Annotated in this window: 40 protein-coding genes; 19 read left to right on the top strand and 21 right to left on the bottom strand. The window is 65.2% G+C overall.

The window, feature by feature from the left end; all coding sequences use genetic code 11:
- The 3 genes from CEX87_RS27290 to CEX87_RS24350 form a co-directional block, all read left to right on the top strand.
- Positions 1-1,379, top strand: a 1,379-nt coding sequence (locus CEX87_RS27290) for a TPR repeat domain-containing protein (protein ID WP_463605571.1), incomplete at its 5' end; no start/stop codon positions are given.
- 41 nt (positions 1,380-1,420) lie between these two features.
- Positions 1,421-1,867, top strand: coding sequence for an SRPBCC family protein (locus tag CEX87_RS24355; protein WP_094289472.1), 447 nt, complete (start codon positions 1,421-1,423; stop codon positions 1,865-1,867).
- Entirely contained in the window at positions 1,864-3,618 is a 1,755-nt protein-coding gene (locus CEX87_RS24350; RefSeq protein ID WP_094289470.1) for a sulfatase-like hydrolase/transferase, read from the top strand. The genes CEX87_RS24355 and CEX87_RS24350 overlap by 4 nt, the downstream gene beginning before the upstream one ends.
- Positions 3,619-3,631: 13 nt before the next feature.
- Here the strand turns inward: CEX87_RS24350 and CEX87_RS24345 are convergent, their stop codons facing one another.
- Together CEX87_RS24345 and CEX87_RS24340 are read right to left on the bottom strand one after the other, a co-directional pair.
- Positions 3,632-4,759, bottom strand: a complete 1,128-nt coding sequence (locus CEX87_RS24345; protein ID WP_094289468.1) for a fatty acid desaturase family protein — start codon at positions 4,757-4,759, stop codon at positions 3,632-3,634.
- 265 nt (positions 4,760-5,024) lie between these two features.
- The gene (locus tag CEX87_RS24340) at positions 5,025-5,444 is read right to left on the bottom strand and encodes a pyridoxamine 5'-phosphate oxidase family protein (RefSeq protein WP_198957297.1); all 420 of its coding nucleotides are present in this window, start codon (positions 5,442-5,444) and stop codon (positions 5,025-5,027) included.
- Between the two features lie 168 nt (positions 5,445-5,612).
- Between CEX87_RS24340 and CEX87_RS24335 the strand changes: the two genes are divergently transcribed.
- The 3 genes from CEX87_RS24335 to CEX87_RS24325 all read left to right on the top strand — a co-directional run bounded on the left by CEX87_RS24335 (position 5,613) and on the right by CEX87_RS24325 (position 8,533).
- The gene (locus CEX87_RS24335; protein WP_094289482.1) at positions 5,613-6,488 is read left to right on the top strand and encodes a formylglycine-generating enzyme family protein; all 876 of its coding nucleotides are present in this window, start codon (positions 5,613-5,615) and stop codon (positions 6,486-6,488) included.
- Between the two features lie 82 nt (positions 6,489-6,570).
- Positions 6,571-6,903: a hypothetical protein gene (locus tag CEX87_RS24330; protein ID WP_094289466.1), complete on the top strand. Its 333-nt coding sequence runs from the start codon at positions 6,571-6,573 to the stop codon at positions 6,901-6,903.
- Between the two features lie 265 nt (positions 6,904-7,168).
- Positions 7,169-8,533, top strand: coding sequence for a flavin monoamine oxidase family protein (locus CEX87_RS24325; protein ID WP_094289480.1), 1,365 nt, complete (start codon positions 7,169-7,171; stop codon positions 8,531-8,533).
- A gap of 16 nt (positions 8,534-8,549) precedes the next feature.
- On the opposite strand, the gene CEX87_RS24320 is transcribed toward CEX87_RS24325, so the two are convergent.
- Positions 8,550-9,536, bottom strand: coding sequence for an ERCC4 domain-containing protein (locus CEX87_RS24320; protein WP_064418033.1), 987 nt, complete (start codon positions 9,534-9,536; stop codon positions 8,550-8,552).
- 79 nt (positions 9,537-9,615) lie between these two features.
- Between CEX87_RS24320 and CEX87_RS24315 the strand changes: the two genes are divergently transcribed.
- Positions 9,616-11,952 carry an AAA family ATPase gene (locus CEX87_RS24315; protein WP_082699008.1) on the top strand — a complete coding sequence of 779 codons (2,337 nt, stop codon included), beginning with the start codon at positions 9,616-9,618 and terminating at the stop codon, positions 11,950-11,952.
- Between the two features lie 3 nt (positions 11,953-11,955).
- On the opposite strand, the gene CEX87_RS24310 is transcribed toward CEX87_RS24315, so the two are convergent.
- Both CEX87_RS24310 and CEX87_RS24305 read right to left on the bottom strand, forming a co-directional pair.
- Positions 11,956-12,330, bottom strand: a complete 375-nt coding sequence (locus tag CEX87_RS24310; RefSeq protein WP_064418034.1) for a type II toxin-antitoxin system death-on-curing family toxin — start codon at positions 12,328-12,330, stop codon at positions 11,956-11,958.
- On the bottom strand, positions 12,327-12,533 hold the full coding sequence (locus CEX87_RS24305) for a hypothetical protein (protein ID WP_064418035.1): 207 nt from the start codon (positions 12,531-12,533) through the stop codon (positions 12,327-12,329). The genes CEX87_RS24310 and CEX87_RS24305 overlap by 4 nt, the downstream gene beginning before the upstream one ends.
- Before the next feature lie 68 nt (positions 12,534-12,601).
- Here CEX87_RS24305 and CEX87_RS24300 point away from each other — a divergent pair, with 68 nt between their 5' ends.
- Complete coding sequence (locus tag CEX87_RS24300; RefSeq protein ID WP_082699009.1) at positions 12,602-13,249, top strand: DUF2293 domain-containing protein; 648 nt, start codon at positions 12,602-12,604, stop codon at positions 13,247-13,249.
- Positions 13,250-13,328: 79 nt separating this feature from the next.
- Here the strand turns inward: CEX87_RS24300 and CEX87_RS24295 are convergent, their stop codons facing one another.
- From CEX87_RS24295 to CEX87_RS24280, 4 genes are read right to left on the bottom strand one after another with little or no spacing between them, the layout of a single operon-like run.
- Positions 13,329-13,652, bottom strand: a complete 324-nt coding sequence (locus CEX87_RS24295; RefSeq protein ID WP_064397720.1) for a hypothetical protein — start codon at positions 13,650-13,652, stop codon at positions 13,329-13,331.
- Positions 13,645-14,460, bottom strand: coding sequence for an SPFH domain-containing protein (locus CEX87_RS24290; RefSeq protein ID WP_064418037.1), 816 nt, complete (start codon positions 14,458-14,460; stop codon positions 13,645-13,647). The genes CEX87_RS24295 and CEX87_RS24290 overlap by 8 nt, the downstream gene beginning before the upstream one ends.
- Positions 14,460-15,104 carry a hypothetical protein gene (locus CEX87_RS24285; protein ID WP_064418038.1) on the bottom strand — a complete coding sequence of 215 codons (645 nt, stop codon included), beginning with the start codon at positions 15,102-15,104 and terminating at the stop codon, positions 14,460-14,462. The genes CEX87_RS24290 and CEX87_RS24285 overlap by 1 nt, the downstream gene beginning before the upstream one ends.
- Entirely contained in the window at positions 15,101-17,494 is a 2,394-nt protein-coding gene (locus CEX87_RS24280) for a nitric-oxide reductase large subunit (RefSeq protein ID WP_082699014.1), read from the bottom strand. The genes CEX87_RS24285 and CEX87_RS24280 overlap by 4 nt, the downstream gene beginning before the upstream one ends.
- A 161-nt stretch (positions 17,495-17,655) precedes the next feature.
- Here CEX87_RS24280 and CEX87_RS24275 point away from each other — a divergent pair, with 161 nt between their 5' ends.
- Positions 17,656-18,672: a TIGR03617 family F420-dependent LLM class oxidoreductase gene (locus CEX87_RS24275; RefSeq protein ID WP_094289464.1), complete on the top strand. Its 1,017-nt coding sequence runs from the start codon at positions 17,656-17,658 to the stop codon at positions 18,670-18,672.
- A 4-nt stretch (positions 18,673-18,676) separates the two neighbouring features.
- Here CEX87_RS24275 and CEX87_RS24270 read toward each other — a convergent pair whose 3' ends face one another.
- From CEX87_RS24270 to CEX87_RS24260, 3 genes are all read right to left on the bottom strand, one after another.
- Positions 18,677-19,555 carry a hypothetical protein gene (locus CEX87_RS24270; protein ID WP_094289463.1) on the bottom strand — a complete coding sequence of 293 codons (879 nt, stop codon included), beginning with the start codon at positions 19,553-19,555 and terminating at the stop codon, positions 18,677-18,679.
- Between the two features lie 63 nt (positions 19,556-19,618).
- Entirely contained in the window at positions 19,619-19,972 is a 354-nt protein-coding gene (locus tag CEX87_RS24265; protein WP_094289462.1) for a Fe-S protein, read from the bottom strand.
- Positions 19,973-20,089: 117 nt separating this feature from the next.
- Positions 20,090-20,845: an SseB family protein gene (locus tag CEX87_RS24260; RefSeq protein ID WP_064418042.1), complete on the bottom strand. Its 756-nt coding sequence runs from the start codon at positions 20,843-20,845 to the stop codon at positions 20,090-20,092.
- A 191-nt stretch (positions 20,846-21,036) separates the two neighbouring features.
- Between CEX87_RS24260 and CEX87_RS24255 the strand changes: the two genes are divergently transcribed.
- Genes CEX87_RS24255 through CEX87_RS24245 form a run of 3 tightly spaced genes read left to right on the top strand, consistent with a single transcriptional unit; the run spans position 21,037 to position 23,519 of the window.
- On the top strand, positions 21,037-21,351 hold the full coding sequence (locus CEX87_RS24255) for a type VII secretion target (protein WP_094289461.1): 315 nt from the start codon (positions 21,037-21,039) through the stop codon (positions 21,349-21,351).
- A 9-nt stretch (positions 21,352-21,360) separates the two neighbouring features.
- Positions 21,361-23,094 (top strand): hypothetical protein, encoded by a 1,734-nt coding sequence (locus CEX87_RS24250; RefSeq protein WP_094289459.1) that lies wholly within the window; start codon positions 21,361-21,363, stop codon positions 23,092-23,094.
- A complete protein-coding gene (locus tag CEX87_RS24245; protein ID WP_064418046.1) occupies positions 23,094-23,519 on the top strand; it encodes a hypothetical protein in 426 nt (141 codons plus the stop codon). The genes CEX87_RS24250 and CEX87_RS24245 overlap by 1 nt, the downstream gene beginning before the upstream one ends.
- A 254-nt stretch (positions 23,520-23,773) precedes the next feature.
- Here the strand turns inward: CEX87_RS24245 and CEX87_RS24240 are convergent, their stop codons facing one another.
- Positions 23,774-24,331, bottom strand: a complete 558-nt coding sequence (locus tag CEX87_RS24240; RefSeq protein WP_066810651.1) for a class I SAM-dependent methyltransferase — start codon at positions 24,329-24,331, stop codon at positions 23,774-23,776.
- 150 nt (positions 24,332-24,481) lie between these two features.
- Complete coding sequence (locus CEX87_RS24235; RefSeq protein ID WP_094289457.1) at positions 24,482-26,200, bottom strand: DUF4407 domain-containing protein; 1,719 nt, start codon at positions 26,198-26,200, stop codon at positions 24,482-24,484.
- Positions 26,201-26,397: 197 nt separating this feature from the next.
- On the opposite strand from CEX87_RS24235, the gene CEX87_RS24230 reads away from it, so the two are divergent.
- The 3 genes from CEX87_RS24230 to CEX87_RS24220 all read left to right on the top strand — a co-directional run bounded on the left by CEX87_RS24230 (position 26,398) and on the right by CEX87_RS24220 (position 29,805).
- Entirely contained in the window at positions 26,398-27,690 is a 1,293-nt protein-coding gene (locus tag CEX87_RS24230) for an alpha/beta hydrolase (RefSeq protein ID WP_094289455.1), read from the top strand.
- A 97-nt stretch (positions 27,691-27,787) separates the two neighbouring features.
- Positions 27,788-28,099, top strand: coding sequence for a hypothetical protein (locus CEX87_RS24225; protein ID WP_094289478.1), 312 nt, complete (start codon positions 27,788-27,790; stop codon positions 28,097-28,099).
- 86 nt (positions 28,100-28,185) lie between these two features.
- On the top strand, positions 28,186-29,805 hold the full coding sequence (locus CEX87_RS24220) for a peptide chain release factor 3 (RefSeq protein ID WP_094289453.1): 1,620 nt from the start codon (positions 28,186-28,188) through the stop codon (positions 29,803-29,805).
- A gap of 30 nt (positions 29,806-29,835) precedes the next feature.
- Here CEX87_RS24220 and CEX87_RS24215 read toward each other — a convergent pair whose 3' ends face one another.
- From CEX87_RS24215 to CEX87_RS24200, 4 genes are all read right to left on the bottom strand, one after another.
- Entirely contained in the window at positions 29,836-30,246 is a 411-nt protein-coding gene (locus tag CEX87_RS24215) for a type II toxin-antitoxin system VapC family toxin (RefSeq protein ID WP_094289451.1), read from the bottom strand.
- Complete coding sequence (locus CEX87_RS24210; protein ID WP_064395748.1) at positions 30,243-30,500, bottom strand: type II toxin-antitoxin system Phd/YefM family antitoxin; 258 nt, start codon at positions 30,498-30,500, stop codon at positions 30,243-30,245. The genes CEX87_RS24215 and CEX87_RS24210 overlap by 4 nt, the downstream gene beginning before the upstream one ends.
- Before the next feature lie 150 nt (positions 30,501-30,650).
- Entirely contained in the window at positions 30,651-31,802 is a 1,152-nt protein-coding gene (locus CEX87_RS24205) for a serine hydrolase domain-containing protein (protein ID WP_094289449.1), read from the bottom strand.
- 101 nt (positions 31,803-31,903) lie between these two features.
- Complete coding sequence (locus CEX87_RS24200; protein ID WP_094289447.1) at positions 31,904-32,605, bottom strand: mycothiol-dependent nitroreductase Rv2466c family protein; 702 nt, start codon at positions 32,603-32,605, stop codon at positions 31,904-31,906.
- A 179-nt stretch (positions 32,606-32,784) separates the two neighbouring features.
- On the opposite strand from CEX87_RS24200, the gene CEX87_RS24195 reads away from it, so the two are divergent.
- From CEX87_RS24195 to CEX87_RS24185, 3 genes are all read left to right on the top strand, one after another.
- Positions 32,785-33,069: a type VII secretion target gene (locus CEX87_RS24195; RefSeq protein WP_094289476.1), complete on the top strand. Its 285-nt coding sequence runs from the start codon at positions 32,785-32,787 to the stop codon at positions 33,067-33,069.
- 102 nt (positions 33,070-33,171) lie between these two features.
- Complete coding sequence (locus tag CEX87_RS24190; RefSeq protein WP_233151505.1) at positions 33,172-34,422, top strand: hypothetical protein; 1,251 nt, start codon at positions 33,172-33,174, stop codon at positions 34,420-34,422.
- Entirely contained in the window at positions 34,419-35,153 is a 735-nt protein-coding gene (locus tag CEX87_RS24185) for a hypothetical protein (RefSeq protein WP_094289443.1), read from the top strand. The genes CEX87_RS24190 and CEX87_RS24185 overlap by 4 nt, the downstream gene beginning before the upstream one ends.
- Positions 35,154-35,189: 36 nt before the next feature.
- Here CEX87_RS24185 and CEX87_RS24180 read toward each other — a convergent pair whose 3' ends face one another.
- Entirely contained in the window at positions 35,190-35,735 is a 546-nt protein-coding gene (locus CEX87_RS24180; protein ID WP_094289441.1) for a TetR/AcrR family transcriptional regulator, read from the bottom strand.
- 106 nt (positions 35,736-35,841) lie between these two features.
- Between CEX87_RS24180 and CEX87_RS24175 the strand changes: the two genes are divergently transcribed.
- Positions 35,842-36,222 carry a hypothetical protein gene (locus tag CEX87_RS24175; RefSeq protein WP_233151504.1) on the top strand — a complete coding sequence of 127 codons (381 nt, stop codon included), beginning with the start codon at positions 35,842-35,844 and terminating at the stop codon, positions 36,220-36,222.
- Positions 36,223-36,237: 15 nt separating this feature from the next.
- Here the strand turns inward: CEX87_RS24175 and CEX87_RS24170 are convergent, their stop codons facing one another.
- Both CEX87_RS24170 and CEX87_RS24165 read right to left on the bottom strand, forming a co-directional pair.
- On the bottom strand, positions 36,238-38,523 hold the full coding sequence (locus CEX87_RS24170) for a DUF2357 domain-containing protein (protein WP_094289439.1): 2,286 nt from the start codon (positions 38,521-38,523) through the stop codon (positions 36,238-36,240).
- A 2-nt stretch (positions 38,524-38,525) separates the two neighbouring features.
- Positions 38,526-40,679, bottom strand: coding sequence for an McrB family protein (locus CEX87_RS24165; RefSeq protein WP_142301126.1), 2,154 nt, complete (start codon positions 40,677-40,679; stop codon positions 38,526-38,528).
- Positions 40,680-40,919 lie beyond the last annotated feature (240 nt).

Below are 40,919 nucleotides of genomic sequence, written 5' to 3'. Positions count from 1 at the left end.
CCACCGCACCCACCCCCGGAACCAACGACAAGGGCAACCCCACCCTCGAATGGCCCGACCCGTACAAGCCGTTCCCACACCTCGACGAATACCGCGATGTCGCCGCGATCGTGTCCGCCGGTGACGCCAAGCTGCAGCAGGGCACCGCACTTGATGCCGCGCTGCTGGACAAGTCCGAGCAGATCCTGCAGAACATGCACGAGGCCCCCGACATCGCCTGGAAGGAGAACATCGGGCTGGGTCAGCGTCTCGTGGACCCCACCGTGCAGGACATGCTCAACGCGGCAGGACGCGACCCGATGGCCGTCCACGATGCGCTGGCGGGAGCGGACGGCAAGACGTCCAACGGCGGCTTCATCGAGGACCTGTTCACCCACCAGTGGGCCGACAACGGTGCGGCGGCAGGCAATCTGCTCAACGGCACCGGCGCCGGCGCCGTCCCGACGGACCTGACCGATCCCACCCAGGTGTTCCAGGCCGAGCAGGCGGGACAGACCATGCACGCGGTCGACAAGTGGGCCGGCGAGAACTCCCCGCGGTTGCTCGACATCCCCGGCACCGGCGGACAGTCGCTCGGACAGGTCAATCCCGATCTCGCGCGTGCGCTCGCGGACGCCAACAAACCCTACATCGACGACATGCTGGGTAATCCGCTCGACAACACCCGCGGGTTCGCGCCGCTCGACGATCTGAAGAATCCCGAGATGCCCGTCACCCGAGACCTTTTCGCGGTCATCGACACCGATCCCCAGGCCGCCGCCACCCTGAACAGCCAGGCCTACGTCAACGGCATGCAGTACCAGGCGAATTTCGAACAGTCCATCATCGACGGCGGCACCGTCGACACCGCGGATCTGCAGTCGGCGGGCACACTGCGCGGCATCATCGACTCCGGTGCCAACATCGCCGACAACGACGCCATCAAGTATGGCAACCTGCAAGAAGTCCGCGCATATGAGAGCCGCGAGCGGTGGTTCGAGTTCGCCAAGGCTGCCGGTGGTGAAATCCCCGGTGTCAAGACATTTCTCGAGTACTACGACAAGATGCCCGACGACCCTTTGCACGAAATCTTCATCGGAGATGCGCCGGTGCCGAACGACCCGACCTATATCGTCCAGGAGAGCTCCGAAGCGCTACAGTACGCGGTCGCCCAACGGTTGCTTGACAACAACATCGGCGATCCGCGTTTCTTCGCCGAGGCGGGCCTGATCGATCCGGCCACCGGCCAGCTCAAACCGCTCGAGAACGGTTTCGCCGACTTCCGAACCGCGCTCACCAACTACTTCAACGGAATCGATCCGACGGTGAAGGGGGGCATCGAGGACTACGAGGACGCCTACCGTGACGCCCTGCCCCGGCCGCCCGCTCATACCGGGTAGGTTCGCCTGACGGCATCGTAAGTTTCACGTACGGTGGGGCCGTGGCCGAAGTCGACCGCAGCCGTGTCATCGCCGCGAGCCCGACGCAGATCTGGGATGTACTCGCCGATTTCGGCGCCATCGCGTCGTGGCTCGACGTCGATCACTCCTCCATCCTGACGCGCGGTCCGGACGGCGCGTTGGTCGGAACGGCGCGGCGCGTGCAGATCGGCCGTAACACGCTGGTCGAAACCGTCACCGAATGTGATCCGCAGTATGCCCTCGCCTACGAGATCGAGGGCCTGCCCAAGTTCCTGGGCAAGGTGAGCAACCGCTGGAAACTCGAACCGACCAGCGGTGGCGAGACGGTCGTGACGATCACCAGCACCGTGCGGAAGGGCCGCGGCAGAACGCAGCAACTCGTCGAACGGTTAGCCAGCCGGGCGTTGGCCCGCGGATCCGACAAAATGCTCGCCGCGCTGGCGAAGCGATTGGAGAACACCCCATGACAGCTCGGCCCGACATCATCATCGTGATGACCGACGAGGAGCGCGCGGTGCCGCTCTACGAGGCGCCCGACGTCCTCGCTTGGCGCCGCGACACGCTCACCGGTCGCGCCTGGTTCGACGAGCACGGCGTGAGCTTCCAACGGCACTACACCGGATCGCTGGCCTGCGTGCCCAGTCGCCCGACGATCTTCACCGGCCAGTACCCCGACCTGCACGGCGTGACCCAGACCGACGGCATCGGCAAGGTCTACGACGACTCCCGCATGCGTTGGCTGCGCCCGAACGAGGTGCCCACACTGGGCAACTGGTTCCGCGCCGCCGGCTACGACACGCACTACGACGGCAAGTGGCACATCTCGCACGCCGACCTGACCGATCCGTCCACCGGTCAGCCGCTGGCCACCAACGACGAGCACGGCGTCGTCGACCCGAAGGCGGTGCAACGCTATATCGACGCCGATCCCCTTGCACCGTACGGTTTTTCGGGCTGGGTCGGCCCGGAACCGCACGGCGCCCCGTTGGCCAACGCGGGACTCCGGCGCGATCCGCTGATCGCCGACCGCGTGGTGGCGTGGCTGCGGGACCGCTACGACCGCCGCCGTGCGGGAGACGTCGACGCCATGCGGCCGTTCCTGCTGGTGGCCAGCTTCGTCAACCCGCACGACATCGTGCTGTTCCCGGCGTGGCAGCGGCGCAGCCCGGTACGCCGTTCGCCGCTGGATCCGCCGCCGATCCCGCCGGCGCCGACCGCCGACGAGGACCTGTCGACCAAACCCGCGGCACAGATCGCCTACCGGGAGGCCTACTACTCGGGCTACGGACCCGCGCCTGCCATCGACCGCACCTACACCCGCCAGGCGCAGCAGTACCGGGACCTCTACTACCGGCTGCACGCCGAGGTCGACGCCCCGATTGACCGCGTGCGACGCGCGGTCACCGACGGCGGCTCGCAGAACGCGGTGCTGGTCCGCACCTCGGATCACGGCGATCTGCTCGGCGCGCACGGCGGCCTGCACCAGAAGTGGTTCAACCTGTACGACGAGGCGACGCGGGTACCGTTCGTGGTCGCACGGATCGGTGACCAGGCCACGGACCCGCGGACGGTGACGGCGCCGACGTCGCACGTGGACATCGTCCCGACGGTGTTGGGCGCCGCCGGTGTTGATATCGAGGCCGCGGCGGCAAAACTGGCCGAGACCTTCTCCGAGGTGCACGACCTGCCCGGCCGCAACCTGATGCCGGTGGTGGACGGCGGCCCGGTGGACGAATCGCGGGCGGTGTACCTGATGACGCGCGACAACGTTCTCGAGGGCGACACCGGTGCCTCAGGCATGGCTCGCAAGCTGAAGATGTCGACGAAACCTCCTGCACCCCTGCGGATTCGGGTACCGGCGCACGTCGCGTCCAACTTCGAGGGACTGGTGGTGCGCGTCGACCAGGCCGGCGGCCAGGGGCACCTGTGGAAGCTGGTGCGGACTTTCGACGATCCGGCGACGTGGACGGAGCCGGGGGTGCGTCATCTCGCGGCCAACGGCATCGGTGGCGAGGCCTATCGGACGTCGCCGCTCGACGACCAGTGGGAGCTGTACGACCTGACCGACGACCCGTGCGAGGCCCGCAACCGGTGGACGGATCCGGACCTGCACGACCTGCGTCAGCACCTTCGCATGCGACTCAAGCAGGCCCGCGCGGAATCCGTCCCGGAGCGCAACAGTCCGTGGCCTTACACCTCGCGCCGCTCCCGAGCGTGACGCTCCTTTCTGGTCAAGCGAACTTCTGCTCCGAAGCGGTTTCCGGGGCGTCGTGGCTCGTCGCCGTGAGGAAGCGGTCCGGCAGGGCCAGTTTGTGGATCGTCCGAAGCGTCAGAAGGTATTGGCGCACGAGTGAGCCGCTGGTGTAGGGCAGGTCGTATTTTTCGCAGACGGCCCGCACCCGCACGGCGACCTCTGCCAGGCGGTTGCTCGGAAGGTCGGGGAACAGGTGGTGTTCGATCTGGTAGCACAGGTTGCCGGTCGAGAATGCCAGCAACGGGCCGGCGTCGATGTTGGCCGCGCCCAGCATCTGCCGCAGGTACCATTCGGCGCGGCTCTCCTCATCGAGCGCCTCGGCGGTGAATTTCTCGGCTCCATCGGGGAAATGGCCGCAGAAGATCACCACATAGGTCCACAGGTTGCGCACGAGGTTCGCCGCCGCGTTCGCGGCCAGGGTGCGACGCCAGCGCCGTCCGCTCAGCGCCGGAAACAACGCATAGTCCTTGACGCCCTGGCGGGCGATCTTGCGGATCAGCTTCTTTCTCTCGCGCGTCACCCGCGCGGTGTCACCCTCGGCGCGGTCGCGTTCGGAGTGAATGCCGTGCAGCGCGATGCCCCACTCGAAGATGGCCGCCAACAACAGGTTCCGTAGGGGCTGCAGCAGATGGACCGGCTCCCAGGGCTCATCGCGGGTGATCCGCATGATGCCGAACCCGAGGTCGTCGTCCACACCCACCACGTTGCTGAACATATGGTGGCGATAGTTGTGCGAGTACCTCCATTGCGCCGAGACGGCGACCATGTCCCATTCCCATGTAGTGGAATGGATTTCCGGATCATTCATCCAATCCCACTGCCCATGGGACACGTTGTGGCCGATCTCCATGTTCTCGACGCACTTGGCGAACGCCAACGACGCCGTACCGACAAGCCAGCCGGTGCGCGACCGGCTGACGCCGATGAGCAACCGCCCCGCCACTTCGAGTGCTCTTTGGAACATGATCGTGCGTCGGATGTAGGCCGCGTCGCGTTCCCCGAGCGACTCCTCGATATCTCTGCGAATGGCGTCCAACTCGACACCGAGGGCCTCGATGTCCGCTTCGGTTAAGTGGGTGTAGGCACCGACGTCGGTGATTGCCAATTGTCGTCCTGTGTTCGTGCGGGCGTAAGCGGGCTCGTGTCCGAACCATTGGTGACAGCGGAGCACCAACCGGAATCGACGAAGGACAACGGCAGCACGTCGGCTGCGACCAGTCTAGAGAAAATCCGCCCCACGCCGATGCCACCGAGGAAACCCGCAGATCAGGGGGTCAAGCGCTTCGGCGCGTCTCGCCGATAAGATTCGCGACGCTTAGCGGTCTACGAGTGCGAAGCCCGCACGCACGTGCAAGAACGAAAGGGAGTTGCTACTCCGACGAGTAGGCGACGCTCAACCAGCGCTTCGGGCGCATACGGATGATGACCGACGTCGACGTGAGGTTCTGGTCGGTGAAGGTGTTGCCTTCTTCTTCACCGAGGTAACGGATGGCGATCTCGCGGACGATCGCGTCCTCGGCGGGTTCGATACCAGTCACGTCGCCCTCCGCGGTGACATACCGATACGGCGGCGCCTCGTCCTGCGCGGTGATCGAAAACCGGCCGGCATTCTCGATCAGCCGGTGCTTGGTCGACGCCGACTCCGTCCACAGCAGCACCTCACCGCCCGGCTGGTAGCCGTACCAGATCGGCACGCTCAGCGGCGCCCGGTCGGGGCGCTCGACGGCGATGACGCCCACGTGGACGTCGGACAGGAACTTCTCGCGCTCATCGGTCGTCATCTTCGCCATACGCCATCCAACCGCTGCGTTGCCGATCACATTCCCGTCGCGGTAGGACCTCAGCCCCTGCCCGTCGCGCACGTCACGCGGAGTACGCGGGCGGTGACCTGCCGCGACGGGTCGGCACCTACACGGGTTCGCGTCGGGGAAGCCGCCACAACGCCTAGCCTGGACGTGATGCTGACCGAACTGATGGAGCTGCCCGCGGGCACCTTCCAGATGGGATCGGCCGACTTTTATCCGGAGGAGGCGCCCGTCCACGAAGTGGCGGTCGCGGCGTTCGCGGTCGAGCGCCACCCCGTCACCAACGCGCAGTTCGCCGAGTTCGTCGCCGACACGGGTTACATCACCCTCGCCGAACAGGAGCTCGACCCCGCCGCCTACCCGGGAGCCTCGCCCGACGACCTCGTCCCCGGCGCACTCGTCTTCCGCCAAACCCGCGGCCCCGTCAACCTGCGCGACTGGCGGCAATGGTGGACCTGGGTGCCGGGCGCCAGCTGGCGCCACCCGTTCGGGCCCGGATCGTCGATCGACGACCGCCCCGACCACCCCGTCGTACAGGTGGCGTATCCGGATGCGTCGGCCTACGCCGCCTGGGCGGGCCGCCGCCTGCCGACCGAAGCGCAGTGGGAGTACGCCGCGCGAGCCGGATCCCAATCCCGATACGCCTGGGGCGAGGAAGCGCAGCCGGACGGACGCCTGATGGCCAACGTATGGCAGGGCCACTTCCCGTACCGCAACGACGGCGCGCTCGGCTGGGTGGGCACCTCCCCGGTGGGCACGTTCCCGCCCAACGCATTCGGACTCGTCGACATGATCGGCAACGTCTGGGAATGGACGACGACGCCGTACGCGCCTGGCCACCGCCCCGAAGCCCAGAAGTCCGGTTGCTGTGCGCCGCCCACCGGCGACCCGTCGAAATTCCAGACGCTCAAGGGCGGCTCACACCTCTGCGCGCCCGAGTACTGCCATCGTTACCGGCCGGCCGCTCGGTCCTCTCAGTCGCAGGACAGCGCCACCACGCACATCGGGTTCCGGTGCGTCGCCGCGTGACGTTGTGCGACAACATCTTCGCGGCGCCTCGACACACACGCGGACCTGCCTTGATGTCGGACCCCGCGCATACAGTGCGGGCATGATCACATCGGTCGCCATCGCACTGGCCCGTCCGCGCGGGCGCTTGCTCCGCTATTCGGCCTGCTCGCAGGACCGATGTTGGACTGGAACCGTGCGTGCGGACTCTGTTGACACGGCGATTCTCGACGTCGTACGCCGGGTCCGTGAGGAGGCGGGGTGTGAGCGGATCCGGCTCGTGGTTCACCTGCCGCCGCGGAGCACGCTGTGGGCGCTGCGGGACGAGGTCGCCTTGTTGATTCCCGGTGCATACTTGGAGCGGCCGCGGCTTGCCGACGAGGAACTTGTGCGCGCGGCGTACGAAGAACTCCGGGTCGAGGCGTCGACCGCATGACCCGACTACGTTGAGCGACAAGGTCTCCGACACCAAGGTGGACCACCGTCGCTGAGAAGCACTCACGCAGACGCTCGAGGCCGCAATGAACGGCCGACGGTCGACCCGAAAACATCGGCGCCCACGAGACTTTGCCGACGCAACGGTTGATTGACAGGTACGACAATCACGCGTTGAGTCTAAATGCCTTCGCGCCTGCATGAGGGCGCGCCGAGGCTTGCACCTGGCCGCCGGCCCCGCGCAAAACGAATCGAAGGGGCTGCTCATGGCAGACGTGGATTATTGCGTCGTGGGTGCCGGGTTCGCCGGTCTGACCGCGGCGTTGCGCCTGAAGCAGGCGGGTCATTCGGTGGCGCTGCTGGAGGCCCGCGACCGTATCGGCGGCCGTACTTTCACCGAGGTTCGTGACGACGGTTCGTGGATCGACCGTGGAGGCGCGTGGATCGGTCCCGGACAGGACGCGATCTATGCGCTCATGAAGGAATTCGGGGTGCCTAGCTACAAGCAGTACACCGACGGTGACGCGATGATGTTCGTCGACGGCAAAAAGTACCGCTACACCGGGACGATCCCGCTGTCGATGAGCCCGTGGGCGGTCGCCAACTTGGGCGCGGTCTTCCTCGAACTCACGCAGATGTGCAAGGGAATCCCGGTCGAGGCGCCGTGGACTGCACGCAAGGCCCAGAAGTGGGACCAGATCAGCTGGGCGGCGTGGCTGGACAGAAACACGCTGTCGAAACCGGCTCACGAACTGCTCGAGAGTTCGGTCTCCGGGCTGTATACGTCGGCGGCGTCGGAGATCTCGTTGCTGTTCGTGCTCTACCAGATGGCATCGGCCGGCGGACCGAGCTTCGTGCTGGGCGTCAAGGACGCAGCCGAGGACGCGCGGCCCGTCGGCGGTATGGGCGCCATCCATCGAGCGGTCGCCACGGAACTGGGTGACGCGATCCACCTGTCGCAGCCGGTGCGCAGCATCGAGCAGAATGTCGACGGGGTGATAGTGCGCTCCGACGACATGGTGGTCAACGCACGCCGGGCGATCATCGCGGTGCCGATCTCGATTGCCAGCCAGATCACCTATGAGCCAATGCTTCCCGCGGATCGATCATTTCTACACCAGCGCATGCCGAGCGGAGCGGTCTACAAGATCGCGCTGGTGTTCGACGAACCGTTCTGGCGGGCCGACGGCCTGTCGGGGCAGTCGTTCGCACCGGGATCACCGGCGAACCTGACGATCGACTCGTGCACGAACACCGGCAGTCCCGGCATGCTCACTGTCATCACCGAGGGACCGGAGGCACGACGGTTGACGAATCTCGATGACGACGATCGCAAGCGGGCGGTGCTCGCCGCTGTCGCCGAAAGGTTCGGTGACAAGGCACTTTCGCCGGTGGACTATGTCGAACAGAACTGGACCGTGGAGCGGTACTCCGGTGGCGGGATGATCGCGCACGCCCCACCGGGTGTGCTCACCGAATTCGGTCCCGCGCTGCGCGAGCCGTGCGGACGGATCCACTGGGCCGGTACCGAGACCTCGGCAGTGATGTATGGCTTCATCGACGGGGCCGTACGATCCGGCGAGCGGGCCGCAGCGGAGGTCATCGAGCGCGAAGCGATGGCCGTAATCTGACCGCGAGCGCACGGCGTCACTGGACGTCGTTGGCTTCCCGCCAGGCCTGCCAGATTTCCGGACGCAGTCGACCCCGATCGGGCACCGGCAGCCCGGCGTCCCGCGCCCAGGCGCGGACCGAGGCGGTGCTGGGCCCGGACTCCGTAGATGACGATGACGACGAGACCGTGACCGGTACCGTGGCGATGCGCCGCACCGCCGCCTCCTCGCTGACCGCCCAAGTATGGGCCGCGGCGAGGAACCGGTACGTCCACTCCTCGGCGAGTCGCCGGGTCTCGCAGAACACGATAGGCACTGTCGGCCAACGGATCTGCAGCTCGGCGAGGTTGTCGGCGACGACCGCTGGACGCACATAGTCCACGCGGAACAGCTGCGAGTACCGGTCCTCGACGACGACCGCCGCGCGCGGAAGCGACGCCAGGTGCCCCACCTGGTAGCGGAGCTTGCCGCTGGTCAGACTGGATACCAGATCCGACAACGACTTTCGCTCTACGCTGGCCACCAGTGTCCCGTCGACGGCGACCCCGTAGTCGCCGCAGGGCAGCGCTCGTTTCTCCAGGCTGACCTGCTGGGTGCCGAATGTGTACGCGTACCGTTCGTGCGCATCCACCAGGATCGGCAACCGCTCGATGCCTTGGGCGCGCGCGGTCGGTGTCCGGACGTTGGGTCGCGCCTGTTTACGCGTGCGCGGCGACTGCCAGAACACGGTCTCGCGGCCTCGCGCGGTGGTGAAGACGATCTGCGATCGGTTCTCCCGGCCGCGTGTGAGGATCACATCGATGGCACCACCTCGCCGTTGACAGCTTTGCAGCGGTAGCCGTTCGACGATCTCGGCGTCGGCGGGCCATTCCTCGATTCTCATCGGATGGCAGTACAGCGCCTTGACCCGAGGCCACGTGTCCGACGTCCGGAACAGCAGGTCGCCGCCCGGCTGCGGCACACGTAGCAGGTAGCGCAACCGGGAATCCTCCTGGGGATTGACCGCGATCAACAAGTCCGCCACATGTTCAAGTGTGCCGCATCCGACACTGCCGAAAACGGCAGTCGTGGTAACTCCCGCGCACGCGGGTACTGTGCCACCCGTGAGCGGGGAACTGATCCTCACCGACGAGTTCCGCGACGCGTTGGCGCTCCTTGCCGGCGGCCGGCACCTGTTCCTCACGGGTAAGGCCGGCACCGGCAAGTCGACGTTGATTCGGCACTTCATGGCGGAGACCGACCGCAATGTCGTGGTGGTCGCGCCGACGGGTATCGCCGCGCTGAACGTCGACGGCTACACCATCCATCGGCTGTTCGGGTTCCGCACCACGACGACGCTTCACGACGTCACCGGCGGCCAGTACCGGCCGGGTCGGTTCGCCAAGACACTCGCGTCGTTGCAGACGTTGATCATCGACGAGGCGTCCATGGTTCGCGCCGACGTCTTCGACATGGTCGCCACGGCACTCGAGCGGTTCGGTCCCGAACCGGGAGCACCGTTCGGCGGCGTGCAGATCGTGCTCGTCGGCGACCTGTACCAGCTTCCACCGGTCGTCGGCGACGGTGAGGAAGGCTACTTCACGACGGTTTACGACACCCCGTACTTTTTCTCGGCCCGCAAGTTCGACCGCGACGACTTCCCCACCGTCTCGTTGACGACGGTGTTCCGTCAGCTCGGCGACGACCGAATGACGGCCATCCTCAACGAGATTCGCGAGGGGGTGCTGCTGGGCCACGCCCAGGAGCAGCTCAACGCCCGCGCCGACAAGGACTTCGTGCCGCCCGACGACGAGTTCTGGCTGACCTTGGCGCCGACGAATCGGCTGGTGACCGCACGCAACCGGCAACAGCTGGAGCGGTTATCCGGCGACGAAATGGTGCACCGCGCCAGCGAGTCGGGCGACCTGTCGCTGTTCGACAAGCCGATCGAGGACGAGCTGCGGTTCAAGGTCGGCGCGCAGGTGATGATGCTGAACAACGACCAGGGCGACCGGTGGGTCAACGGCTCGCTCGGCCGTGTCGTCGGGGTGGGTTACGACCGCTACGGCGCGGTTGTCGAGGTCGAGTTCACCGACGGATCGTGTGCGGAGGTCACGCCGTTCACATGGGAGGCCACCCGTCCGGTGGTCGACGGCGGGGCGTTGCGGCGCGAGGTGATCGGGACGTTCACCCAGCTGCCGTTCAAGCTGGCGTGGGCGATCACGATCCACAAGAGTCAGGGCCAGACGCTGGAACGAGTGGTCGTCGACCTCACCGGGGGCATGTTCTCGACCGGGCAGCTATACGTTGCGTTGAGCCGCTGCACCTCGTTGGCCGGTCTGGTGCTCAAACGCCCCGTGCTGCCCAAAGATCTGAAGACCGACCGGCGGATCGCCCGGTTCCTGCGTAGTTCGGTCGGCGGTGCCACGGCGCGCAAGTACTGCGCGATCGGGATGCTGACCGTCGGCGACGAGGGCCGAATGTCTCGACCCAGGCCAGTGGAACTGGCGGTGGCGTTCGACGATGGTACGGGGGTCTCGACGCTGATCAACCCGCAGCGCGATCTCGCCGATGCGCGAAGCGCCTACGGCATCAGTGTTTCCGACGTGCTGCTGGCGCCGACCCTGCGCGAGGCCTGGGCGGTGATCGCGCCGATGTTGGCGGGCTGCACGCCCGTCGGGCCGGCGGTGGACGAGACGCTGGGGCTGATCGACTTCGAACTCAAGAGGCTCGGACATGTGGCGGTGATGCCGTTGGGCATCGAGTTGCGTAAAGCGCGCGTGTCGGGGCGAACGGCGTTGGAACGTGCGCGGTCGGCGCTGGCGGCACACGCGCAGGCTGATGTCGAGGCTGGCTCGACGGCGTTCGAGGAACCCGAACCGGCAGAATCGGTTTCGGGCCTGTTGGTCAGCCGTGATCCGGACGTGCCGACACCGAAGGCCGATCATCTGCCCGGGTTGTCGGCGCTGTTGCGGATCAGCCGCGACGTGGGGGCCGTGATGCTGGGCGCATCGGTGCACCGAGACCTCGACTCGTCGTGGGACGCGGCGGCGCGGTCGGCAGTGGCTGATCAACTGCGAGCGGCCGCTTCCCGCTCGTTGCTGCCTGACGAGGTTGTCGCCCGGCTGCACAACGCGTCCGCGCTGTTAGGCATCGACGTGGTGAGTGACGCGGTGTTGGTGGCGCGGCACGATATCGAAGACGCACTGGTGCCAGGGGCGCGGATCTGTTTCACCGGAACGGCTTTGGATCCATCCGGACGGGTGGTGGAGCGCGAGGAGATCGAGCGGCTGGCCGCGAAAGCGGGTCTCAAGCCGGTGCGGTCGGTGACCAAGACGCGGTGCGAGGTATTGGTGACGGCCGAGGCGGGCACACAGTCGGGCAAGGCGCGCAAGGCCCAGGAGTACGGCAAGCCGGTGTTCACCGCCGAGGAGTTCTTCGGCTGGCTTGCGGAGCGTTGAGCCTTAGTCGCACCATGCCCGGAGCTGCGCGGCGATTTCGGGCACGTCGTCAATCGCACCCGAGGCGATGGCGATCATGAAGTCGAAGCGAGCATCCTCAGTTGCGGTCACCCACTGCCCGTTGAGGCCAAGAAACACCTGACAGGCCGTCCATGCCAAGCGTTTGTTGCCGTCGACGAGGGCACGGTTGCGGCAGAGTGAATGCAGGACGGCGGCGGCTTTGGTGTCGATGTCCGGGTAGACCTCGGCTCCGGCGACGATGGTCCTGGCGCGCGCCACCGCCGACTCCAGTAGGCCGTAATCCCTGATCACCACCTCGCCGGAGATCGCCCGCCCCGCGATCAGCAGTAGGTCATCGAGATCCAGGTAGACGGTCATGTATCAGCGAGCCGCCGCAACACCCCTTGCTCGCGTTCAATCACCCTGTCTAACACCGCTTTCACATCGGCCAGATGGGCACGACGCTCGATGTACTCGTCGATGGCCGAGAGTGCCACGGCTTGCATGGAACGGCCCTCGGCCTCGGCCTGACGGCGCAGCGCCTCAGTCTGTTGTTCGCTGGTACGGAGTGTCATACCCATGCGGGTGATGATACCACTTTGATACCACAGTCGGTCGTGGTGTCGGACTTCCGGCGTACCGTCGGCGCATGGCCGGCGGGGATGTACGAGTCAGACATGCGGAGGAGGAACCGCATGTGACGGAATGTGCCAAGTGCTCTGGCGCGTCCGGCGTCTTCCTCAGAACGAAGTCCGGCGCGGTGTGCCTCGATTGCGCCGGGTTCGGCCATCTGGAGTTCCTGCCCGCGGGCAGCGCCGCGCTCACCCGGCGCGCCGTGAAGCTCAGCCGGTCACCGGTCGTCGTGATGCGCAGGAACCTTCGGCGCTTCCGCTACGGGGGGCACAGCATGTACGAGAGGCAGGGCATCTTGGCCGAACCGGCGGTGATCGAGGCAGCCGCGTTGGCCAGTCTCGCTGACGCCGGTGTACGCGGCAGCGATGGCATTGCTGCGATCATCCGGGACCAGTTCCCCGGCTGTCCGACCGATCGTGCCGACGCCATCGCGTTGCACACCGCCGTCAAGTCGCGTGATCGAGCCCGACGGCTGGCGGTGCCCGAGATCGGACACGATGCGGTCCGTGGGGCGGTCACAGCCTCGGTGCTCCATGTCGACACCGACTACGACCAGCTGGTGGCGTCGGGCCTCGACCGCGACACTGCGCGGGCGAAGGTGACCGATCGCGTCGAGGAGGTGCTTCGCGCTTGGCGCGATGGCGTTGCGCTGCTCGACACCTGATCATGACAGTTCTGCGGTGGGGATTGAAATGCAAGGGAATTCAAGCCCTGAGCGCAGGATCAACGCCATAACCAAGCGCTCAGGGCTCGACGGCGTCGTCCTTCCGGTGGAAGTGCCGCCACAGCCGCGCGCCACCCGAAAGCGCCACCAATACCCCGATGCCGCCGATCACGATGCCGGCGAACAGCGACAGGAACATCGGATCCACCGACTCCCCCACCGTCCCGGCTCCGATCATGCCGCCGACCAGAAACCCGAACAGCGGCGCCAGGACGGCGACCGCGGTTCCCAGCAGCGCCCGCCACAGGCCGGGCGGGGTGGGCTCGAGCACCACCGGACGACCGTCGTCGACGGCGTCACCATTCTGGTCGACGGTCGCGGGTTCAGGTGTGTTGCTACTCATCGGATTTGACCCTCCTGATGTGAGGAATCGCGCCGCCGGGAGCTGCCGGATCGTCCCGAGAACCTTCGAGGAACGGGCGCACGATGTCCATGGGAATCGGAAACACGACGGTCGAGTTCTGGTCGGCGCCCAGTTCCAGCAGCGTCTGCAGATAGCGCAATTGCAGCGATGCAGGGCTCTCGCTGAGCGTGATCGCCGCGTCGCGCAGTTCGGTCGACGCCTGCAGTTCGCCCCGGGCGCTGATCACCTTGGCGCGTCGCTCCCGTTCGGCCTCGGCCTCGCGGGCCATCGCGCGCTGCATCATCTCGGGAATCTCGACGTCCTTGATCTCGACGACCTCGGCGACGATCCCCCACGGCTCGGTCTGCTTGGCGATCGATGCCGCGAGATCCTCGTTGAGATCGGCGCGGTGCGCGAGCAGTGTGTCGAGGTCGGCCCGCCCTACGACCGAACGCAGCGTGGTCTGCGCGATCTGTGACGTCGCGATCGCGAAGTTCTCCACGGCCATCACCGATTTCGTCGGATCAGTCACCCGGAACAGCACCACGGCATTGACACGCGCGGTCACGTTGTCGCGGGTGATGACCTCCTGCGGCGGGATCGTCAGGGTCACGGTTCGCAGGTCCACTCGCACGAGCTTGTCGATGCCGGGCACCACGACGACGATGCCGGGCCCCAGCGGTCCGCGCAGCCGGCCAAGGCGGAACGCCACCCCACGCTCGTACTCCTTGACAACGCGTATCGACGCGACCGCGACCGCCAGCAGCACGATCGCGAAGAACACGACGACAACCATCCACGCCTCCATCAGAGCACCTCCCTCGGCTCAGCCCGCCGATCGGACGCATACGAGCTTCGACGACGGATCTCGGCTTCAGCCAGCCGCTTTCGTTCCTCGAGGTTGTCGTCGAGCGACTGGAACACCACCCCGTCAGGGACGGCCGGGGTGCGGCGTAGGTGCGACCACAGCGGCAGGCTCATCACACCGACCACGACGGCGGATCCCACCAGCAGCAAGGCCTCCGGCACGGTGTCGGCCGCCAGGGCCGTCGCCGACGGCAGGATCACCGCGATGGCGCTGACGGCACAGGCGATTCCGCGATGGAAGCGCGCCGCCTCCGACGCCGGCCAGCTGTCGATCGCCCGGCTCACCTCGCGGCCGTCGTGCGACGAGGTACAGGTGTGCTTGACCGGGCAGGCGTTGCAGATCGACGGGCTGCCCCGATACCGCATGACCCGGTTGTCGGGGTCAAAGGACGTGGGCCACAACCACTGATCCTCCGGACACTGCCAGGCGTCGTGGTCCTCGTGGTAGACGAACGCACCCGTCCGGTGGCCCTCGACCTTGGCCGCGGCGCGGCGGGCGAACGTGTCGATGCCGTACGCGATGGCGACGAGAACCAGCGCGTAGCCGATCGTCAGCCACGCCGCGATCCCGATGCCGGCGATCACGGACCCTCACCGCTTTCGTCGGGCGGCACCCGTCGGTCCGAGGCATAACGGCTGCGTCCCGGTACCGCCATACCGGTGCGGTCCTCCTCGGCGTGGGCGTGCTCCTCGACGAACAACGTCTCGGCGGGCAGCGTGTGCGTGGTCGCCTTGATGCCGTACCGCACACCCAGCCAGGCGATCCAGAGGAACGGCAGCACGCCGCCGAGGATGAACAGGAAGTCGCCGGGCATGCGCAACCACTCCAACACAGCGTTGCCCGACTGCGTGATGTAGTTCAATGTCCGTGCCTCGTAGTAGCCGTCGTTCACCGAGTGCCACAACTGCAGGACGCCGAGCGGCAGCAGGGTGGCGAACACCATCCACGCCAGGCCGATGTTGAGCGACCAGAACGACAGCTTCGCCAGCTTCTCCGGCCAGTGCTGCGGCGGGATGATGTAGCGCAGCGCGAACAACGCCAAGCCGACGGCGAGCATGCCGTAGACGCCCATCATCGCCCCGTGCGCGTGGTTGGCGGTCAGCGCGGTGCCGATCTGGTAGTACGACACGATCGGCAGGTTGATCAGGAAGCCGAAAATGCCTGCGCCGACGAAGTTCCAGAACCCGACTGAGACGAGGAACATCACCGCCCATCGGTGCGGGAACGGCGCGCTGCTGCGGGATTGTTGCCGCGAGCCGAGCTGCAGGAACGTCCACGCCTCGACGGTCAGGAACGTCAGCGGGATGACCTCGAGAGCGGAGAAGAACGCGCCAAGAGCCATGTGCTCCACCGGTGTTCCCGAGAAGTACAGATGGTGCATCGTCCCGATGACGCCACCCATCGAGTAGAGGATGACATCGAGGAAGATCAACTGGATGGCGATCTTGCGCCGCACGACGCCCAGCATCACGAAGATGTAGGCCACCATGACCGTCGTGAACAGTTCGAGGAAGTCCTCCACCCACAGGTGCACCACCCAGAACCGCCAGAACTCGGCGACGGTCAGATGCGTCTCGGTGCCGGCGAGCATGCCGACGGCGTAGAACGCGGGAATGGCCAGACCGGCGTAGAAGAACAGCCACGGCATGTTCAACTTGCTCTCGGTCTTCAGCCGGGACCGGATCGCGCGGAAGATGATCGCCATCCACAGGAACAACCCGATGACGAGCAGCGCCTGCCAGAACCGCGGCAGGTCCAGGTACTCCCATTGCTGGTCGAAGAAGATCGAGCCTTTCGCCCAGTCGACACCGAACGTGCTCAGCGCCGTGCCGATCAGCGTGCCGGCGACGACGACGAACAACGCGCCCAGCAGACCGTAGGTCAGCCAGGACTGCCGGCGTGGTTCGCGGCCGGAGATGATCGGCGCCAGGAAGATTCCCGCGGCAAGGAACGATGCCGCGGTCCACAGCAGCGACAGCTGCACGTGCCAGGTCCTCGCCAGGTTGAACGGGAGGATCTGCGCCAGGTCGAGGCCGAAGAAGTCGCTCAATTCGGCACGGTAGTGCTCGATCGCGCCGCCCAGTATCGCCTGGGCGAGGAAGAGCACCGCGACAACGAGAAAGAACCAGGCGGTCGCCTTTTGCGACGGGGTGATCGCCACCTCACCGGGTTGGCGGAACTTCAGCGACGGCGTTTCGGTTGCGTGCCAACCGATTTTGCGGCTCCATCGGCCGTAGAGGGCGAACAGCGCGCCGAGCCCGGCGAGCAGCGCGATGAGCGACATCGCCGACCAGACCAGGATATCGGCGGTAGGCGTGTTGTTGACGCGCTCTTCAGGTGGCCAGTTGTTGGTGTAGGAGTAAGAGTGGCCGTCACGTTGCGCCGCACTGGCCCAGGCGGTCCAGCTGAAAAACGCTGTCAGCTCCTTGATTTCCTGCGGGTCGGTGATGACCTGCGGGATGAGGCCGTATTCGGTGGAGTCGGTGCCGAAGAGGTCGGCGTAGTAGTTACGGATCTCTTCGAATGCGCTTACCTGCTCGGCAGTGAACTGCAGGGTTCCGGTGGCCTCGTCGTAGCGGTTGGTCCGCATCATCTCGACGACGGCGGCGGTCGGATCCTGCACTCCGGCGTCGCGCAGCTCCTGTCCGACGTGGTCGGCGGACAGGCGAAGGTATTCGGCGGTGTAGTCCGGTCCGAGATAGCCGCCGTGGCCCATCACGGACCCGTACTGCTGCAGCCCGCGCCGCAGGAAGATCTGCTGGCCGGCGGTGATGTCCTGCGCGGTGAAGAGTGTCTGGCCGTCGGGGCCGACAACGCGCTGCGGCTGCGGCATCGAGTCGGAGTAGGTCCTGGCGGCCAGCATGCCCATGATCAGGAAGCCGAAGACCATGACCAGGGCGACGCCCTGGACCCAGCCCTTCGATATGGCGAGTTCGGCTTTGCTCGGAGCGGGCTCCAGGAACTGCTCGGTCATTGCCATGCCCTCCGACAAGATCGGGTTCATATTCGAAGCGTGTTGCCAAGGTAGCGAAACGCGGCTTCAAATTGGTGGAGGTTCGAAATTCCGCGTCGGCGTTCGTAGTTGAGTGAAGCCTTTCCAAACTTCCGGGACGACTCGGGCGTAGGGTGCCACCTGTGCATGTCGACGTGATGACCACCCCGCAACCGCTGCAAGACATCGGTGACCTGGCCAGGCGTACTCAGGCGGCCGGATTCGACGGGTTGTTGTTCACCGAGACCGGCCGCACGCCGTACCTGAACGCGGCCGTGGCGGCGCAGGCCGCGCCGGGGCTGGAGTTGTCGACGGGTGTGGCCGTGGCGTTCCCGCGTAGCCCGTTCGTGACGGCGGCGACGGCGTGGGAGTTGCAGGAGGCGACGGGCGGCCGGTTCCGACTCGGGTTGGGGACGCAGGTGCGCACGCACGTGGTGCGGCGCTACGGGGTGGAGTTCGAACGTCCCGGCCCGCGGCTGCGGGACTATGTATTGGCGGTGAAGGCGTGCTTTCATGCGTTCCGCACGGGCAAGCTGGAGCACCGCGGCGACTTCTACAGCCTGGACTTCATCACCCCGCAGTGGAGCGCGGGACCGATCGATGCACCCGATCCGAAAGTCGATGTGGCCGCGGTGAACCCGTGGATGCTGAGGATGGCTGGCGAGGTGGCCGACGGGATCCATGTGCATCCGCTGGGCGAGCCGGGATATATCGCGCGACATGTGCTGCCGAATGTCGCTGAGGGAGCGGCGAAGTCGGGCCGATCATCCGACGACATCGCGGTGATCGTGCCGGTGATGACCATCGTCGGCGACACTGACGAGGAACGTCACCGCGAGCGGGAGCTGGTGCGCACGAGCATGAGCTTCTACGGCAGCACGCCGAACTACGCCTTCATCTGGGACGAAGCCGGGTTCGAGGGCACGACGGCGCGCATCCGCGAGAAGCAGAAGGCCGGCGACCTCAAGGGCATGGCCGCGCAGATCACCGACGAGCACATCGCGACGTTCGCGACGGAAGCGACGTGGGATGGGTTGGCGGACACGCTCATCGAGAAGTACGGCCCGGTGGCGTCACGCGTCGTGCTGTACAACGCGCTGGCCGATCCGGAGCGATTCGAGCGCTACGGCGAGGTGGCGCAGCGAATCCGCGCCCGGTAGCGGATCACCACTCGCCGCCACATTCGGTACAGGTCCAATCGTCATTAAGACGACGGGTACAGCCGCGGTAGTCGTCCCACGGCGGGAAGTCCAGATGGAAGACCTGGCCGAACTGCGCGCTCTGCGTCCGTTGGGCGCCGCAGTACGGACACCGCGGATGCTGCGCGAACAGATAGTCGATCAGGCTAGTGAAGCCGCCGTCACGCATGGCGGTGTCGCAGCGAAGGCACAGTACGCCGGGCCAATCGGCGGGAAGCTCAGGCAGCCAACACTTGTCGGGTATCGGCCCGTAGAAGTAGGTCGGCACGTTGGTGGCTTCCATGATCACCGGCTGAGGTTGCGGGCGTTCGGGGAAGTCGACGGTGCGGATGCGGAAGGCGTCGCGGGCATTGTGGTCCAGCAGATCGAGAACGGCGCCGCATCCGGTGCACCTGCCGCGGCAATGGAGCAGGACGGCCGCCGCGGCCAAGGTGGAGTGGCCGAACCGGGTCGACCGCTTGGCCCCGGCGTCACAGTCGGTCAATGCGAGGGTCATGCGGGTGGCCGCGTCGCCGCGAAGCTGCCACACCTTGCGCGGGTCCTCGTCGTCGGCGAACCTCACGAGCCGCGCCAGGGTGTCGAGATCCACCAGACCGGGGCTCGGCAGGCCCCAGGTGACTTCGGCGCGGTCGAAGCGGCCGTCGGGACCGATGCGGCCGAGCCGCGTCATGACCGACGGCGGATCGGTGTTCAAGACGATGGCCACAGGGTCGCCGACTTGGGCTTCGCCGAAGCCGTAGCGCCACGGCCGGTAGGGCGAGCGATCCTCCAGCAGAGTGATCACCGCGTCCTTCCAGTCGGCTCCTTCGATGATGTGCAGGCGTTCGGTTGCAGTTTGCGTCACTACACCATTATTCCAGGTGGGTATGACAATTCACTGTTTCGACAGTTTGCTGTCTGTGTTGGGTCACCACAGGACGGCGATGGCAGCGGCGGTGAACGACAGCACGCCGATCGACCAGAACATCGGGCGCGGGATCGGGTTGCCGGTGCGCTTCTGACGGGCGCTGCCCATGCCGAGCAGTCCGCCGAGGACCACCAGGATGACGAGCTTGATGCCGATCTTCGGATAGTTGAGGTCGATGCCGGCGGGCCACGGCGCGGCGAGGGCCAACCCGGTGAGAAGCGAGAGCAGCAAGCCGTAGTCCATGGCGCGGGTGGTGCGGAAGCGTTGGGCGAGGGCTTCGGCGGCCCACCCGCCGAAGGTGATCGCGAAGCCGACGATGTGCAACAGTACAACTACGTTGCGTAGTAGTTCCATGGGGAGAGCTTAGCGTTCGTCGTTCAGGACTTCAGGGCGAACGGCTCGAAGCCGCGCGTGCTGCGACCCGCAGGACGTACGGACATCGCTGAGAAAGTGTGCGGAAGCTGAGCAGCATCAGTCGCCAATCTCTGCTCTCGAGACGGTGATTGACGGCCCGGCTGGGTTGACGACTATGCCGCCATGCCCGCCCTTGCGAACCATGTCGAGCACCTCGAGCGTGGTGAAGGCGCCGGCGGTATCCGACACGTTGTGCGCGACGACCTCTGGCGCGCTGGTGAAGCCGACAAGAGCTGTTGAGCCGTCACCCAGGGTCATTGATCGAATCAACGTCTTGCCCGGTACGGAGTTCCCGTCCGCACCCAGCAGCAACGGTCCCTCCGTCAGAAGGACTCGCAAGACATCCTCCCTGTCGGCGTCCCCGGCATCCAGTGCGGCGAGCGCCGTCTTCAACGGCTCGTTGTTCGGGTTCCGCAGCGCGAAATCAATATCGGCTGCCGACAGTGCGCACGTCGGACCTGCGGGGTCGACGTAGAGCCAGGCATCCTGACTATCTCGCGCGAAACTCAGCGCACCGGTCGCCGGAGTGACCATCGATTGGGTGCGCGTGTCCGGAGAGTAGAGGCGGGCGACCTCCTCCTGTCGGGTGAACACATAAAGCGCCCGGCCACCGTCCGGTCCTGTGCCGCCGCGGATCTGTAGCTGTGATCCGGCAGCGAAGGAATCGCCGTCAGGCTCGTCGGACCCGGTGATGTCGAAGAGCAATTCGCCGTACATGCACGACCGAAGCACATCAAGGGCAGTTCGCTGATTAGGTTGGGCCGCGAACTCCCCCACCGCCCGGCGGACGGTCGCGTTGTCGACGAGAGTCATGCGCCGCCTCCGATCGCCATGGGGAACGCCATGTTGCATGAAACCACTCGCGGCGGGGCGACGACTGGGCGCCTTCGTCTCATGGGTGCCGTCCGCCGCGCCTTGGGGCGGTCTCTCCCTGCCAAAATTTGCCGCGTCGGACTGCACCGCAGCGCTGTTAGTGTGCGGCTAGGCCCAGTGAAGGGGGGAGGGTGTCGGACTCGAGTGAGCCGCTGAAGGTCGATCCGATCGAGTTGCGCATGACCGCAGACAAACTGGACGGCCAGGCCAGCGGGTTTGAGACCGCACATCAGGCGGCGCAGGCGCGGGCGGGTAGTACGGCTCTTGGATCGGGGGCTTCAGCTGCGGCGTTGCCGAAGATGGTGGCCGCGTGGGAAGCCGACGGTGCACGTTTCGCCGCGGATTTCACCAAGCACGCGCGGGCACACCGCGCGGCGGCCGACAGCTATGTGCGCACCGATGCCGGGGGCGCCGAGGGTATCGAGGATGCCGGTTCTGCGCTGTGAGATGACATCGTGGCGCTGACGCTGGCCGACCTGAAGCAGTGGCCACCCGAGATCGCCGACCTGGCCCGATCCGCGCGCGCGGCCTGCGACATCCACACCAACTCTGCTGAGTTCTATCGCTCGTTGATCACGGTGTCGACTTGGGAGGGACAGGGCGCACAAGCGGCCAAGTCGGCGATGACGGCCACGGCTGTCGACCACGAAAGCGTGGCTGACAATCTCGGTACGGCCGCGAGCCGCATGGAACGCATCCACCACGACGCCGAGACCCTGGCCCAGACCATCACAGGCATTCTCGACGATGCCGCCGCCGCGCCGGCGGTGCTCATCGACGAAAGCACCAACCAGGTGATCGCGCCCGACACCAGCCACATGACCGAGGAATACGCCGCGCAAGTGGCGGCCAAGGTCGCCGACCTTCAGCAGCGCATCGGCGTCGCGCTCGCCCACGGACAACGCATCGACACCGAGCTGGCGGGTGCGATCACCGCCGCCAGTGGCGCAACCGAGCCGGTGGCGAAGACAGCGGGCGATCTGCTGCTGCCCGCCACCGGTGAGCAAGCTAAGGAACCTAAGCCCGGCGAACCGGCATCCCAACCCGACAGCCTCGCCGGCGCACTAGACCAGCTCGCCGGCGCACCTGTCGACCGACCCGCCCCACCCCCGCAGCCGGCGCCACTGGACCCGGCCAAAGTCGAGCAGTTCAAGAGGCTTGCCCGCGAGACGATGCTGCGTGACGGCGTGCCACCCGCGCAGATCGAGCAGCGACTCGACGCGATCGTCGCCGCAGCACACAAGCCGCTACCGGCGTCCAAGCCGTCCGAGGACGGATCGATGCCCAAGCCGAGTTTTTCCGACGGATTCGCCGACGGCTGGTTCAACACCGAAGAGGGCATCAAAAACCTGATCGGAGCCAATGGATGGGAGGACTTGAGGGACTCCTGGACCGACATGGCCAAAGGCACGTGGCAACGGGTGACCAATCCGATCGACTCGATCACTGCGGATCTCGACCACCTGACCAAGTATCCCGGCCACTACCTGGGCGAGGTCGCCGGCGGAACCGCCCTCACCGCGCCCAGCGCCATACTCGGCGGCGAAAGCGCACTCCTCGCCCACGGCGCACGAGGAGCCATACCCGACGAGATCATCGACTTGCCAAGTGCCACAGCGACAGTCAATCACTCGACCCTGCCCGAATCTACCTACGAGCCACCGGCCAGTAGTCATCCCCCATCACCGGTTGGCGATGCTGGCTACTCACCTGACGCACCCATCATTGCGTCCACTTTGAACGAAGCGTTCGCGAACGGAAGCCCAGTAGCGGACCTTGCCCGCGAGCTCGCAAACCTTTCCACGCATCAGTTTGGAAATGCCGATCGCGTAGTTCTCGGCAAGTGGGATGGGTTAGACGGCGGATACATCGGCGAGGCCCGAGTCAACGGCGGAATCTACTACGACACAGGACCAGACGCCTGGAATGCCATTGGCTACGGCCTCAGCAAGCCGGAGGCAAACGCTCTTGGCTGGATAGTCAACGAGCAGTTCCTCCAAACCCAGATGGAAAGGGGCGTTCCTCGCATCGACTACATCGTCGAAGGCACGCGATTCACGTCGATTGAAGACGTGATCCGCACCGACCCAAATTCTTTCTCAGCGAGGGAGATAAAGTTCCTAGTGCAGAACGCAGCAACATATGGATATGAGCGCGTTGGCAATTCGTGGGTGAAGAAGGAAGGTTGATGGAAATGGATGACTTCTTGAGCCAAGTGCAGTCCACCGTCGGTCCTCTGTTGACTGAACGAGGCTTTGAGCTGGAAGACGTCGACCTCAGCGTGGACGAGGGGGGAAGGTCGGGCGGTGTTGTCTACTATCGATCTAGTGACTGCAAGATCCAGGTCTACGAATCCTCTCGCGAGGGCAGTATCAATTGCATGATCGCCCCTCTCAATGCGCCCAACGAATTCGGACCTCATGACAGGTCGCATCGGTGGCAGTACTTGACGGAATTCGCCCCCCCACCTAATGCGCCCCTCGAAGAGTTAGTCGAATCTGTCAGCTTCAAGACGAAGACGACAGCTGAGCAACTACTTTGGGTCCGAGACATCATTGGCGAACACTACGAAGCAGCGCATGCTGGAATCCTCAAAGCGAACGGACACCGCTGACTTCCGCACGCAACGAGATAGCAGAGTCCACGGACCGAATACGTTCTAGGCAAGTACTCCGCATTAGAGGACGTGCTGCTGCAGCGACAGGCTCACTATCGGAAGCCTTGAGGCGCCTAATGAACATGGAAACGCGAGGGTGTTCGGTACATGCCGGTATTTCGTGACGTGGAGTCGATGAAAGAGTTTTACGGGCGCATGAGGCGCGCCGCGTAGCACGGCAATTACACGCCTAGGTCGCGGGACTAGAGCAGTCAGACCGGTACCGGCTTTCTCACCAGCAGCCACGCTTCGCCGTTACCTTCGCCCGCTGCGATAACCGTGAGTTCGGCGAACGCGGCGACCAGTTCCCCAGGCGCGACTCGAAACGGTCCCGGCTCCGCGCCGACAACGCTCAGCGCCGAGATCGCCAGTAGCCCACCGGGCGCCAACCGCTCAATGATCGGCTGATCAAGCCGAGTGTCCCGGAACCGGTGGCAGACAACGGCATCGACGGACAGGCCTGCGGGCAGGCCCAGATCGAGATCGACGACGTCGAACCGGCATCGATCGCTAACGCCGCTACGAACAGCGAGGTCCCGCGCCTGACGGATCGCTGTCACCGAGATATCCACTCCCCAAACATCCATGCCGCGATGCGCGAGCCAGACGCTCGCTGAACCCAGCCCACACGCCAAGTCCAGTGCTCGTCCCTCGGTCGGAAACTCGTTCGCAAACGGAGCGAACACGGCAGGGAGCTCGGCCGCAACCGCTCGCGGGACCTCGCGGCTCTGATACCGCTCCTCCCAGCGGACGCGGTCCTGCTCGCTCACGCCCGCAGCTTACGCAGCGTCCTGACTTTAGGACGCGGCGGTCAAATGCGTGGCTGACTCTCATTAGGCCTCAACGACTTCATCCCAAGTTGTCACCGACAACGCGCTCTTCAAGCGAATCGAGAAGCAGGTACGCGCGGCCGCGAAAAGCTAACGCCCGGGCGGGAGTTCCCGCGGACCGCGATGGCCGCTGAGCTCACGCGCACCGCCGCCGGCGAGTTCGCCGCGACCCTCGCCTCTCGTCACTGCGGCCGATGCGGGCCCCGCGCCGCGCCCGACGTGACCATAGCCGTAGTCGCAATCGTCGTCCCGGACGGTCGTCGCTCTCGCGCTACCCGACGCATCGGAAACACTTTCCTCCATGTGCGTGCTCACCTTGCGGGTGCGGCGCATCGAGAAGTGGATCTCCTCGGTCTCCTCGAGAATCTGCCGTACACCGCGCAGCGGCTTGGTGGTGGTGTCGATGGCGTTGGCGATGATCGGCGGTACCAGCGGACGAATCCACCGCGCGGCGGCGCGGGTGACATCCGGGATAGCGGGAATCAGCGAGCGCCCACCCTCACCCACAGGTTCCACCGAGCGGTCGTCGTCGACCGGTGCGGGCAGATTCTGAGCTGGAACCTGAGGCGTCTCGACGAAAGGCGTCTCGCCCGCAACGAGACTCGCCGCTTCGGCCTCTGCGGCAATCGGCAAGTACACATCCTGGGTATCGGCAATGCGCTCAGCGCGTGCAGAAACAGCCGGCTCGATCGCCTCGATGACCCGTCGGCGCTGCTGCTCCCGGTCGATCTCCAGCTGCGCCTCGACGGCCATGCGCGCACTCGCCAACTGCTGCTCGGCCCACATGTTCTCGATGGCCGCGCGCACCTCGGCCCGTTTCACCGCGACTGAGGTGTCAGCCTGCAGTTCGGCTCGATCGCGCTCGACGTCGGCGGCGATCCCCCGATCCTGCGACGTCTCACCCCGCCACAGCCGCAGAATCAGCGGCAGCAAGGCGAGCAGGACGAAGAACCCGTCCACGAGCAGCCGCAGCATCAGCGCACCCGCCTCGCCAAGCGTGTGGTCGTTCATGACGACCCACCGGGCCCCCAGTCCGCGATCCGCATCGGCCGCCGCGGCCTGCCGGGCCTGCGACAGCGCCTGCTCGGCGTCGGCAACCTGGGCGTCGAGCTCGGGCGCACGACGGTCCCTTTCGGCCAGCGTGGCGTCGAGCGCGAGTTGGGCGTCGGCGAGGAAGTCGTTGGCAGTCCGGTTCTCCGGCCCGGCCCCGGGCACACCGGTGATGAACGTCTGTGGGCAGTCGGGCCTCGGGTTGAACTCACAGCGCGCCACGACGAGCGCTTCCTGACGGCGTTGCACCGCCTGCTCCACCGCCGCATCGAGCTCAGCGCGTGCCACACGACTTCGGTCCAGGTCGGCCGCCGCTCGCATCACCGCGGGCGCCCCGTCCGCAGCCATCGCCGCCCGCTCGTCCAGCAGACGATCGACCGAGCCGGAGAACACGACGACGGCCGCGAGCTCACCGACGACGATCCCGACAGCTACTGCCACGGCCGCACGTCCGACTACACCGGCACCTCGGACCGCCCCAGCGGCCAGCGTGCGGCTCACCGCGCCGACAAGCAGGCCGAACGTCGAGGTAACCGCGACGACAGCCGCCAACGGCCAGGTGGTCGACGAGGCCAGTGCGGCGGCTGCCACCAGCCACGCCAGCATCGCCGCGACCAACATCACCACTCCCGCGCTGACCAGCGTCGACTGCTCATGGCGGGCGCTCAGGTCACGCCGATCGCCTCCGCCGAGCCAAATGAGCGCAGACGCGACCGGTGAGACATCGTGGTTCTGCTGAGATGCTCTGTGGGCGGACATGGAAACTCCAACATCTTCCGTGCTCTACCAGGCGTGATGAGGCGCAGACCGACGACCATGTCGGTGCCGTGCACCAGGCGGAACCCCCCGCGGATCGCACCACCACGCCGATGCGAATGCCGAAAGTCTCCCATACGCCACCGGTGCCTGTCCGTTCCGGAGGACGCCGCGTCGGCATCGCCTCGTATCGTGGCCGAATGCGCAAGGATCGATTCCTCCATATCGCCCGGCAGGTCGCGGCGCTGGTGGTCACGGCGGTGACGGCGGCCTCGACACTCAACGGCTACCGACCGCTGGCGCGTAAGGGCTACCCGTCGATCTTCTCGTTCGGCTTCGGCCTGGTGGTCAGCGAGTTCCCGCTGCAGACGCTGGTGAGCCAGCTCGGTGGGCTGGCGCTGACGGCTCGCCGGCTGACCCGTCCGGTGCGGATCATCGCCTGGGTGACGGCCGCCATCTCGGCGGCTGGACTGCTGAACTTCAGCCGCGCGGGTCACAAGGCCGCCGCCCCGCTGACCGCGGCTCTCGACAAGGGCCTGGGGACGCGTCGCCGCACCGACTCGACGGGCCTGTGGCGGCAAGCTGCCGGCGGTGGCACCGCCAAGACGCCGGGCGCTGTGCGGATGCTGCGGATCTACCGCGACTACGCCCACGACGGCGACATCAGCTACGGCGAATACGGCGGCGCCAACAAACTCGACATCTGGCGGCGGTCCGATCTCGACCGGAACGGCAAGGCGCCGGTGCTGTTCCAGATCCCCGGCGGCGCGTGGGTCACCGGAAACAAACGCGGACAAGCACATCCGTTGATGAGCCACCTCGCCGAGCTCGGCTGGATCTGCGTGGCGGTCAACTACCGGCACAGCCCGCGCAACACATGGCCCGACCACATCGTCGACGTCAAGCGCGCACTGGCGTGGGTCAAGACGCACATCGCCGAGTACGGCGGCGACCCGGACTTCATCGCGATCACCGGCGGCTCGGCGGGCGGGCACCTGTCGTCGCTGGCCGCGCTGACGCCCAACGATCCCCGGTATCAGCCGGGCTTCGAAGACGTCGACACGCGGGTGCAGGCCGCGGTCCCGTTCTACGGCGTGTATGACTTCACCCGTTTCGAGGACGCGATGCATCCGTCGATGCCGGAGTTGCTCGAGCAGATGGTCATCAAGCAACCGCAGAAGACAAGCTTGGAGACGTATGTCGAGGCGTCGCCGGTGAACCACGTCGCCGCCGACGCTCCGCCGTTCTTCATCCTGCACGGCACCAACGACTCGCTGGTTCCCGTCGAGCAGGCGCGGGCGTTCGTGTCGAAGCTGCGCGACGTCAGCACCCAGCCGGTCGTCTACGCCGAATTGCCGTTCGCACAACACGCTTTCGACATGTTCGGCTCAGCACGTGCCGCGCACGCCGCGGTCGCCGTCGAGCACTTCCTGGCCGAGATCTACGCGAACTGGCAGCAGACGACGCAGCCGGCGAGCCTCCGCTCGTCGTGAGGCAGGGGCCGCTGCTATTGCGCGGCGCGGACGACGAATGCGCGACGGCCACGATTCATGCGTTGGACAGGGCGGGGACGGCGGTAGGCTCGGGAGCGTGGGGCCTGACAACCTCGAAGCCCGCGTGGAGGCGTTGGAAACCCAGGTGCGTGGGCTTGCGCAGCGGGTACAGGCGAGTGAGCAGGACGCCGCAGCTGCCCGTGTCCTCGCCGGCGCGGCCGACCGCGACGTCACCGAATTCCACAACGAGCTTCGCGACTTTCGTCGGGCCACTGTCTCCGGCTTCAACGCCTTGCGCGAGGACCTGACTGATTTGCGCAGCGAAATGCGCGGAAAGCTCGATGTAGCGGCCGAAGGCCAACAGCACATCGTTGACCTCCTGGAAAGGCTCATCGCCGATCAGGGCTGAAGCTCGGCGAGCCGGCCAATCACAGCGTTGCCATGCAGCGTCCGATTACTGGTTTGTGGTACCGAGCCAATACCATCGCTACCGCTATGACCGACACTGCTCTGACGGCTGCGCCGAGCGCCGATGCCTCCCCACCTGGCCGTATCTCCGCCGAGGCGGGCCGCCGCAGAACCTTCGCCGTCATCAGCCACCCCGACGCCGGCAAGTCCACGTTGACCGAGGCGCTGGCGCTGCACGCCCGGGTCATCACCGAGGCTGGTGCGGTGCACGGCAAAGCGGGCCGTCGCGCGACGGTGTCGGACTGGATGGAGATGGAGAAGGCCAGGGGCATCTCGATCACGTCGACGGTGCTGCAGTTCCCCTACCGCGACTGCGTCATCAACCTGCTCGACACCCCCGGCCACGCCGACTTCTCCGAGGACACGTACCGGGTGCTGACGGCAGTCGACTGCGCGGTGATGCTCATCGACGCCGCCAAAGGCCTTGAGCCGCAAACACTGAAGCTGTTTCAGGTGTGTAAGCACCGCGGCATCCCGATCATCACGGTCATCAACAAGTGGGACCGGCCCGGCAGGCATGCCCTTGAGCTCGTCGACGAGATTCAGACCCGCATCGGGTTGCGCCCCACGCCTTTGACTTGGCCGGTCGGCATCGCCGGTGACTTCAAGGGCGTGCTGGATCGTCGCGGCGGCCAGTTCATCCGGTTCACCCGCACGGCGGGTGGTGCGACCGCTGCGCCCGAGGAACACATTGCAGCCGACGATGCGCACGCGGCCGCCGGCGACGACTGGGACACCGCGGTTGAGGAGTCCGAGCTGCTGAGCGCCGACGGTGGTGACTACGACCGCGAGGAGTTTCTCGCTGGGACCGCCTCGCCGACGCTGTTCACGTCGGCGGCGTTGAACTTCGGGGTGAACCAACTCCTCGATGTGCTGGTCGAACTCGCTCCGTCGCCGAGCGGAGCGGTCGATGTCGACGGGACTCGTCGTGCAGTCGAATCACCGTTCAGCGCTTTTGTTTTCAAGGTGCAGGCCGGGATGGACTCCGCGCACCGCGATCGCATCGCCTACGCGCGCGTCGTCTCGGGAACATTCGAGCGCGGCGATGTGCTCACCCATGCCGCCACCGGTAAGCCGTTCGTCACCAAGTACGCGCAGTCGGTGTTCGGCCAGCAGCGCGCCACGCTCGACGATGCCTGGCCCGGCGACGTGATCGGACTGGCCAACGCCGCCGCACTGCGCCCCGGCGACACGCTGTATCGCGATGTGCCCGTGCAGTTCCCGCCGATCCCGAGCTTCTCCCCCGAGCACTTCGCTGTCGCGCGTGGGACCGATCCGAGCAAGCACAAGCAGTTCCGGCGCGGTATCGAACAGCTCGAGCAGGAGGGCGTGGTGCAGGTGCTGCGCTCGGACAAGCGCGGCGAGCAGGCTCCGGTGTTCGCGGCGGTGGGCCCGATGCAGTTCGAGGTGGCCGTGCACCGGATGGCCGCCGAGTTCAGCACGCCGATCGCGTTGGAGCCGCTGCCGTATCAGGTGGCGCGCGTCGTCGACCCTGCCGATGCGGAGTTCATGGACAAGCAGGTCTCGGCCGAAGTGCTCACCCGCAGTGACGGAGTCATGCTGGTGTTGTTCTCGACTCCGTGGCGGCTGGAGGGTTTTCAGCGAGACAACCCCGGCGTCAAGCTCGCGTCCTTGGTGGCGGCATAGGGAATCGGAGGGCCGCCTACGGCCTAGGCGTCAGACGCGGATTATCACGAGGCCGGCGATGCCCTCGAGGGCATCGAAGTCGCTGTCCTGCGCGACGACCGGCAAGTGCTTGGCAGCTGCGATGGCAGCAATCCATAGATCATTGACTCGGACGCGTCGCCCCGCCTCGGCCAAGCGGACACGTAGCAGCGCCCACAGTTGGGCCGCCTCCTCGTCGACCGGCAACGCGGTCATATCAGCGATCGCATCCAACGTTCGGAGGCGACGCGCCCGGATCTCAGAGGTCTTCGCCGCGAGCACGCCTGCATTCAGTTCGGCTAGTGTCACGACAGTCGTGGCGAGTTCATCCGGAATCAGCGACGTCTTCAGTTGACGCCCGCTCTCGTCGGCGATGAAGACCGAGGTGTCGAGGATGCCGGCCGGCGGCCGATCTGTTGTCACAACTCGTCGAGTTCGTCGGTCGTTTCGCCGGCGAGCTCCGCGAGGTCGTCACGCAAACCGGGGTCCGCCTGGCTGGCCTCGAGCCGTTTGACCAACTCTGTCTTTGTTATCCAACGTCGACGCATCGGCTGCACGGCGGCGATCACCGCGACGGCTCGCCCGTTCACCGTGATGGTCACCTCCTCGCCCCCCTGGACTCGACGAAGCACGCCTGCTGTGTCGTTTCGCAGTTCGCGGGACGCAACCGTGGACATGCTACGACCGTAGCACATTTGTAGCACACCGGCCGCGCGCAGTTTCGGTGCGCTGAACGGTCAAGCCGGCTGGAGTTATGCCGCTGAGCGGTCGTAAGGGCCTTCGGCACCCGGTTCTTTAGCAGCCGCTTGGGGTTGGCCCGTCGCTGTTCAGGAGACCGCTGCGCCGAGCTCGGCGTAGACCGCGGCTTCGAAGCCGAGGATCGTCTCGACCATCTTTGCGTCGAAGAATGGCAGCAGCTGCGTCGCGATCACGGCGCCGATCCCCGCTTTGCGGTCGATCCAGAAGAAGCTGTTGAACAGCCCGGACCAGTCGGCGGAGCCGGCGCTGCGCATGCCGGGCAGATCGACCAGATACAGGTGGAAGCCCAGACCCCATCCCTGCGGGACGTCGAGCAGCTGAACAGGATTCGACAGTTCGGGCACTGTCGGTTCCATCGACATCGGCAGCGGCACTCCGTCGAGGTGGTCCCGCAGGGCGAGCTGCACCGTCTCTTCCTTGAGGATGCGCGCACCGTCGAGCTCGCCGCCGTTGAGCCAGGCGCGCACGAATCGGCCGTAGTCGGCGATCGTCCCGTAGGAGCCGTGGCCGGCCGCGTCCCACTCCGGTTCGGCGGGCAGGTCGAGCTCGGTCTCCAGAAGGCTGCCGTCGGGCGCGCGGAACCGAACCGGTAGCAGCCGATCGCGCTGCTCGTTGCTGGGAGCAAAGGTCGAGTCCGTCATCCCCAGCGGGCCGTAGACGTGCTCGGCCAGGTAGTCGGCCAGGGTCTGGCCGCTGACGGCCTCGACGACCAGACCGAGCCAGTCGGTGCTCACGCCGTACTCCCAGACCGTGCCGGGATCGTTGACCAGCGGCACGCGCAGGCCCTGCTTGACTCCGTCGAGCGGCGTGGGGAGGCCTTTCTCGGTGCAGTAGGTGTAGAGCTTGTCGTTGAGGAAGTGGTAGCCGCAGCCGGCTGTGTGGTTCATCAGCTGGCGGACGGTCGCCTGCGCCTTGGGTGCGCGCAGGACCGGCTCGCGGCCGTCGAAGCTGTCAAGGACCCGGAGTTCGCCGAACTCGGGCAGGATCGAGGCGACGGGCGCGTCGAGCTCGATGCGGCCTTGCTCGACGAGCTGCAGCGCCGCGGTGGTGGCGACGGCCTTAGTCATGGACGCATTGCGGAACATGCTGTCGGACTTGGCATCTCCGGCCGCGCCTTGGTACAGGACGCCGTCGCGGCCGACCACTGTCGCGGCGACGCCGTGCAGCGACCCATCGGCGGTCACACCGTTCAGCAACTCGTCGATTCGCTCAAATCCCATCTCAAGCTCCTTTGCTTTCGAGATATGCGAGCCATCATCGCACGCGGCGTGGGCCGACCGAGCTGAGCGGCCACCACGGCCGTAGGGAGACCATGCGCGCGCTACGTCGGAGGTGGGTCGAAGCTGACGACCTCGCCGCGGTTGATCGAGACCCAGTCCCGAGCCTCCAGGTAGGGGCGGAACGTCTCGGTGATCGCCTGCTGATCGGCGGGCGTCTTGGGGCGTTGCAGTTCGTAGAGGTGCGGGAACTCCGTCCAGGCGACGACGGCGTCCCACAGCCGCAGCGCAGCCTCCCCGGTCGGCGGATCGATCAGAACCGGCCCGAACAGGCACTGCCCGTCGGGGAAGAACAGGGTCGGGACGCCGTAGCCGCCAGCGTCGACGACACGCTGGTGGTCGGCCATGACCTCGTCGTTGGTGGTCGGGTCGGCGATGGCCTGGTCGACGAACCCGGGGTCGAAGCCGAGTTCCTCCAAAAGTGCTCGGGCGACGGCTTTTTCGTGTGGCTTCTGTCCGTCGACGTGCAGGGCCCGCGCTCCTCTTTCGTACCAGGCGTCGAGGTCGGCCATCGACTGCCGGCGCAGCAGGGCGCCGATGCGCATCATCGACCACCCGTAAGACCACTCCCGCTCCCACGGGTGCTTCTTGCCGTCCTGACGGTTGATCTCCTCGAGGCTGAAGAAGCGCCAATTCACCTTGAGGCCGGTCAGGTCCCGGACCTCGCGCATCCATCGCGACGTTTGATAAGCGAACGGGCACATGACGTCGAAGTGGAAGTCAACGGAGACAGGACGATTGATCACATCGAAACCCCAGACTAGGCGTGAACGTGAGCGTCATCCTGCCAGCTGATAGCACCGAAGTCGATGACGTCACCTACATCACCGATCCGGAACGAAAATTGCCGCGCGGCCGCGACCCACCGCGGCGTTAGGGTTGATTCGCGACGCTCGTCGACGTCCGAGTGATCAAAGGGGGACTCTTGCTTGTCGATCCGGAAGTACTTCGCGCCTTCGCAGGACAGGTAAGTGCAGCGTCAGAGGCCATCAATGGCGCCGACGTGGGCTCCAAGGCGATGACATCAGCCGACGGTCTTGCCGGCTCAACCACACAGTGGGCAATGCGCCTCGTCGGCGAACACTTGACGAAGAAGGCGGATGCGATCGCCACGAACGTCGAGGACATGGGGGTGGCCGTTCGTGGCGCAGGAGACCGGTACGAGGTGACCGACAGCTCCCTTGCGGGGACGTTCGACGGGCTGTTTTGATCCGTGCTGCCCTCACGGCCCCGCTTACAGGGGTGGAATCCCGAATCGTTGACGCCCGCTGCGTCGGGTCTAGCGACCGCGGGTCAGTCCGTTTACACAGCGGTGCGCGATCTTGACGATGGAATCGACCGGATGTCGGCGGCGCAGACATGGTCGGGTGGGGCCCATGACGCGGCCACGGCGATGTTTCACCGGGCCACCGATACGACCTCCGAATTCGCTCACTACACCGAAGCGGTCGCCACAGCGCTGAAAAAGGGCAGCGGTTCGATCGGAGGTGCCCGCGCTGCCCTGCTCGAGCACGCGGAGTCGGTAGATGCCGGTGAGCTCCAGGTCACCGATATGTGGGTAGTGCTCATCAAGCCTGCCCGCGTCTCGGCCGAAAAGGCAGCCAGCCTGCAGGCGCAGGCCCAAGCGGAGCAGAAGGAGATCAACCGCCTACTGACCGCGGTCGGCGACGCGGACAACGCAACAGCGGAGGCGGTGCAGGCTGCTGCTCAGAATCTCGGCTTCAGCCTGCCCGGGCCGAATGACTTTCCGCTTCTGAATCCTGCAACCGGAGCTGCCCGACCCGCTGATGAAGTCCCCGATCCGATGACACTCCACGGGCTTATTCAACAGGGAGTCGTTCGAGACAACGACATGGCGCAGACGGTTCGTGAGAGCCGCGAGTGGATGACCGAAGACGGGCAGGTGCGAAAGACGCTGATGATGATGGACGGCAGCCGGCACGAAATCTATGAGTGGAACGAATTCGCCCCGTGCGTCGAGGACACCTACTACGACAAGCACGGCAACGAAGTTTCCAGCACGTTCTCACAGGACAAGACCAACTACGACGGCACGAAGTACACATCGATCAGTTTCGCCGACGGCACCGAAGTCACCATGACGCAAACTCCAGATGGCAAGACCACGGGAGGTGTGACGGCGGCCGACGGTCGCCATGGCGTCCTACCCGACCAGTTCTTCACTCACCCGACACTCACGGCTGTTGGAGGGGCACTCACAGGCCTGGAGGAACAAGCCAAGCGCGGAATCCCCATGCTCTCACCGCAGTCGGTCGAAAACCTCGGCAAGGCGGCCAAGTATGGCGGCCCGACGTTAGGTGTGGCGACGGCCCTGTATGAGACGGTGACGGCCAAGACCTTCTACGACGGCTGTGTCGCTGCTATTTCAGGCGGCGCAGGGGTTGGTGGGGGTTATGCGGGTGGCACCTTGGCGGCGGCCGGAGCCTCGGCTTTCGGCGCTCCGCAATTGGCGCCGGGGGCCGCCGTGGTCGGAAGCATCGCCGGCAGTTGGACATTCGGCTATGTTGGCGGAATCATCGGCAATATCGTGTGTCCCAAATGAAGGTTCTCCCGATCGCGTTGCTCTGCACGCTGTTCTTCGGGCCGCTGGGCATTCTGGCGCTGGTGTGGACGATTATCTGCATCGGGCGCGGCGACTTCCTGACGGCGGTGGTGTCGCTGGGGTTTGCGATGTTCTTCCTGGGTTTCATCGTCCCGTTCGCACGGGTCGTCCCGGGGAAGCTCGTCCCGAGTGGCGATTTCGACGACGAGGGGACGACCATTCGGCCGGATCGAGGCGTCGACATACCTCTCCAGGTCGCACTCATCGGATCAACGGTGGCTTGTGGTTTGTTCGCGATATTCGGACCGCTCGGGATGGTTGATATCCCGGTGCCCGAGCACACGCGCATGTACTTTCCCCTCGCCAGCGCTGTCGCTGCGGTCGTAGGCGCGCCAATTCTGTGGCGAATGCTGCGCCGCGGCGGCGTGCATTACCTGCGCTTGACGCCCAACGGATTCACGTTCGTGCAAGGGCCGCGACCGCACGACGGTGACTGGGCGCAGGTCGTAGACGTCACCGACGCCTCACCGAAACAGTCCGCACCAACACCCAACTCGGTAGTTGTAGTGATGTCCGACGACGAGGTGTTTACATTGGCAGCGGGCTCGTTCACGCCGGAGGGGCGAGCTCTGCGCGAGCTGGTCCGGTTCTATTGGCAGAATCCGGATCGCCGCGACGAACTAACCGACGGCCGGGCGCTGAAGCGCCTGGCTGACGGTCGATTCGCTTGAGGCGGCTGCACAGAAAAAACTAAACGACGAGAGCGTTTAGGGCCGCACGGTCGGCCAGAAGAGGTCGAACAGTCGCGCTTCCCAGTCTTTGGCGACGCGGCCGGTCCGTGCTCGCTCGGCGATGATCGCGCCGACCACGGCGTCGATGAGGGTGGCGTCGTCGACATCGGCGCGAAACGATCCGTCGGCCTTGGCCGCATCGATCACCGATTCCAGTTCAGCCCGCTGCTTGGCAAGAATGCGCCGGAAGAGCTTGGTGAAGTCAGGGTCTTCGTCGGTCAGCATGGCGGCGAAGCCGCCGTAGCCGATGCCGACCCCAATCGCCTTGACCGCTTCTGCGATGAGCCAGCGGAGCCGATCCGGCGCGTCGGTTTCCGCGCTGAGTGGTTCGGGAGAGGTCACCCGCGAAAGCGCGTCGGACAGCATCTCGCGGCGGTCGCGATGCCGGCGGTAGATGGTGGTCTTCGCGATGCCCGACCGTGCCGCCACTGCCTCGACGGTCACGGACTTGGGGCCTCGGGTGCGCAAGAGGGCAAGGGTGGCGTCGGTGATGCCGTCATCGACGTCGCGTCGCTGTGCCATCACACCTCCTACTAGCCGGGAATACATCCGACCGGAAAAACGCTACACTAGACGTAGCGCTACGATACGCGTAGCGTATTGTTGAAACTTAGGAGAGGTGATACTGGTGTTGAAGGCGTTAGGGCGGATTCCGCCGACGTTGGTTGGGTACGTGTGTCTGCTGCTGAGTTTCGCGGCACTGGGAACGTTCGTGTACGCGCTGGCCGCGCAAAGTGCGGTGGCCGGGATCATCGGGGCCAGCCTGGTCGTCTTGATGGTGATAGCGGTGGCGGGCTTCCGCGTTGGCGCCCGAAAGCGCGCGGAGTCCAATGACAGTGGGATCGAGATCCCCAGCGAGAACATCTGGGCGCGACCGCTGCGCCGCGAGCAGATCGACCAGTATCTGTCGACGTACCGCGGTGTGCGGGACAACCACGAGCAGTTGTTGGATGCCGCCACAGAGGTGCCCGCCCAGTCGACGAGGGAGCTGGAACGGCAAGCCGCGTGACGCGCGGCTTGCGGCTCAATTTGTGTTCGAGCCACCTCTCGTGTGAAGGCGCGATGCGGCATCGATGACGTCCCACCAGGTCACGACACGCGGCACCCCGAGGCGGGAATCCGCCGTTAGAACGTCTAGGTTGATCAAGTCCGCCCATGTGGGCAGGTGTTCAACAAATTCGAGGTCGGCCACGAAGTAGAGATGGCCACGGGGCTCTGGATACCCACTCGAAATCAAGTCGGCTGCCGTTGCTGGGCTCCAACGCATTATATTCGCCGCGCGTATCACGTGAAGCACACCAAATCGATTCTCGTACAAGAGAAGCAGCTTGGCGCCGAGTTCTCGCCCCCCCATTTGGACCGCGCCGGCCCGCTCCCCAGCACGAACGTTGTACTTGCTTACTCTTTCTATCCATCGACGGTGGTCGTCACCTCGAACGAAACCGAGGAGCACGTCCGTGTCAGCGGGGGGTTCGTCCAAGAAGTCGGCCGTTAGTGGTGATGTGAGAGCGGGCTCGCCAGGGCGATGTACGGTCGCGGTCCAGAAGCGATGCCGCTCGTCACGCGTCACCTGGCTGGCGACATGGCTGAGCACGTTGCGAAGGAATTCGTCGAGCGCTTGCGACGACGAGGAGAGACCATCGCTGGTCGGTCTAAGTGGGAAGGCGCCAAGACCAGGCAACACTTCTTCGAAGCCGGGATGCCGTCGAACATCTTTGATTTCTGATCCCGGATACAGCACGTACGCCCCCGCTGTTCGCGCAATCGCGTCGCGGTACGCGTGCATCTTGAGTAGGTCATCGCGCTTAGCACCAGCGGAGATCTTCGACTCCTCACACAACTCACCCGCATCAGAGTCGGACGTCAGCTGGGCAAGGAGATTGTCCACACGGTACTTGGCGTCGAAGTGCAGCCAGATCTCGAGTTCGTGCGCGGAGACAAGCGAAGGCGTACCGCCTTCCGGTCGAATCCGCACCGAGCAGTCGGGGCGCATCGCTTGACTCCATGAGCCGTGCCGATCGTCTGCACCGGCGAAAGTCCGGTTGAAGTAGACCTCGACACGAAGTGGCCGGTCTCCTCGTTTGACCGACCACGACAACTTTGAAGCGCGGCCTGATCGCATCGTCATAGACAATCCGTCGCTCGTAAGAGTGAATGCACGCACCGTCTGGTCCTCGCCACACACTCGCCCGAGTGAGCTCACCAACGCGAGGAAGCACCAAAACTCATAGAGCGTTGCAACGTTGCGTTGCGAAGCAGCGAATATGTCAGTTATTGACTCGCGATCAAGGCGCATGGTCGGACCCGACTCAGTCATCGCGAACGTGCGGAACAGTTCGCGATAACCCGCACGCTTGAGTAGCACCTGGTCAGATGTCGGCATGCTCCGTAGTGAGCTGACTTCTTTGAAGAGCGGGTGGGCGAGATACTCGTCGAGTTGGGCACCAACCTCGGCAGCGATCTGCTGACCGCGACGCAACGGTCCGGACTCTATCTTCTGCGAGGCGTGAGATAGCGCGTCGATCAGTTCAAGCGAGACGGTTCGCCAGCGTTCCAAAGCGAATTTGACGAACTGATTTGCGGCGTTGTTAACACTGGCCTCGGCGCGATCACGAGCTAAAGCAGCAGGCAGGGACGGGAGTTCGCCGGGATAGCCCGACCACGGAACCCGCCGACCGGGCGCGCAGATTGCACGACGAAAGGCAGCCCCCGCTGGAAAGGGGGACCCGATGGGGCGGATCTCTCGCTCAGAGACCCACGTGCGGTGCGGCTGCGCGGTGACACGCGCGACCGCGGCCTCGAATGTTGGGTCCTGCAAGTACGCCGCGATCAAAGCGAAGCGAAGGTAGAGCAGTTCTGCGGGCAAATCACTCGGCGCCATTTTTAGCGTGCTGGGCGCGAAACCCTGCAACACTGCCTCAGCGGCGAACGAAGAGATGTCAGTCAACATCTGCCGGTATTCAGTCTCGTGGTCGAGTTTCACGGCCAGGACGTCAATATCGGCCGTTCCCCTCAGTCCCGTTGCGCGGTCAGCAACTTGAATACGGAGACGCCCGACGGATTGGCCAGGGCGGAGCCGACCTCGCTTGAAACTTGCGTCGTCAGGATCGAATAACTCGCGCGGTTCAACATCGACGCTCGTTGCTTCCGTGTGTACCTCGTAGCGGTACACCCCGGCTTCACGCAGCGCAAGGCCACCACTTGCCGAGAGTGTCGTGTCTTGCCGACCCGGGAGGTTGGTGACCAGCAGCTCACCAACGACCTGGCCTTCGTCTACTCGAAGTTCCAATTGCATCGAGTCCGCGAGCATGGTCACTCAGCGAAACTGACGAACTGATTGGCACGAACTGAGTCGATCATCCGGGTGATCTTGTCGTGCGTGATAGGCAGCCGCGGAGCCGGACCGATCCCCTTAGCCAGCGTATCTAGCGCAGTAAGAACCGGCTCGACTCGGCGCCGTGACCCGTGCACCTTCGGCAGAACTTTTTGCATCATTGCGAGGTCGATCGCCGTATCTCTGTCGGTGTCTCCTGTCGCTGCGAAGAATGCGCAGAAACGCAAGATTTCGTACAACGTTCGGTGCCCGAACTCTTGATTGGCGCCTGCCAGGATTGCGTGCGCCTCTCTAAGCGTCGCCACAATTTCGTCGCGCGCCGGATGAGGATGCTCTCGGTGCCAATGGTCTTTTTCAGCCAATGACGCGAAGGCGCGGACTCGCTGATCCTCGCCAGCCGCCGCGGCAGTGGGCCGTCGAAGCTCGGCGTCAAGTTCATCGGAGGTCACGCGAAACTCGAACGTGAAGGCCCTGTCGAGGACCTTTGGCGAGAACATGTACGTCGTCTCATCAACGTTGACTGTGCCGACAACGAACAGGTTTCGTGGCAACGGTAGCCTTTGCGCTTCCACGTCGCGCAGAACCCACTGATTGGATGACTGATCCAAAATCAAATCCGGTAAGACCGGACGGCGAGATTCGACTCCGGAGAGGAAATCGGAGAAGTACCGCTCTACGTGGGCCAAGTTCATCTCATCGAGGATCAGCAGGTACGGGTGTTCCGGATCGCTCGCGGCTCGAAGAACAAACTCAAACGCTTCGGGCACGAACCACACCGGGGCTCCAGATGGCGAAGTACGAAGCGCATCCTCGTACCCGAAGATAAATTCTGGGCCCGTCCAGTCAGGCCGCACAGGTATAACGACATGGCGATGACGTCCGTGCTGGTCCGTGCCGAACCATTCCCCAAGCCTCATTGCGAGCTGAGTCTTGCCCGAACCAGCGAGTCCCGTCAGGATCGCGAAAGGTTTGGCGAGCAGACTGCTCAAGAACGATCTGACGAGATTAGATTCGACTGGGAAGCGAAGCCCCGATGTTTCCACTGTGACGGCGAAGTCATGGAAAAGGTCGGCGGGCGTCGGGGCGGCCGGCAAGGTGATCGCCGGTCGCGAAACGGTTATGACCGACGGTAAATGCGCCGCGAGTTCGGGGAAACGGTGCGCTAGTTCATACACGAAGTGATCGTGAAGGCGCATAAGGTAAACCTGCTGGACAGAACCATTGATTGTGAACGGCGAACCTTGCTTGATTCGCGCGCCCTCGTCGATCGCGGCAAGCGCGATCGGCTCATTCAGCTCTTGATACTGCGCCTCGACGAGCCGCCCCGCGTTTTCCCAAGATTGGTCGCCGAGCGGATTGGGCGCTGGCCTCGCGGACGCGGTAACAAGGCTGGCGGCTCGCAACGAACCATTGCTGTAGTGCAGGACTACGTCGCCTTCACGGACTTCATCCATGGTGTCCCAGTGGTATTGCGGGCGGCCGGCCTTATTCAGCATTGGCGCCCAGAGGAACCCGCCATCACGCTCCTTGGTGTAGGTGGCACCCTGATTCACCCACCAAACCGAATTCGGTTCTGCAATGAAGGCAGTCCCTTCCTCGGTCAGTTCACCGCTTCTAACGATAAGACCACTCTCTATGAGAAGCTCTCGATAGCGAGCACCCTGCGACTCGAAGGTTCTGTCCGCTTGCCACTGGTCGGTTTCCACATGTTCCGCAAGCGCACGGCCTAGGTCGCTATTTGACCATCCGGCAGGTAGGTCACGAACAACCCGGACAGCGGCTTGGACATCATCAGCCAACGGAGCGCCACCGCTAGACAGGTTGTCTCTAAGGACGGCTGCCTGTACCCCATTTACGATCCAGGGATCGCTCGAATCCACTGCTTCGGCGTATGTGATACCCGATTCGGTGAGTTTCCACTTCCGCTGGTGCTCTACGGCCAGATCGAGCATCCGCGCAAACCGAAGACAATCGCTTGCTCGCCTTGCCGGGTTTTCGTGGGGCCCGTCGGACTTAAAGTGTTGCTCTGGATCTTCCCCGAGAAGCTCGTCAATACCGGCCGAGCCAAGCTCACGAAGGCGGGCGAGTAGCAGATTGCCATAGCTGAACTTGAGGGTCGGTATGGCCAGCACAGTCTCAGGCTAGTTGGGGCGGGCAGCTGCGGTGGGGTATTCCAAGCTCGTCGGAGCTCTTAGCTGGGGCTGAGATGCCGCAGCATAGTTGGTCGGTGCGGTGTCATATCGCAGTGGACGCCATTCGGTCGGGAGCCAACGTCATCGCAGAGGGTCGAGGCCCGATCGCACCATCTCCAAACTCTCCGAAACGATCGCCCCTAGATCCCCAACGCACCCGCCCCGCCCCCAGTTCTCTAC

Origin of the sequence: Mycobacterium lehmannii, assembly GCF_002245535.1 — a bacterium.
Taxonomy (GTDB): Bacteria; Actinomycetota; Actinomycetes; order Mycobacteriales; family Mycobacteriaceae; genus Mycobacterium; species Mycobacterium lehmannii.
Note: the sequence above shows the minus strand (reverse complement) of the source record. Positions and strands in the feature narration are given on the sequence as shown.

Bases quoted from the DNA above. Each gene is read 5' to 3' on its own strand.
- CEX87_RS24310 (WP_064418034.1), bottom strand. From the start codon at position 12,330: ATGACCGTCTACCTGGATCTCGATGACCTACTGCTGATCGCGGGGCGG.
- CEX87_RS24305 (WP_064418035.1), bottom strand. From the start codon at position 12,533: ATGGGTATGACACTCCGTACCAGCGAACAACAGACTGAGGCGCTGCGC.
- CEX87_RS24325 (WP_094289480.1), top strand. From the start codon at position 7,169: ATGGCAGACGTGGATTATTGCGTCGTGGGTGCCGGGTTCGCCGGTCTG.
- CEX87_RS24210 (WP_064395748.1), bottom strand. From the start codon at position 30,500: ATGTCCACGGTTGCGTCCCGCGAACTGCGAAACGACACAGCAGGCGTG.
- CEX87_RS24235 (WP_094289457.1), bottom strand. From the start codon at position 26,200: ATGTCCGCCCACAGAGCATCTCAGCAGAACCACGATGTCTCACCGGTC.
- CEX87_RS24260 (WP_064418042.1), bottom strand. From the start codon at position 20,845: ATGACTCTCGTCGACAACGCGACCGTCCGCCGGGCGGTGGGGGAGTTC.
- CEX87_RS24295 (WP_064397720.1), bottom strand. From the start codon at position 13,652: ATGAGTAGCAACACACCTGAACCCGCGACCGTCGACCAGAATGGTGAC.
- CEX87_RS24230 (WP_094289455.1), top strand. From the start codon at position 26,398: ATGCGCAAGGATCGATTCCTCCATATCGCCCGGCAGGTCGCGGCGCTG.
- CEX87_RS24335 (WP_094289482.1), top strand. From the start codon at position 5,613: ATGCTGACCGAACTGATGGAGCTGCCCGCGGGCACCTTCCAGATGGGA.
- CEX87_RS24205 (WP_094289449.1), bottom strand. From the start codon at position 31,802: ATGGGATTTGAGCGAATCGACGAGTTGCTGAACGGTGTGACCGCCGAT.
- CEX87_RS24220 (WP_094289453.1), top strand. From the start codon at position 28,186: ATGACCGACACTGCTCTGACGGCTGCGCCGAGCGCCGATGCCTCCCCA.
- CEX87_RS24180 (WP_094289441.1), bottom strand. From the start codon at position 35,735: ATGGCACAGCGACGCGACGTCGATGACGGCATCACCGACGCCACCCTT.
- CEX87_RS24290 (WP_064418037.1), bottom strand. From the start codon at position 14,460: ATGGAGGCGTGGATGGTTGTCGTCGTGTTCTTCGCGATCGTGCTGCTG.
- CEX87_RS24340 (WP_198957297.1), bottom strand. From the start codon at position 5,444: ATGGCGAAGATGACGACCGATGAGCGCGAGAAGTTCCTGTCCGACGTC.
- CEX87_RS24185 (WP_094289443.1), top strand. From the start codon at position 34,419: ATGAAGGTTCTCCCGATCGCGTTGCTCTGCACGCTGTTCTTCGGGCCG.
- CEX87_RS24245 (WP_064418046.1), top strand. From the start codon at position 23,094: ATGGAAATGGATGACTTCTTGAGCCAAGTGCAGTCCACCGTCGGTCCT.
- CEX87_RS24350 (WP_094289470.1), top strand. From the start codon at position 1,864: ATGACAGCTCGGCCCGACATCATCATCGTGATGACCGACGAGGAGCGC.
- CEX87_RS24265 (WP_094289462.1), bottom strand. From the start codon at position 19,972: ATGGAACTACTACGCAACGTAGTTGTACTGTTGCACATCGTCGGCTTC.
- CEX87_RS24300 (WP_082699009.1), top strand. From the start codon at position 12,602: ATGGCCGGCGGGGATGTACGAGTCAGACATGCGGAGGAGGAACCGCAT.
- CEX87_RS24330 (WP_094289466.1), top strand. From the start codon at position 6,571: ATGATCACATCGGTCGCCATCGCACTGGCCCGTCCGCGCGGGCGCTTG.
- CEX87_RS24280 (WP_082699014.1), bottom strand. From the start codon at position 17,494: ATGACCGAGCAGTTCCTGGAGCCCGCTCCGAGCAAAGCCGAACTCGCC.
- CEX87_RS24170 (WP_094289439.1), bottom strand. From the start codon at position 38,523: ATGCTCGCGGACTCGATGCAATTGGAACTTCGAGTAGACGAAGGCCAG.